Source organism: Kitasatospora sp. NPDC041917 (genome assembly GCF_055589745.1).
This window is the reverse complement of record NZ_JBVJBI010000046.1, coordinates 1-53,745: the sequence shown is the minus strand read 5'-3', so window position 1 is coordinate 53,745 and position 53,745 is coordinate 1. Positions and strand designations below refer to the sequence as shown.

Annotated in this window: 56 protein-coding genes and 1 pseudogene (1 of these 57 only partly in view); 29 read left to right on the top strand and 28 right to left on the bottom strand. The window is 74.1% G+C overall.

The genetic code is table 11. From position 1 onward, the window contains the following. Both ACZ6EM_RS34710 and ACZ6EM_RS34705 read right to left on the bottom strand, forming a co-directional pair. On the bottom strand, positions 1-533 hold the 5' portion of the coding sequence (locus ACZ6EM_RS34710; protein WP_465774147.1) for a hypothetical protein. It extends 499 nt beyond the left edge of the window; 533 of the gene's 1,032 nt are visible here — the first part of the coding sequence; the start codon lies at positions 531-533; its stop codon lies off the left edge, out of view. Further along, positions 530-889 (bottom strand): hypothetical protein, encoded by a 360-nt coding sequence (locus tag ACZ6EM_RS34705; RefSeq protein WP_363587515.1) that lies wholly within the window; start codon positions 887-889, stop codon positions 530-532. Before ACZ6EM_RS34705 ends, ACZ6EM_RS34710 begins: the two co-directional genes overlap by 4 nt. A 142-nt stretch (positions 890-1,031) precedes the next feature. On the opposite strand from ACZ6EM_RS34705, the gene ACZ6EM_RS34700 reads away from it, so the two are divergent. From ACZ6EM_RS34700 to pgm, 3 genes are all read left to right on the top strand, one after another. Continuing rightward, positions 1,032-1,397 (top strand): hypothetical protein, encoded by a 366-nt coding sequence (locus tag ACZ6EM_RS34700; RefSeq protein ID WP_359906349.1) that lies wholly within the window; start codon positions 1,032-1,034, stop codon positions 1,395-1,397. A 413-nt stretch (positions 1,398-1,810) separates the two neighbouring features. After that, positions 1,811-2,110, top strand: coding sequence for a YciI family protein (locus ACZ6EM_RS34695; RefSeq protein ID WP_401052578.1), 300 nt, complete (start codon positions 1,811-1,813; stop codon positions 2,108-2,110). A 143-nt stretch (positions 2,111-2,253) separates the two neighbouring features. Further along, entirely contained in the window at positions 2,254-3,894 is a 1,641-nt protein-coding gene (gene pgm, locus ACZ6EM_RS34690) for a phosphoglucomutase (alpha-D-glucose-1,6-bisphosphate-dependent) (RefSeq protein ID WP_359906354.1), read from the top strand. Between the two features lie 165 nt (positions 3,895-4,059). Here pgm and ACZ6EM_RS34685 read toward each other — a convergent pair whose 3' ends face one another. Continuing rightward, complete coding sequence (locus ACZ6EM_RS34685) at positions 4,060-5,241, bottom strand: MFS transporter (protein WP_465774146.1); 1,182 nt, start codon at positions 5,239-5,241, stop codon at positions 4,060-4,062. Between the two features lie 147 nt (positions 5,242-5,388). Here ACZ6EM_RS34685 and ACZ6EM_RS34680 point away from each other — a divergent pair, with 147 nt between their 5' ends. Both ACZ6EM_RS34680 and ACZ6EM_RS34675 read left to right on the top strand, forming a co-directional pair. Further along, positions 5,389-5,721 carry an ArsR/SmtB family transcription factor gene (locus tag ACZ6EM_RS34680; protein ID WP_401055368.1) on the top strand — a complete coding sequence of 111 codons (333 nt, stop codon included), beginning with the start codon at positions 5,389-5,391 and terminating at the stop codon, positions 5,719-5,721. A gap of 215 nt (positions 5,722-5,936) precedes the next feature. Continuing rightward, entirely contained in the window at positions 5,937-7,223 is a 1,287-nt protein-coding gene (locus tag ACZ6EM_RS34675) for an alpha/beta hydrolase family protein (protein WP_465774145.1), read from the top strand. Between the two features lie 39 nt (positions 7,224-7,262). On the opposite strand, the pseudogene ACZ6EM_RS34670 reads toward ACZ6EM_RS34675, so the two are convergent. The 3 genes and pseudogenes from ACZ6EM_RS34670 to ACZ6EM_RS34660 all read right to left on the bottom strand — a co-directional run. Then, positions 7,263-7,653 (bottom strand): annotated as a pseudogene (locus tag ACZ6EM_RS34670) (hypothetical protein); the annotation flags it as partial. A 213-nt stretch (positions 7,654-7,866) separates the two neighbouring features. Further along, complete coding sequence (locus tag ACZ6EM_RS34665) at positions 7,867-8,289, bottom strand: tautomerase family protein (RefSeq protein ID WP_359906373.1); 423 nt, start codon at positions 8,287-8,289, stop codon at positions 7,867-7,869. Between the two features lie 130 nt (positions 8,290-8,419). Then, positions 8,420-9,127, bottom strand: a complete 708-nt coding sequence (locus ACZ6EM_RS34660) for an SDR family oxidoreductase (protein ID WP_465774144.1) — start codon at positions 9,125-9,127, stop codon at positions 8,420-8,422. 193 nt (positions 9,128-9,320) lie between these two features. On the opposite strand from ACZ6EM_RS34660, the gene ACZ6EM_RS34655 reads away from it, so the two are divergent. Then, positions 9,321-9,938 (top strand): TetR/AcrR family transcriptional regulator, encoded by a 618-nt coding sequence (locus ACZ6EM_RS34655; protein WP_401054315.1) that lies wholly within the window; start codon positions 9,321-9,323, stop codon positions 9,936-9,938. Between the two features lie 51 nt (positions 9,939-9,989). Then, on the top strand, positions 9,990-10,709 hold the full coding sequence (locus tag ACZ6EM_RS34650) for an HAD family hydrolase (RefSeq protein ID WP_452178577.1): 720 nt from the start codon (positions 9,990-9,992) through the stop codon (positions 10,707-10,709). A 112-nt stretch (positions 10,710-10,821) separates the two neighbouring features. Here the strand turns inward: ACZ6EM_RS34650 and ACZ6EM_RS34645 are convergent, their stop codons facing one another. Then, entirely contained in the window at positions 10,822-11,472 is a 651-nt protein-coding gene (locus ACZ6EM_RS34645; protein ID WP_465774143.1) for a GNAT family N-acetyltransferase, read from the bottom strand. Positions 11,473-11,613: 141 nt separating this feature from the next. Here ACZ6EM_RS34645 and ACZ6EM_RS34640 point away from each other — a divergent pair, with 141 nt between their 5' ends. Then, a complete protein-coding gene (locus ACZ6EM_RS34640) occupies positions 11,614-12,855 on the top strand; it encodes an acyltransferase family protein (RefSeq protein ID WP_465774142.1) in 1,242 nt (413 codons plus the stop codon). Continuing rightward, positions 12,792-13,280 (top strand): hypothetical protein, encoded by a 489-nt coding sequence (locus ACZ6EM_RS34635; protein WP_465774141.1) that lies wholly within the window; start codon positions 12,792-12,794, stop codon positions 13,278-13,280. Before ACZ6EM_RS34640 ends, ACZ6EM_RS34635 begins: the two co-directional genes overlap by 64 nt. Positions 13,281-13,363: 83 nt before the next feature. Here the strand turns inward: ACZ6EM_RS34635 and ACZ6EM_RS34630 are convergent, their stop codons facing one another. Both ACZ6EM_RS34630 and ACZ6EM_RS34625 read right to left on the bottom strand, forming a co-directional pair. Continuing rightward, a complete protein-coding gene (locus tag ACZ6EM_RS34630; protein WP_401052605.1) occupies positions 13,364-14,191 on the bottom strand; it encodes an alpha/beta fold hydrolase in 828 nt (275 codons plus the stop codon). Between the two features lie 46 nt (positions 14,192-14,237). Then, positions 14,238-14,903, bottom strand: a complete 666-nt coding sequence (locus tag ACZ6EM_RS34625; protein WP_465774140.1) for a DUF4097 family beta strand repeat-containing protein — start codon at positions 14,901-14,903, stop codon at positions 14,238-14,240. 333 nt (positions 14,904-15,236) lie between these two features. On the opposite strand from ACZ6EM_RS34625, the gene ACZ6EM_RS34620 reads away from it, so the two are divergent. Next, on the top strand, positions 15,237-15,974 hold the full coding sequence (locus tag ACZ6EM_RS34620) for a helix-turn-helix domain-containing protein (RefSeq protein WP_359906480.1): 738 nt from the start codon (positions 15,237-15,239) through the stop codon (positions 15,972-15,974). Positions 15,975-16,029: 55 nt separating this feature from the next. Here ACZ6EM_RS34620 and ACZ6EM_RS34615 read toward each other — a convergent pair whose 3' ends face one another. The 3 genes from ACZ6EM_RS34615 to ACZ6EM_RS34605 all read right to left on the bottom strand — a co-directional run bounded on the left by ACZ6EM_RS34615 (position 16,030) and on the right by ACZ6EM_RS34605 (position 18,396). After that, positions 16,030-16,716, bottom strand: a complete 687-nt coding sequence (locus ACZ6EM_RS34615; RefSeq protein ID WP_465774139.1) for a hypothetical protein — start codon at positions 16,714-16,716, stop codon at positions 16,030-16,032. Continuing rightward, positions 16,713-16,937 carry a hypothetical protein gene (locus ACZ6EM_RS34610; RefSeq protein ID WP_401052597.1) on the bottom strand — a complete coding sequence of 75 codons (225 nt, stop codon included), beginning with the start codon at positions 16,935-16,937 and terminating at the stop codon, positions 16,713-16,715. The genes ACZ6EM_RS34615 and ACZ6EM_RS34610 overlap by 4 nt, the downstream gene beginning before the upstream one ends. A gap of 520 nt (positions 16,938-17,457) precedes the next feature. Then, positions 17,458-18,396, bottom strand: a complete 939-nt coding sequence (locus tag ACZ6EM_RS34605) for an NADP-dependent oxidoreductase (RefSeq protein WP_465774153.1) — start codon at positions 18,394-18,396, stop codon at positions 17,458-17,460. Between the two features lie 136 nt (positions 18,397-18,532). Between ACZ6EM_RS34605 and ACZ6EM_RS34600 the strand changes: the two genes are divergently transcribed. Together ACZ6EM_RS34600 and ACZ6EM_RS34595 are read left to right on the top strand one after the other, a co-directional pair. Next, positions 18,533-18,943, top strand: coding sequence for a winged helix-turn-helix transcriptional regulator (locus ACZ6EM_RS34600; protein ID WP_465774138.1), 411 nt, complete (start codon positions 18,533-18,535; stop codon positions 18,941-18,943). Between the two features lie 193 nt (positions 18,944-19,136). Then, positions 19,137-19,526 carry a hypothetical protein gene (locus ACZ6EM_RS34595; protein ID WP_401055030.1) on the top strand — a complete coding sequence of 130 codons (390 nt, stop codon included), beginning with the start codon at positions 19,137-19,139 and terminating at the stop codon, positions 19,524-19,526. Positions 19,527-19,558: 32 nt separating this feature from the next. Here ACZ6EM_RS34595 and ACZ6EM_RS34590 read toward each other — a convergent pair whose 3' ends face one another. The 3 genes from ACZ6EM_RS34590 to ACZ6EM_RS34580 all read right to left on the bottom strand — a co-directional run bounded on the left by ACZ6EM_RS34590 (position 19,559) and on the right by ACZ6EM_RS34580 (position 21,557). Then, entirely contained in the window at positions 19,559-20,161 is a 603-nt protein-coding gene (locus ACZ6EM_RS34590; protein ID WP_401055031.1) for an AAA family ATPase, read from the bottom strand. A 182-nt stretch (positions 20,162-20,343) separates the two neighbouring features. Beyond that, positions 20,344-20,877, bottom strand: a complete 534-nt coding sequence (locus ACZ6EM_RS34585) for a DUF6328 family protein (RefSeq protein ID WP_452178586.1) — start codon at positions 20,875-20,877, stop codon at positions 20,344-20,346. Between the two features lie 11 nt (positions 20,878-20,888). Continuing rightward, positions 20,889-21,557 carry a MarR family winged helix-turn-helix transcriptional regulator gene (locus ACZ6EM_RS34580; RefSeq protein ID WP_465774137.1) on the bottom strand — a complete coding sequence of 223 codons (669 nt, stop codon included), beginning with the start codon at positions 21,555-21,557 and terminating at the stop codon, positions 20,889-20,891. 48 nt (positions 21,558-21,605) lie between these two features. Here ACZ6EM_RS34580 and ACZ6EM_RS34575 point away from each other — a divergent pair, with 48 nt between their 5' ends. The 3 genes from ACZ6EM_RS34575 to fusA all read left to right on the top strand — a co-directional run bounded on the left by ACZ6EM_RS34575 (position 21,606) and on the right by fusA (position 25,666). Beyond that, positions 21,606-22,574 carry a DMT family transporter gene (locus ACZ6EM_RS34575; RefSeq protein ID WP_465774136.1) on the top strand — a complete coding sequence of 323 codons (969 nt, stop codon included), beginning with the start codon at positions 21,606-21,608 and terminating at the stop codon, positions 22,572-22,574. A gap of 77 nt (positions 22,575-22,651) precedes the next feature. Continuing rightward, positions 22,652-23,170, top strand: coding sequence for a hemerythrin domain-containing protein (locus ACZ6EM_RS34570; RefSeq protein WP_401051150.1), 519 nt, complete (start codon positions 22,652-22,654; stop codon positions 23,168-23,170). Between the two features lie 384 nt (positions 23,171-23,554). Then, positions 23,555-25,666, top strand: coding sequence for an elongation factor G (gene fusA, locus ACZ6EM_RS34565; RefSeq protein WP_465774135.1), 2,112 nt, complete (start codon positions 23,555-23,557; stop codon positions 25,664-25,666). Positions 25,667-25,750: 84 nt separating this feature from the next. On the opposite strand, the gene ACZ6EM_RS34560 is transcribed toward fusA, so the two are convergent. Further along, positions 25,751-26,611, bottom strand: a complete 861-nt coding sequence (locus tag ACZ6EM_RS34560) for an NAD-dependent epimerase/dehydratase family protein (RefSeq protein WP_465774134.1) — start codon at positions 26,609-26,611, stop codon at positions 25,751-25,753. A gap of 235 nt (positions 26,612-26,846) precedes the next feature. Between ACZ6EM_RS34560 and ACZ6EM_RS34555 the strand changes: the two genes are divergently transcribed. The 3 genes from ACZ6EM_RS34555 to ypfJ all read left to right on the top strand — a co-directional run bounded on the left by ACZ6EM_RS34555 (position 26,847) and on the right by ypfJ (position 29,494). Then, a complete protein-coding gene (locus tag ACZ6EM_RS34555; RefSeq protein WP_401053939.1) occupies positions 26,847-27,491 on the top strand; it encodes a class I SAM-dependent methyltransferase in 645 nt (214 codons plus the stop codon). Between the two features lie 70 nt (positions 27,492-27,561). Then, positions 27,562-28,389: a helix-turn-helix transcriptional regulator gene (locus ACZ6EM_RS34550; protein WP_465774152.1), complete on the top strand. Its 828-nt coding sequence runs from the start codon at positions 27,562-27,564 to the stop codon at positions 28,387-28,389. Positions 28,390-28,588: 199 nt separating this feature from the next. Next, the gene (gene ypfJ / locus ACZ6EM_RS34545) at positions 28,589-29,494 is read left to right on the top strand and encodes a KPN_02809 family neutral zinc metallopeptidase (protein WP_465774133.1); all 906 of its coding nucleotides are present in this window, start codon (positions 28,589-28,591) and stop codon (positions 29,492-29,494) included. Positions 29,495-29,518: 24 nt separating this feature from the next. Here the strand turns inward: ypfJ and ACZ6EM_RS34540 are convergent, their stop codons facing one another. Continuing rightward, positions 29,519-30,511, bottom strand: coding sequence for a LysR family transcriptional regulator (locus ACZ6EM_RS34540; RefSeq protein WP_465774132.1), 993 nt, complete (start codon positions 30,509-30,511; stop codon positions 29,519-29,521). Positions 30,512-30,578: 67 nt separating this feature from the next. On the opposite strand from ACZ6EM_RS34540, the gene ACZ6EM_RS34535 reads away from it, so the two are divergent. From ACZ6EM_RS34535 to ACZ6EM_RS34525, 3 genes are all read left to right on the top strand, one after another. After that, a complete protein-coding gene (locus ACZ6EM_RS34535) occupies positions 30,579-31,052 on the top strand; it encodes a hypothetical protein (RefSeq protein ID WP_465774131.1) in 474 nt (157 codons plus the stop codon). Continuing rightward, positions 31,045-32,682, top strand: a complete 1,638-nt coding sequence (locus ACZ6EM_RS34530) for a multicopper oxidase family protein (RefSeq protein ID WP_465774130.1) — start codon at positions 31,045-31,047, stop codon at positions 32,680-32,682. Before ACZ6EM_RS34535 ends, ACZ6EM_RS34530 begins: the two co-directional genes overlap by 8 nt. A gap of 318 nt (positions 32,683-33,000) precedes the next feature. Beyond that, positions 33,001-34,638 carry an alkaline phosphatase D family protein gene (locus tag ACZ6EM_RS34525; protein ID WP_401045395.1) on the top strand — a complete coding sequence of 546 codons (1,638 nt, stop codon included), beginning with the start codon at positions 33,001-33,003 and terminating at the stop codon, positions 34,636-34,638. Positions 34,639-34,700: 62 nt separating this feature from the next. Here the strand turns inward: ACZ6EM_RS34525 and ACZ6EM_RS34520 are convergent, their stop codons facing one another. Then, on the bottom strand, positions 34,701-35,861 hold the full coding sequence (locus ACZ6EM_RS34520) for an ATP-binding protein (RefSeq protein WP_465774129.1): 1,161 nt from the start codon (positions 35,859-35,861) through the stop codon (positions 34,701-34,703). 322 nt (positions 35,862-36,183) lie between these two features. After that, positions 36,184-36,936: an Lsr2 family DNA-binding protein gene (locus ACZ6EM_RS34515; RefSeq protein ID WP_465774128.1), complete on the bottom strand. Its 753-nt coding sequence runs from the start codon at positions 36,934-36,936 to the stop codon at positions 36,184-36,186. Between the two features lie 171 nt (positions 36,937-37,107). On the opposite strand from ACZ6EM_RS34515, the gene ACZ6EM_RS34510 reads away from it, so the two are divergent. Next, positions 37,108-37,920, top strand: coding sequence for an LppU/SCO3897 family protein (locus ACZ6EM_RS34510; RefSeq protein WP_465774127.1), 813 nt, complete (start codon positions 37,108-37,110; stop codon positions 37,918-37,920). 171 nt (positions 37,921-38,091) lie between these two features. On the opposite strand, the gene ACZ6EM_RS34505 is transcribed toward ACZ6EM_RS34510, so the two are convergent. Beyond that, complete coding sequence (locus tag ACZ6EM_RS34505; RefSeq protein WP_401045404.1) at positions 38,092-38,343, bottom strand: hypothetical protein; 252 nt, start codon at positions 38,341-38,343, stop codon at positions 38,092-38,094. A gap of 205 nt (positions 38,344-38,548) precedes the next feature. After that, positions 38,549-38,950 (bottom strand): hypothetical protein, encoded by a 402-nt coding sequence (locus tag ACZ6EM_RS34500; RefSeq protein ID WP_465774126.1) that lies wholly within the window; start codon positions 38,948-38,950, stop codon positions 38,549-38,551. A 232-nt stretch (positions 38,951-39,182) separates the two neighbouring features. Here ACZ6EM_RS34500 and ACZ6EM_RS34495 point away from each other — a divergent pair, with 232 nt between their 5' ends. Continuing rightward, entirely contained in the window at positions 39,183-40,205 is a 1,023-nt protein-coding gene (locus ACZ6EM_RS34495; RefSeq protein ID WP_465774125.1) for an ArsR/SmtB family transcription factor, read from the top strand. Between the two features lie 447 nt (positions 40,206-40,652). Here the strand turns inward: ACZ6EM_RS34495 and ACZ6EM_RS34490 are convergent, their stop codons facing one another. The 4 genes from ACZ6EM_RS34490 to ACZ6EM_RS34475 all read right to left on the bottom strand — a co-directional run bounded on the left by ACZ6EM_RS34490 (position 40,653) and on the right by ACZ6EM_RS34475 (position 46,371). Further along, complete coding sequence (locus tag ACZ6EM_RS34490; RefSeq protein ID WP_452178598.1) at positions 40,653-41,558, bottom strand: hypothetical protein; 906 nt, start codon at positions 41,556-41,558, stop codon at positions 40,653-40,655. Between the two features lie 482 nt (positions 41,559-42,040). Continuing rightward, the gene (locus tag ACZ6EM_RS34485) at positions 42,041-42,388 is read right to left on the bottom strand and encodes a hypothetical protein (RefSeq protein WP_465774124.1); all 348 of its coding nucleotides are present in this window, start codon (positions 42,386-42,388) and stop codon (positions 42,041-42,043) included. A gap of 125 nt (positions 42,389-42,513) precedes the next feature. After that, on the bottom strand, positions 42,514-44,874 hold the full coding sequence (locus ACZ6EM_RS34480) for a cytochrome P450 (protein ID WP_465774123.1): 2,361 nt from the start codon (positions 44,872-44,874) through the stop codon (positions 42,514-42,516). A gap of 6 nt (positions 44,875-44,880) precedes the next feature. Further along, positions 44,881-46,371 (bottom strand): alpha/beta hydrolase family protein, encoded by a 1,491-nt coding sequence (locus ACZ6EM_RS34475; RefSeq protein ID WP_465774122.1) that lies wholly within the window; start codon positions 46,369-46,371, stop codon positions 44,881-44,883. Positions 46,372-46,875: 504 nt separating this feature from the next. On the opposite strand from ACZ6EM_RS34475, the gene ACZ6EM_RS34470 reads away from it, so the two are divergent. The 3 genes from ACZ6EM_RS34470 (at position 46,876) to ACZ6EM_RS34460 (ending at position 49,386) form a co-directional block, all read left to right on the top strand. Next, the gene (locus ACZ6EM_RS34470) at positions 46,876-48,042 is read left to right on the top strand and encodes a sensor histidine kinase (protein ID WP_465774121.1); all 1,167 of its coding nucleotides are present in this window, start codon (positions 46,876-46,878) and stop codon (positions 48,040-48,042) included. Continuing rightward, the gene (locus tag ACZ6EM_RS34465) at positions 48,039-48,701 is read left to right on the top strand and encodes a response regulator (protein WP_465774120.1); all 663 of its coding nucleotides are present in this window, start codon (positions 48,039-48,041) and stop codon (positions 48,699-48,701) included. Before ACZ6EM_RS34470 ends, ACZ6EM_RS34465 begins: the two co-directional genes overlap by 4 nt. A 466-nt stretch (positions 48,702-49,167) precedes the next feature. Beyond that, positions 49,168-49,386, top strand: coding sequence for a hypothetical protein (locus ACZ6EM_RS34460; protein WP_465774119.1), 219 nt, complete (start codon positions 49,168-49,170; stop codon positions 49,384-49,386). Positions 49,387-50,017: 631 nt separating this feature from the next. Here the strand turns inward: ACZ6EM_RS34460 and ACZ6EM_RS34455 are convergent. The 3 genes from ACZ6EM_RS34455 to ACZ6EM_RS34445 form a co-directional block, all read right to left on the bottom strand. Continuing rightward, positions 50,018-50,251, bottom strand: coding sequence for a DUF397 domain-containing protein (locus ACZ6EM_RS34455; RefSeq protein ID WP_401055446.1), 234 nt, complete (start codon positions 50,249-50,251; stop codon positions 50,018-50,020). 360 nt (positions 50,252-50,611) lie between these two features. Further along, positions 50,612-50,821, bottom strand: coding sequence for a DUF397 domain-containing protein (locus tag ACZ6EM_RS34450; protein WP_401055449.1), 210 nt, complete (start codon positions 50,819-50,821; stop codon positions 50,612-50,614). Next, positions 50,814-51,653: a helix-turn-helix domain-containing protein gene (locus ACZ6EM_RS34445; RefSeq protein WP_452180977.1), complete on the bottom strand. Its 840-nt coding sequence runs from the start codon at positions 51,651-51,653 to the stop codon at positions 50,814-50,816. Before ACZ6EM_RS34445 ends, ACZ6EM_RS34450 begins: the two co-directional genes overlap by 8 nt. 332 nt (positions 51,654-51,985) lie before the next feature. On the opposite strand from ACZ6EM_RS34445, the gene ACZ6EM_RS34440 reads away from it, so the two are divergent. The 3 genes from ACZ6EM_RS34440 (at position 51,986) to ACZ6EM_RS34430 (ending at position 53,581) form a co-directional block, all read left to right on the top strand. Beyond that, a complete protein-coding gene (locus ACZ6EM_RS34440) occupies positions 51,986-52,474 on the top strand; it encodes an NUDIX domain-containing protein (protein WP_465774118.1) in 489 nt (162 codons plus the stop codon). Positions 52,475-52,574: 100 nt separating this feature from the next. Then, positions 52,575-53,015: an ATP-binding protein gene (locus ACZ6EM_RS34435; RefSeq protein WP_465774117.1), complete on the top strand. Its 441-nt coding sequence runs from the start codon at positions 52,575-52,577 to the stop codon at positions 53,013-53,015. A gap of 14 nt (positions 53,016-53,029) precedes the next feature. Beyond that, positions 53,030-53,581: a hypothetical protein gene (locus ACZ6EM_RS34430; protein WP_465774116.1), complete on the top strand. Its 552-nt coding sequence runs from the start codon at positions 53,030-53,032 to the stop codon at positions 53,579-53,581. The last annotated feature ends 164 nt before the right edge of the window (positions 53,582-53,745 follow it).

Sequence of the window (53,745 nt, the reverse complement as noted above, 5' to 3'; positions counted from 1 at the left end):
GTCCGCCGGGCGGTCTCCTCGAAGAGCCGCTCCGGCTCGATGCCCGGGCGCAGCGCGATCCTGGCAGGCGGCGCCGCCTCGGCCGTCTCCCAACTGCCGGGCGGGCTCAGCACCAGGGCGAAGGCCCCGTCGAAGGCGGCGGCGGCGCAGACGGCTTCGAGCTCGGCGGCGCCGATCGACCCCTGAGCCACCAGGGCCGCGCCGAGGTCGCCGCCCCAGGTCGGGGGGGCGTCGGCCGGCCGGCCGGCGGACGCGGCCGTCTCGGCGGACGCCCACTCCTCCTCGCCGACGCGCCGGGACTTCAGCAGCAGGGTCTCGGCGGTCGGGGCCCCGGGGGTCTCGATCGCGGCGACCAGACCCTGCTCCAGGTGGATCGTGCCGCCCGGTGCGCCGGAGACGGTGACCGAGCCGGTGAACTCCGTCCGGCGCAGCGCGAGCAGCAGCGCGGGCACGTTGCGCGCGGTGGGCGGAGCCGGCGTCGTGGGAGCTGCGGGCACGCCGGGCGGCGCCGTGTCGTAGGACGGGTCGGTCATGCCAGCAAGTCCTGCGCGCGGTCGGCGGTCTGGCGGACGGCCAGCGCCAGGTTGGTCCGTTCCCGGTCCAGCACGGTGGCCAGCAGCAGGGGGTCGCCCTTCCGGGACACCACCTGGACGACCTGGTGATGGCGGGTGCTGGTGACCACCAGGCTCTCCAACTCGCTCTCCGCCCCTGCCTCGTACAGCCGCTCGCCGATCAGGTTGGTCAGCTCGGCGAGTTCGGCCCCGGTCCCGAGCAGCCGGTGGTCCCCGGCGGACTGGTAGCTGAGACCTGTGACGGCGTCGACGAGCGCGGCACCGACCACTCCGGGGGAGCCGAGCACATCGGAGAGGGAAGCTTCGAGTGCGCGCACCAGTACCCCTTCACGTTCTGAACCCCCGGTAGCGTACTTTATTCCATCATTTTCACGAGGTGACCACAACCGGTGACTTCTTGCTACTTTGTTCCTGCACACGGGAGTTCCGCCCGGAAGTCACGCAAAGGACGAACAGCGCATGAACATTGACGACGCACTCAAGGACGCGATGGCCATCGAGGGGGCCATCGGAGTGGCCGTGGCCGACTACGAGAGCGGTATGTCGCTCGGGTTCCTCGGCGGGGGGCAGCAACTCGACCTGGAGATTGCGGCCGCCGCCAACACCGAGGTCGTTCGTGCGAAGATACGCGCCCTGGCCGCGCTGTCGATCGACGATGTCATCGAGGACGTCCTGATCACCCTCGGCACCCAGTACCACCTGATCCGCCCGCTGACCCGCGGTCACGGCTCGCTCTTCCTCTACCTGGCGCTGGACCGCTCGCGCGCCAACCTTGCACTCGCCCGGCACGGTCTCAAGCGCATCGAGGCCGCTCTCGACGTCTAGCCGAGGCCGGGCCGGCGGCCCGTGTCCGCGCCCCGTCCGGAATGCCCGCCCGGAAGCCCTGCCCGAAGGACTGTCCGGAAGGCCCCGCGCGGGCCGCGTGTCGCGCGTGGAATTCCGGGCGGAGCGAATGCGGGGCGTGACGAACCGGCTACGGAGATCCGTCCGCGGGAATCGGGCCGCGAAATATCACGGGTGTACGCCGACCACGGAGATGCGTGACTTTCCGATGACTGGGCGTCATATTCGCCCCGGCTGTTCCGGCCGGCGACGGGGCGCCGGAATACCGTGGTCGAACCGCCGGAGCGCCGGTGTTTCGGCGGTGCCGCGGAATCGGCCCGACCACGCCGCGCGCGGCACGAAGGAGCGCCCCCGAGCCGCCTTGACCGAACGGCGTTGGGTCTAGCCTGGGCCGCATGTTCGTACTTGAGCTGACGTACACCGCCGACGTGGAGTCGATCGACGCCGTGCTGCCCCGGCACATCGAGTGGCTCCGGGAGCACTACGCGGCGGGCACCTTCCTCGCCTCGGGGCGCAAGGTGCCGCGCGACGGCGGGGTGATCCTCGCGGTGGGACCGGACCGGGCCGGCATCGAGGCACTGGTGGCCACCGACCCGTTCGTGCGGGCCGGGTTGACCGAGTACCGGGTGACGGAGTTCCTCGCCACCACCACCGCCGAGGAGTTGGCGGCCCACCGCCAGCAACTGCCCGCCTGAGCCCTGCCGCCCCGCCCGTCCCCGTCCGTCCGTGGTGCCCCGGGCCGTTCGCGCGGTTCGGGGCACGGTCGCGTTCTGGCTACGATCGGTGAGCGCGGAGCGACGACGTATCGCGAGTACCGACTTTCGGCGGGAGAAGACGGATGGCACACGCACGGGCCGGGCAGCCGGCGCAGCCCGGTGACCTGGTGGACGTGGCGCGGCTGGTGACGGCGTACTACGCGCTGAACCCGGACCCGCAGGAGCCCGGGCAGCGGGTGGCGTTCGGGACCTCGGGACACCGGGGCTCGTCGCTGGACGCGGCCTTCAACGAGGACCACATCGCCGCGACCACGCAGGCGATCTGCGAGTACCGGGCCGAACAGGGCGTCGCGGGCCCGCTGTTCCTGGGCGCCGACACCCACGCCCTGTCCGAGCCCGCCAGGGCCACCGCCCTGGAGGTCCTGGCCGCCAACGGCGTTCAGGTGCTGATCGACGCCGCCGACGGCTACACCCCCACCCCGGCGGTCTCCCACGCGATCCTCGCCCACAACCGGCGCAGCCCCCGCGCGCTGGCCGACGGCATCGTGGTCACCCCCTCGCACAACCCGCCGCGCGACGGCGGCTTCAAGTACAACCCGCCCAGCGGCGGCCCGGCCGGCTCCCAGGCCACCGGCTGGATCCAGGACCGCGCCAACGAGCTGATCCGCGAGGGCCTGCGCGGCGTCAAGAAGGTCCCCTACGCGCGGGCGCTGGCCGCCGCCACCACCGGGCGCCACGACTACCTCACCGCCTACGTCGAGGACCTGCCCTCCGTCCTGGACCTGGACGCGGTGCGCGACGCGGGCCTGCGCATCGGCGCCGACCCGCTCGGCGGGGCCTCGGTGGCCTACTGGGCGCGCATCGCCGAGACCCACCGCCTGGACCTGACCGTCGTCAACCCGGTGACCGACCCGACCTGGCGGTTCATGACGCTCGACTGGGACGGCAGGATCCGCATGGACTGCTCCTCCCCGGCCGCGATGGCCTCCCTCATCGGCCGCAAGGACGAGTACGCCATCGCCACCGGCAACGACGCCGACGCCGACCGCCACGGCATCGTCACCCCCGACGGCGGCCTGATGAACCCCAACCACTACCTCGCGGTGGCCGTCGACTACCTCTACCGCCACCGCGCCGACTGGCCCGGCGACGCCGGCGTCGGCAAGACCCTGGTCTCCTCCTCCATGCTCGACCGCGTCGCCGCCGACCTCGGCCGCACCCTGGTGGAGGTCCCGGTCGGCTTCAAGTGGTTCGTCGACGGCCTGCTGGAGGGCTCGATCGGCTTCGGCGGCGAGGAGAGCGCCGGCGCCTCCTTCCTGCGCCGCGACGGCGGGGTGTGGACCACCGACAAGGACGGCATCCTGCTCGCCCTGCTGGCCTCCGAGATCACCGCCGTCACCGGCGCCACCCCCAGCGCCCACTACCGCGAACTGACCGAGCGCCACGGCGCCCCCTCCTACGCCCGCGTGGACGCCCCCGCCGACCGCGAACAGAAGGCCCGCCTGGCCCGCCTGTCCCCCGAACGGGTCGGCGCCGGCGAGATCGCCGGCGAGAAGATCACCGCCGTCCTCGCCAAGGCCCCCGGCAACGGCGCCCTGATCGGCGGCATCAAGGTCTGCACCGAGAACGCCTGGTTCGCCGCCCGCCCCTCGGGCACCGAGGACGTCTACAAGATCTACGCCGAGTCCTTCCACGGCGACGAACACCTCGCCCGGGTCCAGGACGAGGCCCGCGCCCTGGTCGGCGAGGTCCTGCGGGGCTGACCCCCCCGCACCGGGCGGCCCCGGCCCGGCACGTTCCGCCGGACCGGGGCACCCCCGCACCTCCCGGGCGCGCCTGCCGGGCGCACCTCCTGGGCGCACCTCCTGGGCGCACCTCCTGGGCGCACCTCCCGGGCGCGCCTGCCGGGCCCGCCGGCTGCCGCCCGCTCAGACGCCCGCCGGCTGCGCCCGCTCCGGGCCCGGAGCGGGCCGGCGCTCGTCGCGCGTGGTCGCCGCCGCCACCGCGCACGCCACCAGCGCCAGCACCGCCGCCGCGAACGGGAACCACCGCCCGCCCAGCACCGCGATCGCCGCCGACCCCGCCGCACCCCCCGCCGCCGTCCCCAGGTACAGCGCACTGCTGTTCAACGAGATCAGCAGCGGCGCGTTCACCGGATCGATCGACGCCAGCCGGTGCGGCAGCGCCACCGACACCGCCCACCCCGCCAGCGGCACCACCACCGCGTACCCCAGCGCCCCCGGCATGCTGCGCCCCAGCCACGGCAGCGCGGCGAACGCGAGCGCGGCCACCGCCGAGCCGGCCAGCAGCACCCGCCGCACTCCGATCCGGTCCACCAGGCGCCCGCCCAGCCAGCTGCCGGCCACCGACATCACGCCGCTGGTCAGCAGGATCAGGCTCAGCCGGTCGGCGTCGCCGCCGGTGGCGCCGGCCATCGCGGTGGACAGGAAGATGTAGACGCTCTGGAAGGCGAGGAAGAACACCAGCGTGGTGGCCGCGGCGCCCAGCACCCGGCGCCGGCCCAGCGGCGCCAGGCGCGCCTTGAGGGTGGGGGCGGCGGTGGGGGCGGGCAGGTCGCGCAGCAGGAGGGCGAGGCCCGCGAGGGCGGCCAGGCCCAGCGCGGTGACCAGCCACATCGTCATCCGCCAGTCGGCGCGTCCCACCCAGGTGCCCAGCGGCACGCCGAGCGCGGTGGCCACCGTCATCCCGCCGAGCACGGTCGCCAGCGCCCGTCCGCGCCGCTCGGGGGCGACCAGGGTGGTGGCCACCGCGTTGGCGGTGGGCGTGTAGAGGGCGGCGCCGGCCGCGGCCAGGACGCGGGTGGCGAGCAGCAGCCCGTAGGTGGGGGCGAGCGCGCTGAGCGCGTTGGCCGCGCTGAACACCGCAAGCGCGGTCAGCAGCAGGCGCCGGCGCGGCCAGCGGGCGGTGAGCGTGGCCAGCACCGGGGCCAGCAGCGCGTAGCCGAGCGCGAAGACGGTGACCAGCTGGCCGGCGGCCGGCACCGACACCCCCAGGTCGGCGGAGATCGGGCCGAGGATGCCGGCGAAGACCATCGAGTCGGTGCCCATGGCGAAGGTGCCGAGGGCGAGCAGGAGCAGACGTACGGGCACGGCAGGGCCCCCCGGGGCGCAAGGAAAACCAATTGTTGGATGGACATGCAACTGTTTGATGCTCGTCAAACACTCGGGGATGGGTGGATGATTGTCAAACCATCCGTTTCCCCCGCGGTTCCCCGCGGCCCCCGAGGAGCGTGCGCCATGAGCGACGACGAGCGGCTTCCCCAGCCCGCCACCGCCGACATCGACCTCGTCACGGTCCTGCACGCCCTCGGCGACCCCGTGCGCATGACCCTGCTGCTCAGCTACGCCGACGACGCCGAGCACTCCTGCGACCCCCGCGACCTGGGCCTGGACCACCTCCACAAGTCGACCGTCTCCCACCACATGCGGGTGCTGCGCGAGGCCGGTGTCACCACCACCCGCGTCGCCGGCCGCAACCGCTTCGTCAGCCTGCGCCGCGCCGACCTCGACGCCCGCTTCCCCGGCCTGCTCGACGCGCTCCTGGCGGGCCAGGCAACTCCCGTACGGTAGACCCGGGTTGGCCCCTAGGGGATGGAGCGCCGCGGCTGCCGCCGCAGGCGTAGGCCTGCGGACGTAAGGCCCCCCGGGCGGCTCCTGCCGCGGGCGGACGCGCCCGGGCGGGCCGGGTCGGCACGGTGGACGCGCACCCCGCCCACCGGCGCGCACCGCCCACCGGCGCACCCCGCCGTCGTGCCGCCGCCCGACCCGCCGCAGGAGCCACGCCCATGACCGCATCCCAGCCCGAGCGCCCGTCCGACCGTCCGTTCTCCCGTCCGTTCTCCCGTCCGTCCGAGCGCCCGCTCGACCGTCCGCTCAGCCGCCGCGGCGTCCTCGGGGCGCTCGCCCTGGGCGCCGCCACCGCCGCCGTCACCGGTGCCGGGCCCGCGCGCGCCGACAGCGCGCCGGGCGGTGCCGCACCGGGCGGCACCGCGTCGGGGGGTGCCGCGGGGGAGCCCCGCCTGTGCCTGCCGGCGCCCACCGGCCCCCACCCCGTCGGCACCGCCCTGCTGTACCTGACCGACGCCACCCGCACCGACGCCTGGGCCCCCGCGCCGCGCCCGCGCGAACTGCGCGCCCGCCTCTGGTACCCGGCCGCGCCCGGCGCCCGGGGCCCCTACGCGCCGTGGATGAACCCTGCCGAGACCGCCCACCTGCAGGCCGCCTACTTCGCCGTCCCCGACGCCCGCCTCACCTGGCCCACCACCCACGCCCGCCCGAACGTGCCCGCCGACCGCGGCCGCCGCCACCCCGTGGTCCTCAACTCCCACGGCTCCGGCGCCGACAGCGCCTTCAACACCGCCCTCGCCGAGGAACTCGCCTCCCACGGCCACGTCGTCGCCGCCGTCGACCACACCTACGACGCCGGCGAGGTCGAATTCCCCGGCCACCGCCTCGAAGTGCGCGACAAGGCCCGCGTCCAGGCGATGACCGACGCCGAGATCGTCGCCTACCGCGCCGCCGACGCCCGCTGCCTGCTCGACCGCCTCGAAAGCGGCCCGCTGCCCGCCGGCCTCCACACCGCCCTCGACCTCGACGCCGTCGGCATGTTCGGCCACTCCATGGGCGGCGCCACCACCGCCCAGGCCCTGCACGACGACCCGCGCATCCGCGCCGGCGCCGTCCTGGACGGCCCCCTGTTCGGCACCAGCGCCACCGCCGACCAGGACCGCCCCCTGCTGCTGATGGCCTCCACCTGGGACAGCCCCGCCCGCGACGCCATGTGGGACACCCTGTGGCCGCACCTGACCGGCTGGCGCCGCCGCCTGACCCTCACCCGCTCAGGACACCTGTCCTACTGCGACCTCCAACTCCTCGTCCCCCAGGGCCAGAGCGTCTTCTCCTGGCCCGCCGACCAGCTGGAACACTTCCTCGGCACCGGCGACCCCCAGCGCGCCGTCGCCGCCCAACGCGCCTACCTCACCGCCTACTTCGGCCTCCACCTGCGCGCCGTCCCCGCCCCCCTGCTCGACGCCCCCTCGCCCCGCTGGCCCGAGATCCGCTTCGACGCCTGATCCCCTGTTCTGCTGTTCTGCCGCTCCGACGCCTCGGCCGACCGCGCGCTTCACCAGCTCGGCGATCCGCTCCTCCACCTCGGCCGTCACCTCCGTCAGCGCGAAGTACGACCGGCCACATCGGCCCCTCGTCCAGCTGCGCCTGGTCGCTGAAACCCGGCGTGGCGTAGCGGGACTTGAACTTCTCCGCGCTCTGGAAGAAGCACGCCACCCTGCCCTCCAGCGCGTAGGCGGGCATCCCGTACCAGAGCCTGGGCGCGAGTGCGGGAGCGGCGGCGGTGACCACCTCGTGCACCCGTTCGGCCGGTACCCGGTCGCCCTGCGGCATCTCCGTGATCTTCGCGAGCACGTCCCGCGGCGCCTCGGCCGCCTTCTCCGTCTGCGAGGCCCGGCGCGCGGCCGTCTTCAGTTCCTGCGCGTGGTCCTTCATCGCGGCCCGCTCCTCGGCGGAGAACCCTCGTGCTGTCGTGCGATCTCGGGAGGGACCTTGGCGCCCGCCTCCGGCACGGCGGAGGGCCCGTCGGATACCGGTGCCGGTGCCGGCAGGTGGTGTGCGCACGACGAAGCGGCGGAGCGGGAGGCCCGTGCCGGTGGGCCTCCCGCTCCGCCGTACCGCCTCCGGTGGCGGTGAGGTGCAGTGGGGTCAGTAGGGCAGGGGCCGGTTCTCGCGGGCCCACGCGCGTTCGGCCTCGCTGCGGGGCGGGGGCGGGGCGATGCCGTCCGTCATCCACAGGTCCTGGGGCGTCTCGTCGATGTGGAACTCGCAGTACAGGCCGCGCTCGGCGGTGTGGGGTGCGAGGAGGGCGGCGAGGCTCTCACGGGTGTGCCGGCGCGCCTGCGGGTCCGCGTTGTGGCGGGCGATGTGCTCGACCACAATGCGCACCGCGCTGTCGGCCGGTTCGCCGCCGACGTGGAAGGAGTCGGCGGCGATCTCGTGGAAGAGGGTCATGACGTAGAACCTCGGCAGCCCGATACGGGTGTAGAACCCCGTGACGTCGCCGGCCAGTTGACGCTTCTGCTCGGGGGTGTAGGTGCCGGGAGGGTGGTAGACGTGCCACAGCGGCATGGGGTGTGCTCCTCGGTGTCGGTGTCGGTGTCGGTGTCGGCGTCGGCGTCGGTGCGTGCTGGTGTCGGTGTGCGTCGGTGCGTGTCGGCCCTGGCGTGTCGGCCCTGGTGCGCCGGTCCCGGCGCGGGGGTCAGCGGCCGATGCGCACGGTGAGGCCCTCCACCGGCCCGGACAGGGCGGCCTTGACGGCCCGGGTGGCGTCGTCGACGAGGACCTCGCTCTCGCCGCGCGCCAGGGCGTCCAGCACGATCCGGGCGACCTCGGCCGGCGGGACCTTCTCGACCGGGAGGGCCGCGACCATGTCGGTGTCCGCGAAGCCCAGGTGCACGCCGAGGACCTGGGTGTGCTGGGCGGCGAGCTCCAGGCGCAGGGAGTTGGTCAGCGACCACAGCGCCGCCTTGGACGCCCCGTAGGCCCCGGCGCCCGCGCCCCAGGACAGCAGCGAGTGGACGTCCACCAGCGCGCCGCCGCCGCGCGCGGCCAGCACCGGCGCGAACGCCCGGGCGACGCGCAGCGGGCCGAGGACGTTGGTCTCGAAGGTGGCCCGGACCTCCTCCAGGTCACCGGTCAGCAGCGGCCCCGGGTGCAGGACGCCGGCGTTGTTGAAGACGATGTCGACGTCGTCGGCGGTGGCGGCCGCGGCGGCCACCGAGGCGCCGTCGGTGACGTCCAGGGCGAGGACCTCCACCCGCGGGTCGCCGCCGGCGCCGGGGGCGGGGGTGCGGGCGGTGGCGTAGACCTTCCCCGCGCCGCGCGCCAGCAGCTCCGAGACGAACGCCCGGCCCAGGCCGCGCAGGCCCCCGGTCACCAGGACGGTGGAGCCTTCGATCACGGTCATGCGCATCTCCTCGCTCTTGGGGCGGCACCGGCCGTGACTGGCGGCGCCGCAGCGTTTAGATTATTATCATCATCTAAACGGGATGGGAAAGTGGACCCCGGGAACACCACCCGGGAACACCACCCGGGAGCACCGCCCGGGAGCACCGCCCGGGAACACCACCGCCGTCCGACACGAGGAAGGGAGCCGCGGCATGCCCCGCGTCTCACGCGCCGAGGCCGAACGCAGCCGCCGCCGCGTCATCGACCACACCGCCCGCCTGATCCGGGAGAAGGGCCCCGACCAGGTCAGCGTCCCCGAGGCGATGGCCGCCGCCGGACTCACCCACGGCGGCTTCTACCGGCACTTCGCCTCCAAGGACGACCTCCTCGCCCAGGCCCTCGCCGCCGCCTTCACCGAACGCCGCGAAGCCATGGAACGACTCGCCGACCGGCCCGGCGACCAGCCCGCCGACCGGCCCGGCGACGACCGCACCCCCCGCGCCGAGTTCCTCGACCGCTACCTGTCCGAACCCCACCGCGACCACCCCGGCCACGGCTGCGCCGCCGCCGCACTGGCCGCCGACGCCGCCCGCACCGAACCCGGCTCCCCCCTGCGCACCGCCTACACCGCCGGACTGCACGAACTCGTCGACGCCCTGGCCGCACTGCCCGAAGGCGCCGGACGGCAGGAGACCCTCGCCGACCTGTCCACCATGGTCGGAGCGCTGCTGCTCGCCCGCGCCAGCGACGACACCGCACTGTCCGAGGAGTTCCTGACCGCCGCCCGCCGCCGCCTGGCCGGCGGGGACGGGGCGCCGCGGACCGCATAGGGTCCGTACGTGACCGGGCCGACCCGGACGGAACCAGCGGAAGGACGGACCGTGCCGATCAGAGGCGTGATCTTCGACGTCGACGACACCCTGTTCGACTACTCGGGCTCGGAACAGGCAGGCATCCTCGCCCACCTGCACCACCTCGACCTGCTGCACCGCGCCCCCGACCCGCAGAGCGCCGTGACGCTGTGGCGCGAGGTCATGCGGGAGCAGTACGCCCGCTTCCTGGCCGGCGAACTGACCTTCGCCGGGCAACAGCGCGAACGCGCCCGCCAGTTCCTCGCCCGCCTCGGCGAGGACACCACCACCATGCCCGACGAGACCGCCGCCGCCTGGTTCGCCGGCTACACCGCCCACCGCAACGCCGCCTGGACCGCCTTCCCCGACGCCGCCCCCACCCTCGCCGCCCTCGCCCCCACCCACCGCCTCGGGATCGTCTCCAACGCCCCGATCGACCAGCAGCGCCCCAAACTCCACGCCACCGGCCTGCTGCACCACTTCGACGACACCGCCCTCGTCGGCTCCGACCGGCCCGGCGAGGCCAAACCCGACCCCGCCATCTTCCGGACCGGCTGCGCCCGCCTCGGCCTGCCCCCGCACGAAGTCGCCTACGTCGGCGACAACTACGACCTCGACGCCCTCGGCGCCCGCAACGCCGGCCTGCACCCCTTCTGGCTCGACCGCACCGCCACCCGCACCGCCCCGGTCGACGACGGCATCCACGTCCTGCACACCCTCACCGCGCTGCCCGCCGCCCTCCACACCTGACCCGGGCCGCCCCCGCGCACGGGAAGTCGGCCGGGCCGACTTCCCACTCCCTGGGGCGTGTTGGCCGCGGGCCGTCCGCTGGTGGGGTGGGGAGGGCGCGCGGGGGCCGGGGTCAGTCGGTGAGGCCGAACATGGTGCGGCAGTCGGCGCTCAGGCCGGTGACGGTGACCGGGGTGCGGGCGTGTTCGGCCCAGGCCTCGGGGCTCAGGCGCAGGCGCTCGGAGACCACCACCCGCCCGTCCAGGACGTCCCGGTCGATGCCGTCGCCGCGGTAGCCGAGCCTGCGCGAGACGGCCAGGGAGGAGTGGTTGTCGGCGAAGGAGAGCGAGGTCGCCGAGCGCGCGCCCAGCTCCGCGAAGGCCAGGTGGAGCATCGCGGCCCGCATCTCGGTGCCCAGGCCCTTGCCCTGGTGCTCCAGGCCGAGCCAGGAACCGGAGACGATCTCGCGCCGCACGCCGAACTCCTCGGCGCGCATGTCCTGGATCCCCACCGGGCGCCCCTCGTGGAAGGCGACCAGGTCCAGCGCCCAGTGCTGCGCGCTCCAGCGGCCCAGCCGTGCCCAGTGCGACTGCACCACGTGCCGGGCGCGTTCGGCCGGCGGCAGCTCGCCCCACGGCGTCAGGAACGGACGGTCCTGGGGCAGGTGGACGCCGCGCGCGGCGACGTCCGCCACCTCGGCGAGTTCGTCCTCGGTGGGCAGGCGCAGCTCCAGGCGGGGCGAGGTCACGCGCAGCCCCCGCAGGGGCCAGTGGTCGGTGATCATCGAACCAGTGTGCCCAGCGGGCGCACGACCCGCACCGCCATTTCCACCCGGCTCGCCACCCCCGCGCTCCGCCCCGCTTTACGCCTTCCGGGCGATACCGACAGTGACCCAGCTTGACGCACAGTCACCTAAGGTCATGTTATGAGTGCACGAAGTGATGCTCTGCTCGTCGGAGAACCGCCACCCCCGCACCGCCTGCCCACCCTCACCGCCCTGCGCTTCGCCGCCGCCCTCGCCGTCTTCCTCTTCCACGCCTTCCTCGTCACCGACCCACTGCGCCCCCGGGCCCCGCTCGGCTTCTTCGCCGACCCCCGCCTCGCCGCCGCCCTCGCCCACGCCACCTCCAAGGCCGGCTACGCCGGGGTCTCGTTCTTCTTCGTCCTCAGCGGCTTCGTCCTGACCTGGTCCGCGCGGGAGGGTGAGCGCCCCGCCGCGTTCTGGCGCCGGCGCCTGGCCCGGATCTACCCCAGCCACCTGGCGATGTGGGCCGCCGCCGCCCTCCTGTTCGCCTGGGCCTGCCCGGTGCGGGTCTGGCTGCCCAACCTCCTGCTCGTGCACGCCTACTCGCCCGACCCGAACATCAACTCGGGTATGAACATGCCCAGTTGGTCGCTGTGCTGCGAGGTCCTGTTCTACCTGCTGTTCCCGCTCCTGCGCCGCGCCGTACGGTATCTGCCCGAACGCGCCCTGCGCCCGGCCCTGGCCGCCGTCCTGCTGGTGGCCGCGGCCGTCGCGGGGGCCGACGCCGCCCTGCTGCCGGCCCACCCCCGTATCCCCCAACTGCCGGTGTCGCTCGACCAGTTGTGGTTCGGCTACCTCTTCCCGCCGGCCCGGCTGCCGGAGTTCGTCCTGGGCATGCTGCTGGCCCGGGCCGTCGCCGCCGGTCTCGCCCCGCGCGTCCCCCTCGCCCCCGCCGCCCTCCTCGTCGCGCCCGCCTACGCGCTCACCCTCACCGTCCCCTCGCCCTACGACTTCGTCCTGCCGATGGCCCTGCCGATCGCCCTGGTCATCTGCGCCGCCGCCCACCACGACCTGTACCGCGGCGGCCCGCGACCCGGGCCGCGCCGCCTGGCCCAGTGGCTGGGCGGCGTCTCCTTCGGCTTCTACCTCTGCCAGGGCGTCGTCCTCTTCCACGGCCGCCCCCTCGTCCTCGGCGACCGCACCTACCCGACCCCGATCGCGGTCCTGCTGACGCTCGCCGCGTTCGCCGCGACCCTGGCCGCCGGAGCCCTCGTCCACACCCTGGTCGAACGCCCGGCGGTACGGCGCCTCGCCCGCCGCCGTGGCGCGGCGGGGGGAGACCTGGACAGGCTCCGCCCATGTCGAGCCGGCACCGATCGAGGGGATTCACCGCCGCCCAGCTCTCGATCATCGACGACCTGAGCATCCTCCCGTTTCCCGAGCGGGAGGTCCGGCCGGGGAAGGACCGTCGATGGGGTGGGCCCGGACACCATGTGGCAGTGCTCGGGGAGAGCCGGGACTTCTGGGACGACCGCGGCGAAGAGATCGTCGAGGCGGCCGAACAGGAGCTGGAAGCCGATCTCCACGCACTGACGGCCGTTCTGGCCGACCGTTGGGGAGATCCGGCGACGGTCGAACTGTGGCCGTATCTCGGGTTCGACGACCCGGATCCCGAATCGGCGGCTCCGGAGCCGCTGGGCTTCCTGGGCAACGTCGCCGGCACCATGCGCGTGTGGTGGCTGCCGTCCGGCGGCCGTTGGTTCGCGCTGGCCATCGGCCAGGCCGATCCGGAGTTCCCGTTCGAGCTGCTGGCCGCCGTCGGTGAGGAGTCCTCGCTTCCGCGCTGAGCCGCGGCGCGCAGGGCCGCCGTTCCGGCGGGCCGCCAGGTGGCGGCAGGTGGCGGCCGGTGCCGGTGCGGGTGCGGGGGCCGTCAGTGGCCGGGGGCGGGGCGGTCGAGGGCGGCGACCTCGCGGACGGCGTCGGCGATGGCGCGGAAGTCCTTCTTCAGGATCGCGCCGTGGTTGCTGGGGACCTTCGCGCTGATCTCGATGTGCGGGTTGCGCTCGGTCACCGCGGGCAGGGCCGCGCGGATGATCTCCTGCTCCTCGCCCTTGCTGCCCAGGGACACCCCCGAGGCGACCACGTACCGGGTCGGGACGGTGACGGCGTCCAGCACCGGGCCCAGTGCGCCGGCGCTGCCGATCCTGCCGAGCTCGATGTTGCAGTCGGACATCTGCCGGTGGGTCATCCGCGGGGTCAGGCCGGTGGGGCGCATCAGCGCCATGAGCGGCGCCCACTGCCGGAACTGCCTGCGGATGCGCTGCTCCATCTCCTCGGTGAGCCAGTCGTAGGGCTGCGCGCCGTCGACCAGGACGGCGCCGATGGTGCGCCGCGGGTTGCGCGAGGCCTGGTGCGCGCCGAGGAACGCCCCGTAGGACCAGCCCACCAGCAGGGCCCGCTCGACGCCGCGGGCGGTGAGGACGGCGTCGATGTCCCGGACGGCGGCCTCGAAGGAGTAGTCCGCGGAGCGCTTCGACCGGCGGCCGCGGGCCCGCTCGTCGTAGGTGATGTGCCGGAACCGCGGGCCGAGTTCGGTGATGACGCGGCGCCAGTAGCCCTGGGTGGCGAACTGGCCGTTGAGGTAGAGCACGGGCAGGCCCGGGCCGCCGGTGTCGGTGACGGCGAGGGCGGTGTCGTCGACCGGCAGCATGCCGGTCCACGCGCTCGGACGGGTGGTGGGTGTCGCGTTGCCGGTCATGGTGTCCCCCTGGAACTGGATGGTGTCGGCCCGGGCGGGGCCGGGGTCAGAGGCTGCGGGCGGTGATGTCGCCGTGGGAGGTGGTGGCGCGGATGTCGAGCACGGTGGTGCCGTCGTTGCGCAGGGCGTTGGCGATGCGGCCGTGGCCGGTGCCGGCGTCCAGGGCGGCCGAGGCGCCGGCGGCGGCGCCGACGGTGATGCTCCCGGCCTGGGTGGTCAGCTCGACGGTGCCGCGCCGGGCCTCGGTGATCCGGATGTCGCCGCGGGTGGTGGCGATCCGGGCGGGCCCGGTGAGCCGGCCGACCTCGATGTCGCCGTCGACGGCGGTCAGGTCCAGGCTCGCGGCCTCGTCGACCTTGGTGGTGCGGTACGCGCCGTCGAAGGCGACGTCGCCGAGGCGGCCGACGACGCGCAGTTCGGCGGCGGCGGCCCTGCCCCGGACGGCGGAGCCGGCCGGCAGCTGGACGGTGACCTCCAGGGAGCCGGTGGGGCCCAGGAGCTGGTGGCCGGTCGCGGCGGTGGTGATCCGCAGGACGCCGTCGGCGAAGGCGACGTCGGTGCGCTCGGCGGCCTGGACGTCGCGGTTCTTGCCGGCCTCGGCGGGCCGGACCTCGACGGTGGTGTCGCCGCGCTCGGCGGCGATGAACCGGACGCGCCCGCCGGGGATGTCCAGGACGACGGTGATCGGGGCGGAGGTGTCGAACTTCTGCATGGTGCGCTCCTGGGTGGATGCGGGGGTGGGTGCGGGCTCGGGCCCGGTTCCGGGCCTGCCCCGTCGGTGTTTCCGACGTTGGAAACGCTACGTTGCTTTCAAGATCTCGGCAACTAGTTCGTTGCGTCAAAACAGCGTTGCAGCAGGTGAATGAAGGGAAACTGTTGCAACGGATGTGTCGATGAATGCAACGGCGACCATTGTGACCATTGCAATGGGTGGAAGGTGAACGCTATGGTGGGGGCGACCGGTGACCCCACCGGTAAGCACGCCGCGAACCGTGCGGCGAACCGTGCCGCGAACCGTGCGGCGACGACCACCGAGGAGAACGCGATGCCCGGAGGCAGGCTCACCCAGCAGGAACGCCGACAGATCGCGCTGGGGCTGGCCGACAGCCTCCCCTACGCCGAGATCGCCCGGCGCCTGGAACGCCCCACCTCCACCGTCACCCGCGAGGTGATGCGCAACGGCGGCCCCCTCGCCTACCGCGCCGACCTCGCCCACCGCGCCACCGAACACCGCGCCCAGCGGCGCCGGCCCGCCACCCCCGGCGCACAGCAGTCCGGCCCGCAGCCCCACGGGCGCGACAGCGAGGCCGTGGCCGCCTACGAGGAACAGCTCACCACCGTCCTGATGGGCTCGGGCCTCAACCGGATGGGCGCCCGGGTGATCACCTGCCTGTCCACCACCGACGCGGGCAGCCTCACCGCCGCCGAACTCGCCCAGCGCCTGCAGGTCAGCCCGGCGTCCGTCTCCAAGGCGATCGCCTTCCTGGAGAGCCAGAGCCTGGTACGCCGCGAACGCGACGAACGCCGCCGCGACCGCTACATCGTCGACGACGAGCTCTACTACCAGGCCGTCATCGCCAGCGCCCGTGCCAACGACCGGGTCATCGAAGCCGCCCGCCAGGGCGTCACCGTCCTCGGCCCCGGCACCCCCGCCGCCGTCCGCCTGGAGAACATCGCCCGCTTCCTCGACTTCATCAGCGAGAGCATCGTGCGCGCCGCCGACCAGGCCCGCGAAGTCCTCCACACCAAGCCGGCCTCCACCGCGGGCAAGGAACCGGAGTAGGAAGCCGGAGCGGGAAGCCGGACCCGCCGACTTCCCGCTCCGGGGCCGTGAGGGGTCAGGCCGCCCGGCGCAGGGCGGCCTTCTCGATCGTCCGGATCCGCCGCCACGTGTACACCCACGCGTCGATGTCCCGCACCCCGCAGATCTGCAGGTAGTGCCGCACCTTCTCCATCTGCGGAAGCACCGAGGCGTTGAGCATGTCGGAGATCGTGCTGCGCCGCAGGACCTTGCCGTACGCCGTGTGCCGCTGCCGGTGCAGCCTCTCGCTGCGCTCCTCCAGCCGGCGCAGCGACGGCTCGCCGGCCCAGATCCTCACGTCCCCCAGGCCCGCGACGAACTCCTCCACGGTGGAGAACATCACCGGGTCGGGTTCCCCCGCGGCCGGGACCGGCACGCGCCAGTCGGGGGCGGGAAGCTCGTCGGGGACGTGCTGGGCGGCGGGGCGCTCGGCAGCGGTGCGCCGAGCGGCGGCACGGGCTTCCTCGGCCGCATCACGGTGGAGGAGCAGTATGTGCTGCCGGTCGCGACTGCTCACGCCCATCCCGTCCAACAGTGCTTTCAGCGACCGCTCCGAGGGAAGCATCTTCCCCGCGAGCATGCTGCTCGCGGTGGTGACCGACAGATCGCGCCCTCTGACGATCGAGCTCAGGGACGGCAGGCCTGCCAGCAGGCGCTGTTGCCGCAGCTCGGCGACGAACCGGGCGCGGGCGGAAGGGTTCTCCGCGTGAGCCGGCGTGCTCATCGCCGCCCCCGGGCTGCCGTGCCGGAGGCCTCCACCGCCGCGGTGACGACGACGGTGACCAGCGCCTCGACGGCGTACCCGAGGACGATCAGGGCGATGACGCCGGCCAGGGCGACCGCGAGGAACGCCGCGGACAGCGCGGCGCGCCGGAGGTCGTGGCTCTCGGCGTACTGCGCGGGCGGCGGCGTGCGCCGCACCGCGCATCGGAACTCGAACAGCACTGTGATCCCTCTCTGAACCCTCAACCCGGACGTGGGGATTGCCGTCCCCTGGGCCGCCCGGCGGGCGGCCGGGTCAGATCATGCGCGGGCCGTGAAGGCCCGCGCAAGTTCCTGCCGGTGGGCGCGACCGGCGTCAAAAGGAGACCTGGCGAGGGGATCTGACGGCTTCTCGGGACGGCTTCGGACACCGCCGCGCCGGCACCGGAGCCCGTGCGTCCGGGGCCGTCCGAAGCCGTCCGCGTACCTGCGGGCGCAGTCGCGGGATCGCGCCTGCTCAGGGCGATCGGGCGTCCGAAGCCGTCCGGGAGTGTCCGAAGTCGTCCGGCCCGCTTGGTCGGAGCCCCGCCGGCTGCCACAGTGCAACCCGAGAGCCCTTCCCCTCAACCCGGACGGTCTCCCCGGGCGGAGCGCTGTTGCCGCAGTCCCGCCGTGACGCGGATCACATCGAAGAAGGCCTGCCCCGTCAAGGGAGCAGGCCTTCTTTCCGTTCCCCGGGGGCAGCGGCTCAGGGGGCAGCGGGTCAGGGGGTGAGGACCAGTCGGCCGCGCAGGGCTCCCGCCTCCAGGCGGCGGTGGGCGTGGGCGGCGCGGGTCAGGGGGAGGGTGTCGGTGACCCGCAGGGTGAGGCGGCCGTCGGCGGCGAGGGCGCAGAGGCGGGCGAGGGCGGGGCCGTCGGCGGTGATCCACACGTTGGCGACCCGGATGCCGCGCAGGGCCGCCGGGGCGCTGCCGGCCGCGACCGCGACGAAGGCGCCGCGACCGCGCACCGCGCCCAGCGCCCGCACGCCCAGCAGGGCGGCGTCGATCGCGCCGTCGACCCCGCCGGGCACCGACTCCCGTACGGCGGCGGCCGCATCGGGCGCCGTGCGCGGCACGAACCACTCGGCGCCCAGCCCGCGCACCAGCCGCTCGTCACCCTCCCCGGCCAGTGCGACCACCCGCAGGCCGCGCAGGACGGCCAGTTCGACGGCGAAGCCGCCGACCGCGCCCGCGGCGCCGGTGACCAGGACGGTGGAGCCGGCCGGAAGGTCGAGCAGGTCCAGGGCCTGCAGCGCGGTCAGGCCGTTCAGCGGCAGCGTCGCGGCCTGCGCGAGGGTGGCGCCCGCCGGGGCGGGCGCCAGGGTGTCCGCGTCCAGGACGACCTGGTCGGCGTAGGTGCCGAGGTCGGTGTCCAGGCGGTCGCGCAGGCCCACCACCGGCTGCCCGAGGGCGAATCGCGTCACGCCGGGGCCGACGGCGTCCACCGTCCCGGCCACGTCCCAGCCGATGCCGGTCACCGCCCGGGGCGCCATCAGCCCGGCCCCGGCGAGCACCCCGGAACGGGTGACCGCGTCCACCGGGTTGACCCCGGCCGCCGCCACCCGCACCCGCACCTGCCCGCGGCCCGGCTGCGGCAGCGCCACCTCCACCAGCTCCAGCACCTCGGGACCACCGAACTCCCGCACCACCACGGCACGCATCGCACCCACACCCCTCACGCCTCGGCTCGCGCCATCGGCTCACGCATCGGCAACTCCACTCAACCTAAGGAGAGTTACTCTCCATGGGGAAGGACGCACCCGAAGGTGCGTACCGTACGGAAAGGAGAGTGGGCCGGTGCCCACCACGACCGCCGCCCAGCGCCGCGCCGCCGAGGCCGCCGACTACGACGCCTACCTCGCCGAGTGCCCGGCCCGCCAACTCCTCGACCGGATCGGCGACAAGTGGGCCAGCCTCGTCGTCAACGCCCTCGCCGACGGACCGCTGCGCTACAGCGGCCTGCGCCGGCGCCTGGCCGGGGTGAGCGAGAAGATGCTCACCCAGACCCTGCGCGCCCTGGAACGCGACGGCCTGGTCGTGCGCACCGTCACCGCCGGGGTGCCGGTCCGCGTCGACTACGCGCTCACCGCGCTCGGGCGCGACCTGCTGCCGCTCATGCGGCAGATCAAGGCCTGGGCCGAGTCCCACATGCCGCAGGTGCTCGCGGCGCGCGCCGCGTACGACGACGGGCGCCGGGCGCCGGGATGACCCGAACGCCGCCCCCGGCCGGGCGGGCCGACGGGCCGGGTGGGCCGGGTGGGCCAACCGGCCGGTGGGGGAGGCGGACCGGGGCGCAACCTCCGGTGGGCCGGCTCGTTGGGCCGTACAGGTCGGACCGACCGACCGACCGACCGGCCGGGGCGGGAGCGCGCCGCCCCCGGCCCTGACGGATGGGGATGTCATGACCGACACCGACACCGCCGCGGGCTCCGCGGTCCGCAGCGGCAGCCCGGACTCCGCGGTGGACCGGGTGGCCGACTTCTACGGCGCCTACGTCGACGCCGTCTCCGACGGCACCGACGACCTGGGCGACCAACTGCGCTCCCACTACCTCACCGAGGACTTCCGTCAGCGGCTGGCGGCCTGGGAGGAGGCCAACCACGCCGACGGCGTGCTGCGCGCCCAGGACGTGCCCACCCGCTGGGAGGTGCGCCACCACGACTCGGGCGCCGGGCACCTGTTCACCACCGTCACCCTGACCTGGGGCACCGGCCCCGACGCCGGGCACACCCGGCTGGCGGTGCAGAGCGACCTGAGTACCAGGCTGATCTCGGACATCGAGGAGGGCTGACCGGGCCCGCCGGACGCCCGCCCCGGCCGCTGTCACGCCAGGGCGGCGGCCAGGCGCTCGGGCAGGGTGGCGTACGGGCGGCAGTCGACCACGGGCAGCGCGTGGGCGCGGGCCTGGTCGGCGAGCCAGGTGCTGTAGCGGGCGCTGACGGCGGCGCGCTCGGGCTGCGGGCCCGAACCGGGCTCGCGGTCGGCGTAGTTGGCGCCGATGCGCCGCGGGTCGTCCTCGTGCAGGAAGACCGCGCGCACGCGCCGGCCCTGCCCGGCGGCCTCGGCGGCGGCGCGGGCGGCGGCGGCCGGGGTGAGGTAGTCGCCCTCCACGATCGCGGGCACGTCCACGGTGAGCCGGTTGCGCACGACGCCCAGCAGCGCGTCGTCCAGGGCGCGGGCGGTGGCGATCTGGAGCTCCAGGACGCGGTCGGCGGGCAGTGCGTCGGGGTCGGGCACGGTGGCGAAGTGGTGCAGGCCGGGGTGGCCGGCGGGGGTCGTGGCGGCCTGGAGGGCGGCAACGACGTCGTCGAACTCGACCACGAACGCGCCGTGCCGGGCGGACAGGCGGGCGGCGGCGCGGCTCTTGCCGATGCCGGACGCGCCGCCGATCAGCAGGACGTCCCACGGGCTTTCGTCGGTATGCATACCGGCACGGTAAGCGGTCCGGGGTGCGGGTGGGCTCCGTGGGGTGGGGGAGGCGGCCCGGCGGGCGCCTCCCGGCCCGGCCCCCGGCGCCCGGCAGCCGGCCCCGGCCCGGTCCGTGGTCCGCCGCCCGTGCAACCCCGCTGCGGGCGGCGGCAGCGGCGAAGGCGGCGGCAGCGGTCGGGTCAGGCCTGGTCGCGGGCGGCGGAGCGGCGCACCGCCCAGGGCAGGACGAACCACAGCACAGCGAAGACCAGCGCGATGGTGCAGGTGATCGGCACCGCCGGCGCGGTGCCGAGGACGACGTCGAGGACCAGCAGCACGGCGCCGGTCAGCGCCGAGGCGAGCAGCAGCAGGCCCACCTGGGCGATGCGGACGGAGACGGTGACGATCCGCTGCTTGCCGGGGTGGTGGTACAGGCCGCGGTGCAGGGCGACGGGAGTGGCCAGGACGGCCGCGGCGATGACCGACAGCAGCAGGGTGATGACGTAGATGTCCTGCTGGGCGTCGGTGAGCTGGGTGAAGCGCGGGGTGAAGGCGACGCCGAGCAGGAAGGCGAAGACGATCTGCACCCCGGTCTGGAGCACCCGCAGTTCCTGGAGCATCTCCACCAGGCGCCGGTCGGCCCGCACCTCGGGGTTCTCCCAGCCGGGCGGGGGAGCGGGGGAGGGCCGGTGGTCGGGCGTCGGGGCATCCGGTGGGGGAGGGGCGCTGGCCATGGGTCAGCTTCTCACGGCCCGTCGTCAACGCCCCGCTCCGTACGGCCCGCGTCCCCGGTGCCCCCGGCGCGGCTTCCGCCGGTGCGGCTTCCACCCGGGCCTCCGGTGCCGTCCAGGCGGTGCTGCCAGGCGGTGAGCAGGCCCTGCAGGGCGGCGGCCTCCTCGGTGCTCAGGTGCGCCAGCAGGCGGTGCTCGTTGCGCAGGTGGGCGGTGAACGCCTCGTCGAACAGGCGCCGGCCGGCGTCGGTGAGGGCGACCACGCGCCCGCGCCGGTCGTCCACGGCGGGGCGGCGGGTGACCAGCCCGGCGCGCTCCAGCCGGTCGATCCGCTTGGTCATCGCGCCGGTGGTCACCATCGTGTGCGCGGCCAGCTCGCCCGGGGCCCGCTCGTACGGGGCGCCGGCGCGGCGCAGCGCGGCGAGCACGTCGAACTCGCCCTCGCCCAGGCCGTAGCGCTGGTAGACGAGGGTCAGCTCGGCGGTCAGGCGGGCGGCGAGGCGGTGCAGGCGCCCGATGACGGCCAGCGGGGAGACGTCGAGGTCGGGGCGCTCGCGCTGCCACGCGGCCTGGATCTGGGCGACGTGGTCCGGGGACCGCTCCTCGTGCCGCTCCTCGTGCCGGTCCTCGTGCCGGTCCTCGTGCCGCTCTTCGTGCCGGTCCTCGTGCTGGTCGGGCTCCATGGACACCACCCTACGCCAGTAGCTTCCCAGGAAGCTATATTGCCTTCCATGGAAGCCACCAAACGCTGGGTGCTGCTCACCGCCCTCGCCCCCGTCGCCTGGGGCGCCAACTACTGGGTCACCCACGCCCACCTGCCCGCCGACCGCCCCCTGTGGGGCGCCGCCCTGCGCGCCCTGCCCGCCGGACTGCTGCTGCTCGCCCTCGCCCGCCGCCGCCCGCACGGCGCCTGGTGGTGGCGCAGCGCCCTGCTCGGCCTGCTCAACACCGCCGCCTTCTTCGTCCTGCTCTACCTCGCCTCCCAACTGCTGCCCACCAGCGCCGCCGCCACCCTCATGGCCGCCTCCCCGCTGGCCCTGCTGCTCACCGCCTGGGCGCTGGCCGGGCAGCGGCCGCGCCGCGCGCACCTGGCGGGGTCGGCGGTGGGCCTGGCCGGGGTCGCCCTCGCACTGGCCGGAACGGGGGAGGGGATCGGCTGGGCCGGGCTGGCGGCCTCCGCGGCCGCGATGCTCGTCTCCTCCGTCGGCTACGTGCTGGCCGCCCGCTGGCGCGAGGGCGCCGACCCGCTCACCGCCACCGCCTGGCAGCTGACCGCCGGCGGCCTGGTGCTGCTGCCGCTCGCCGCCGCCGCCGAGGGCCCGCCCCCGCCGGCGGACGGGCCCACCCTGCTCGCCTTCGGCTACACGACCGTGGTCGCCACCGCGCTCGCCTTCACCTGCTGGTTCGCCGGGCTGCGCCACCTGCCGGCCGGCACGGTGGGCCTGCTCGGACTGCTCAACCCGCTCACCGGCGTGCTGCTGGGCACCGCGCTGGACGGCGACCCCTTCGGGGTGCGCCAGGGCGCGGGACTGGCGCTGGTGGTCGCCGGCATCCTGCTCGGACGCCCGCGCGCCGGCGCCGCCGAGCCCGCACCGGCCGCCGAGCCTCCCGCCGAGCCTCCCGCCGACCCCGACCCCGACCCCGACCCCGACCCCGAGCCCGGCCCCGCCGCCCGCTTGCCTTCCGGTCGGGGCGCGTGATCCGATGGCGCGAGCATCGCGTGCCGGTGACGGACTGCGTCAGGCATGGAGGTGCGGAACCGAAGGGACCGCCACCCGTGGCCTCCCCCTCCACCGGCCGTACGGCCGCCCTCAGCCTGCAACTCTCCCGCGCGCACCAGGACTTGCGCCGCCGCCTCGCCGACCTGCGCACCAATCTCGGCCGGCCCCGCCGCCCGGACGGCGACGGCAGCGAACTCCTCACCCACTGCCTGGCCTTCTGCACCGCCCTGACCAACCACCACCAGGGCGAGGACACCGGCCTGTTCGCCCAACTCCTGCGCGAGCGCCCCGACCTGGCACCGACCATCGGCAAACTCGTCGAGGACCACGGCTTCATCACCCACATCCTCGCCCGGGTGCGCCACCTCGCCGACCGGGCCGCCGGGCAGTCCGACGCCGTCGTCCAGGGCGCCACCGGCGCCGACCTGGAGGCGATCGGACGCGAACTCGACGGACTCGCCGCCATCATGGACTCCCACTTCGGCTACGAGGAACGGGCCATCGGCGCCGCCCTGGACGCCGGGGTGCGCGACGACGGCTGGTCGGAGCCGGTGCTGCGCTTCCGGGCGCCGTAGGACCCGGCACCGTAAAACCCGTCGCACCGGCCGGCCCGCCTTCCCTACACTCGCCACGCGGCCGCGCCCCGACGCGCGGCCCGCCGCGACCACGTGACAACCGCGGCGACCGCGACGACGAACGGGACGAGAGAGGGGGCGGGCGGCCATGCCGAAGCAGAGCGCCGCCGCCCCCTCTCCCGCGTCGCGGTACGAGGTGATCCTGGTGTCCCTGGCCTCCCGGTGCCCGCTGCGCGGCCGGCACCGGAGCAGTGCTGCCACCGTCTGACACCGGCCTGTCCGGCCGTCGTCCCATTCCGTGGTCATGAATCCGACGATCCGTCGGCACTGCTGGAATCGCGCGCCCACCCCACGAGCGGAACCGCCTCGAAAGGCACCCGGGCCATGCGCACCCACACCACCACCCGCAGCACCACCACCCGCAGCACCACCACCCGCAGCACCACCGGCACCACCGCCGCCGCGACCGCCGGTATCGCCGCCGTCCGCAACCTCGGCATCCTCGCCCACGTCGACGCCGGCAAGACCACCGTCACCGAGCGGATCCTCTACCTCACCGGCACCACCCACAAGCGCGGCGAGGTCCACGACGGCACCACCGTCACCGACTTCGACCCCCAGGAGCGCGACCGCGGCATCACTATCTTCGCCGCCGCCGTCAGCTGCGCCTGGGCCGGGCACCGGATCAACCTCATCGACACCCCCGGCCACGTCGACTTCGCCGACGAGGTCGAGCGCTCCCTGCGGGTGCTCGACGGCGCGGTGGCGGTGTTCGACGCGGTCGCCGGCGTCGAGCCGCAGAGCGAGTCGGTGTGGCGCCAGGCCGAACGCCACGGCGTGCCGCGCATCGCCTTCGTCAACAAGCTCGACCGCGCCGGCGCCGACCTGGACGCCGCCGTCGCCGCCATCCGCGAACGCCTGCATCCGCGCCCGCTGGCCGTCCACGTGCCCATCGGCGCCGAGGAGTCGTTCACCGGCGTCGTCGACCTGGTCGGCCTGCGCGCCCTCACCTGGGACGACGACGGCACCCTGCACGAAGGCCCGGTCCCGGCCGGCCTCGAAGCCGTGGCGGCCGAGCGCCGCCGCGCCCTGGAGGAGGCGGTGGCCGAACTGCACCCCGAAGCCCTGGAGGAGTTCTGTGCCCGCGCCACCCTGGGCGCCGACACCCTCACCGCGGCCCTGCGCGACCTCACCCGCACCGGCGAGGTGGTCGTGGTGCTGTGCGGCTCCGCCTACCGCAACCGCGGCATCGAACCGCTCCTGGACGCCGCCGTCGCCTACCTGCCCTCCCCGCTCGACGTCCCGCCCACCCGCTCCGCCGACCGCGCCCAGCAGCGCGACCCCGACCCCGAACAGCCCCTGACCGCCCTGGCGTTCAAGGTCACCTCCGCCCCGACCGGGCGCCTGACCCACCTGCGCCTGTACGCCGGAACCCTCCACAAGGGAGCCACCGTGCTCGACACCGCCACCGGCCGCCGCGAGCGCGTCGCCCGCATCCTCACCGTCCTGGCCGACCGCCACACCGAGACCGACAGCGCCCGCGCCGGCGACATCGTCGCCGTCGTCGGCCCCAAGCACACCCGCGTCGGCGCCACCCTGTGCGACGCCGACCACCCCATCGTCCTGGAGGCCCCCGTGAGCGCCGAACCGGTCGTCACCGTCGCCGTCGAGGCCCGCCGCGCCGCCGACACCGACAGACTCGCCGCCGCCCTCGCCCGCCTGGCCGAGGAGGACCCCTCGCTGCGCGTGGCCACCGACCCGGAGACCGGCCAGCGCACCCTGTCCGGCCTGGGCGAACTGCACCTGGAGGTCGCGGTGGAGAAGGTCCGGCGCGAGGCCGGCGTCGAAGCGGTCGTCGGGCGCCCGCGCGTCGCGCTGCGCGAGGCCCTCACCGAGGGCGTCACCGGCTTCACCTACCGGCACGCCAAACAGGACGGCGGCGCCGGGCAGTTCGCCCACCTCGTCCTCGACGTCCACCCCCTGCCGGCGGGCACCGAGGGGGAGTTCGCGTTCACCTCCACCGTCACCGGCGGCCGGGTGCCGCGCGAGTACGTGCAGGCCGTCGAGGCCGGCTGCCGAGACGCCCTGGCCGAGGGCCCGCTCGGCGGGCACCCGGTCACCGGCGTCGCCGTCACCCTCACCGACGGGGCCACCCACCCCAAGGACTCCTCCGAGCTCGCCTTCCGCACCGCCGCCCGCCTCGGCCTGCGCGAGGCCCTGCGCGCCTCGCGGATGCACCTGCTGGAACCGCTCGCCGAAGTGAGCGTCACCGTGCCCGAGGACGCCCTCGGGACCGTCCTGGGCGACCTCGCCGCCCGCCGCGGCCACGTCCGCTCCACCGAACCCGGCCACGGCGCCACCGCCCGGGTCGGCGCGCTGGTGCCGCTGGCCGAACTGTTCGGCTACGCGGGCCGCCTGCGCGGCCGCACCCAGGGCCGCGGCACCTTCACCACCCGCCCGGCCGGCTACGCCCCCGCGCCCACGCCGGCCGGCTGAGCGGCACGGACCGGCTGAGCGGCGCCGGCCGGCTGTGCGGCGTCGGCCGGCCCTCCCCGTACCGGGAGGGCCGGGCGGCGTCCGCTACAGCGCCCCGGCGTCGGCCGCCGCCCACGCCGACGGGTACAGCGGACGCCAGCCCAGCTCCCGGCGCGCCGCCGCCGTGGACACCTGTCCCTCCCACGGGTCGAACGGGTCGAACGGCTCGTCCGGTGAACTGCCGGGGTGCGTCCGACCGTTGAGCGCGTACAGGTCCCAGGCTGTCAGCGGCGCGTCGTCGCCGACGTTGTACGTGCGCCCCTCGATGCCGGGCGTCACCACCGCGCGCCACAGCGCCCGCGCCACGTCCGCGTGGTGCACCACCGCCAGGCGCTGGTGCGCGGGCCAGTTCGCCGCCCAGTGCAGCGACTGCGCCAGGTGCGGATCGCCCTGCCCGTACACGAACGCCAACCGGGCCACCACCAGCGGCAGTTCGGCCCCCAGCGCGCGCAGCCCCGCCTCGGCCTGCGCCTTTGAGGCCGCGTACACCCCCCATGCCGGATCCGGTGCGAGCCGGTCGCCCTCCACGGCGGGGCGCCCCAACCCCCGCCCGTACACCAGGTTCGTACTGGTGTGGACGAACCGCCGCACCCCGGCCTTCGCCGCCTCCCGCCCCAGGGCGACGGCCGCGTCCCGGTTGACCGCCCACGCCGCCTCGTCCGGCACCCCGCGCAGCGCCGCCGCCACGTTCAGCACCACCTCGGCGCCCTCCAGCGCCCGCGCCCGGTCCGCCTCCTCGCACAGGTCGCCGACCACCGCCTCCACCCCGTCCAGGGCCCGCGCCTTCGCGGCGTCCCGCACCAGCACCCGCACCGAGGACCCGTCCGCCTCCGCCCACCGCACCAGCCGCGGCACCAGCCTGCTGCCCACCGAACCCGTCGCGCCCGTCACCAGGATCGTCGCCATCGTCCGCCTCCTCCAGGAGAGTTGATCACCTTCGACACCCACCACCCTGCCCGCGCCCCGAGCGGTGCGGCAGAGACCTCCCGATCCAGGGACCGCCGATCCCTGGCTGGGGGCCCTGGCGCTCGCACGGCCCCGGGCGCCCCCGGCCCGCGCGCCACCGGCCCCGGGCGCAGGGCCGGCCGGGGCCGGGGGAAAAGCGGTCGCGCTCCCGGCGGGCGCGCCGTAGCGTGCGCGCGTGGACGACGAGAATCCGAAGGAAGTGGTCCGGCGCGGGTACGACGTGCTGTCGGAGCACTACGAGCGGGCATTCGGCAGCGGGACGAAGTACGGACCGTGGATCGAGGAGTTGCTCGGCCGGCTCCCCGGGGCCGCAACCGTCCTGGACCTCGGGTGCGGCACCGGGGTTCCCGTGGCCCGGTCCCTGGTCGCGGCGGGTCACCGGGTGACGGGGGTCGACATCAGCGAGGTCCAGATCCGCAGGGCCCGGCAGCTCGTGCCGGGCGCCGACTTCATCCGCGCCGATGCCACGACCGTGGAGCTTCCCCGGGGCCGCTTCGACGCCGTCGTCTGCCTGTACGCCCTGATCCATGTGCCGGTGGAGGAACAGCCGGCCCTGCTGGAGCGGATCGCCCACTGGTTGCGGCCGGGAGGCTGGTTCCTGAGCACCACCGGGCACCGGGCCTGGACCGGGACCGACGAGAACTGGCTCGGCGGCGGGGCCGCGATGTGGTGGAGCCACGCCGACGCCGCCACCAACCGCGGGTGGCTCGTGAGCGCCGGCTTCGACGTGGTCCACGAGGAGTTCGTGCCCGAGGGCGACAGCGGCCACGTCCTGTTCCGGGCCCGGCGCCGCGGACACCCACCGCACGCCGACGGGTGACGGCGTCCGTGAGCGGGGGACCGCCGGTCCCTGGTGGCGGCGGGCTCCGGCGGGCCATGCTGGGGGCATGATCGACCGCGCGGCACTGGCCGACTTCCTCACCCGCACCCGGGCCCGGCTCGCCCCCGCCGACCTGGGGCTGCCGCCCGGGGTCCGGCGGCGCACACCGGGGCTGCGCCGGGAGGAGGTGGCGCAGGTGGCGGGGCTGTCGGTGGACTACTACGCGCGCCTGGAACAGCGGCGCGGCCCGCAGCCCTCGCCGCAGCTGCTCGCGGCGCTGGCGCGGGCGCTGCGGCTGAGCGAGGACGAGCGCGACCACCTGTTCCGCCTCGCCGGGCACGAGCCGCCGCGCCGGCACGGGCCGCTCGGGCACGTGCGGCCGGGGCTGCTGCTGATCCTGGACCGGCTGCACGACACGCCCGCCCAGGTCGTCTCCGACCTCGGCGACGTCCTCGCGCAGAACCCGATGGCCACCGCCGTCTTCGGCGACGTCACCGTCCTGGCGCCCGAGCGGCGCAATCTGCTGCTGCGCTGGTTCACCGAACCGGGCGTCCGGGCGCTGTTCCCGCCCGAGGACCACGAGGACCTCGCCCGCGCCCACGTCGCCTCCCTGCGCGCCGCCCGCCCCGGGGACCGGCGCGCCGCCGAACTGCTGGAGCAACTCCTCGCCAGTGGTGAGGAGTTCACCTCCTGCTGGGAGCGCCACGAGGTCGCCCGGAGGCGCAGCGGCCGCAAGCGGGTGCTGCACCCGGTGGTGGGGCCGCTGGAGCTGGAGTGCGAGGTGCTGGCCGCCGGCGGCGAGGACCAGCTGCTGCTGGTGCACACCGCCGCGCCGGGCGGCGAGTCGGCCTCCCGTCTGGAGCTGCTGCGCGTCGTCGGCGCTCCGGCGCCCGCCTGACCGCGCCCGCCTGACCGCGCCCGCCTGACCGCGCCCGGGCCGCCGGGGCGGGGCCGCCGGGGCGGGGCCGCCGGGGTGGGGCCGCCGGGACCCGCTGCGGCGCGATCCGGGGCGGGGCCCGTAGGCTGGGCCGGGCCGTCGACGGTACAGACCGTCACCAGTAGGGCGGAACACGACAGAAACGGGCAGGCAGGGGCACATGCAGTTCGACGACCAGGGCGACCTCGACACCTCGCAGGTGGACGACCGGCGCGGCATCCCGGGCGGGAAGATCGCCATCGGGGGCGGGGCCGTGGGCCTGATCGCGGTGCTGTTCGCCGTCGTCCTCGGGGCCGACCCGCAGCTGCTGGGCCTGTCCTCCGGCTCCGGCTCCTCCTCCAACTCCTCCGGCGTGCGCACCGCCGGCGAGGCGCAGCAGGCCTGCAAGACCGGGGCGGACGCCAACAAGCGCCAGGACTGCCGGATCGTGGCGGTCACCAACAGCCTCCAGGAGTTCTGGCGCACCGAGCTGCCGCGCGCCGCCAAGGTCCCGTACAAGAACGCCGAGACGGTGCTGTTCACCGGCCAGGTCTCCACCGCCTGCGGGGCGGCGACCTCGGCGGTGGGCCCGTTCTACTGCCCCGGCGACAAGAAGGCCTACGTCGACCTGGGCTTCTTCAACGAGCTGTCCGCCCGCTTCGGCGCCAAGGGCGGCCCGTTCGCCGAGTCCTACGTCGTCGCCCACGAGTACGGCCACCACATCCAGAACCTCACCGGCGCCATGCAGAAGGTCGGCAACGACCGCCAGGGTGCCACCAGCGGCTCGGTGCGCCTGGAGCTGCAGGCCGACTGCTACGCCGGGGTGTGGGCGCACCACGCGACGACCACCCCGCAGCCCTCCACCGGCCGTCCGCTGATCGCCTCGCTCACCGACCAGGACATCGCCCAGGGCCTGGACGCGGCGGCGGCGGTCGGCGACGACCGGATCCAGCAGCAGGCCACCGGGCGGATCAACCCGGAGGCCTGGACGCACGGTTCCGCCGAGCAGCGCAAGGCCTGGTTCACCACCGGCTACCGCAGCGGCGACCCCGCCCAGTGCGACACCTTCTCGGCCGCGAAGCTGTAGCGGCGCCGAACCGGGGGCCGGCTGTCAGAAGCCGCCGTCCGCCTGCCGCCCGCCGCCCGCTGTCCGACCGCCGCCCGCCCAGTCCCAGCCCGCGATCGCCTCGCGCAGCAGCCGGGCGCCGGCGGGCAGGCGGGCCCGCGCGTCCCAGAACAGGGTCAGGGAGCGCCGGCAGTCGGGGCTGTCGACGCCGACCCACACCAGCGGCAGGCGGGTGGCGGTGCGCCGGGCGACGGCGGGCACCAGGCCGATGCCCAGGCCCGCGCTGATCAGTTCGGCGATGGCGCCGGCCTCGTCGCTCTCGCAGACGATCCGCGGCACCAGCCCGCGGGCGGCGAACAGCCGGTCCAGCAGGCGGCGTTGCCAGTGGCCGGGGCGGGCGGCGATGAACGGGCGTTCGGCGAGCTCCTCGACGCCCACCGAGGTGCGGCCGGCCAGCGGGTCGCCCACCGGGACGGCCAGCCCCACCTCCTCGTCCAGCAGCGGCACCGACTCCAGGCCCTCGGCGGCGACGGGCTGGGAGAAGACGGCGAGGTCGACGTCCTGGGCCCGCAGCCGCCGCGCCGCCTCCTGCGCGGACAGCTGGTGCAGCTCGATCTCCACCCCCGGGTGGCCGCGCTTGAACGCCGCCAGCGGTCCGCTGAAGGCCAGGAACGTCTCCGAGGCCAGGCGCACCGTGCCCAGCCCCTGTCCGGCGGCCTCCGCCACCGCCCGTCGGCCCGCCTCCAGTTCACCGAGCGAACGCTCCGCGTAGCCGCGGAACAGGTGCCCGGCCGCGTTCAGCCGCAGCCGCCCGCCCCGCTCGAACAGCGGGGTGCCCAGCTCGGCCTCCAGCCGGGCGATGGAGCGGCTCAACGACGGCTGGGCGACGCGCAGTTCCTCGGCGGCCCGGCTCAGGTGCTCCAGCCGCGCCACCGCCAGGAACTGCGCGAGCGTGTTCAGGTCCACCGACGCCCCCATGCCCGAGGCGTCATAACGCCATAGCAATATTGATCTTAGACAGGATAACCGGACGGTCATAGCGTCATGGGCGGGGCCGCGCACCGGCACACAGCGCGGCCCGGCAACGGTTCGAGGAAGGACGCCCATGGCCATCGCCGCCGACAGGACCCCACCGGAGCCGAAGGCCCGGTCCGCCGCGGGGGAGCGGACCGGGCCCGCCGGACGGACCCTGCGCGCCCTGGCCGCCGCCCACACCGCCGCCGTCTTCGGCCAGCCCGTCTTCGCCGGCGTCTACCTCAGCGGCGACTACGACGCCCTCAGCTGGCACGCCGCCGGCGCCAACGTCGTCACCTCCCTCGGCTACCTCCAGCTGATCGCCGCCCTCGTGGTGTGGATCCGGCTGCGCCGCCGCTGGCCGGCGGCCGCCACCCTCGCCGCCGTCGCGGCCGAGACCGTCCAGTACTTCGCCGGACTCGACGGCGCCCTGTGGCTGCACCTGCCCCTGGGTGTGGCCACCATCGCCGCCACCGTCGTCCTCACCATCGCCCTGTGGCGCACCCCGCTGCCCGCGCGCCGCCCCGCCCGCCGTCCCGCCCGCCGGGAGGACGACCGTGACTGAACCCCGCCCCGGCCGCCCGCTCGACATGACCCGCCGTCAGATCCTCGGCATCGGCGGCGCGTTCGGCCTCCTCGCCACCGCCGGCCTCGCCACCGCCGCCACCCTCGCCCGCCGCCCCGCCACCACCGGCGCCCAGCTGCGCAGCGCCGCCGCCCTGCCACCCCCCTACCAGGTGCCGCTGCCGCTGCCCGCCGCCGCCAAGCCCCTGTCCACCGACGGCGGAGCCGACCGCTACGAGATCGTCCAGCGCGAGACCGACGCCGAGATCCTGCCCGGCCTCACCACCCGGCTGTGGACGTACGGCGGCACCTTCCCCGGCCCCACCATCGAGGCCCGCCGCGGCCGGCCCGTCACCGTCACCCACCGCAACGAACTGCCGGTGCCCACCGTCGTCCACCTCCACGGCGGGCACACCCCCGCCGACTCCGACGGCTACCCCACCGACCTCGTCCTGCCCGCCGGCTGGCCCGAGACCCCCCACGTCATGCCCGGCATGCAGGGCGCGGACGGCATGCCGGGCATGGGCGGCGCCATGGCCGACCCCCGCGCCGTCACCAGCCGCCGCACACGCGACTACACCTTCCCCAACGACCAGCGCCCCACCCTGCTCTGGTACCACGACCACCGCATGGACTTCACCGCCCCCGCCCTCTGGCGCGGCCTCGCGGGCCTGCACATCGTGCGCGACGATGCCGAGGACGCCCTCGGCCTGCCCGCCGGCCCCCGCGAGATCCCCCTCATGATCACCGACCGCGCCTTCGCCGCCGACGGCGCCCTGACCTACCCCTCCCTCGACCCCACCCTGCGCGAGCGCCCCGGCGTCACCGAACCCCACCTCGCCGGCGTCCTCGGCGACGTCGTCCTCGTCAACGGCGCCCCCTGGCCCGTCCACGAGACCGACGCCGCCCGCCACCGCCTGCGCCTGCTCAACGCCTCCAACGCCCGCCACTACGAGATCGAGGCCCGCACCGAGGACGGCCGCCGCCTCGACCTCGTCCAGATCGGCGCCGACCAGGGCCTGCTCGCCACCCCCGTCACCCACCACTCCCTGCCCCTGGCCCCCGCCGAACGCCACGACCTCGTCGTCGACTTCGCCGCCGCCCCCGTCGGCTCCCTGGTCCGCCTCGTCAACCGCCTCGGCACCGGCCGCACCCGCGACATCATGGCCTTCCGCATCACCCGCCGCCCCGCCGCCGACGACAGCCGCATCCCACCCGTCCTGTCGACCGACCTGCCCGACTGGCAGCGCCAGGACGCCGTGCGCACCCGCGACTTCGCCTTCCGCGCCGGCCGCATGAACGGCGGCCACGGCTGGCTGATCGGCGGCCGCCCCTTCGACCCCGCCCGCACCGACGTCACCGTCCCCCTCGGCGACACCGAGATCTGGCGCCTGATCGCCGACGTCCACCACCCCGTCCACCTCCACCTGGTGGGCTTCCGCATCCTCACCCGCGGCGGCAGGCCCCCGCTGCCCCACGACGCCGGCCTCAAGGACACCGTCTCGCTGCGCCCGGGGGAGTCCGCGGAGATCATCACCCGCTTCGACGGCTACCGCGGCCGCTACCTCTTCCACTGCCACAACGCCGAGCACGAGGACATGGGGATGATGGCCAACCTGGAGGTCGTCTGACGGGCCGTCCCGGGCCCGCTCACCCGAAGGCGTCCGGCCCGCGCGCCTTGACCTGCCCATTGCGCGGGCCGCACCCACCGGGCGCACGGGCGGGTGCCGGGGCCCGCGGGGCGCGCGGCAGGGCCGGTCGGGGCCGGTCGGGACACGGCGGGCGCAACCGGAATGCGGCCTTCCGTCCGGTTCGGGGTGAAGTGCCGGACCTTCACCGCTCTCCCATCAGATGATCACTCTGCTGCCGTGATCCCGACCCCCGCCGTACGGGGCGGTCCACTCCAATTCCCTTCGCACACCCCCGAGCTGCGAAAGGCCACCACGCCGATGACCCGCCCCGCCGACCACCCCACGCCCGACCGGATGCTGCGCGAGGCCGCCGCCCGCCTGGACCGGCGCCGCTTCCTGACCGTCACCTCGGCCGCCGCCGCGCTCGCCTTCGGCGTCAACCTGCCCTCCGCGCACGCCGCCGACAACGAGATCGCCCCGCGCGCCATCGGCGACAACCCCTTCACCCTCGGCGTGGCCTCCGGCGACGCCACCCCCGAGGCCGTCGTGCTGTGGACCCGCCTGGCCCCGCGCCCCCTGGAGCCCGGCGCCGGCCTGCCGCCCACCGGCTCGGTCAAGGTCGCCTGGGAGATCGCCCGCGACGAGAAGTTCCGCCGCGTCGAGCGCCGCGGCACCGCCCGCGCCCACGCCGAGTTCAACTACGCCCTCCACGTCGACGTCGACGACCTCGACGCCGGACGCGAGTACTGGTACCGCTTCACCGTCGGCTCCTGGTCCAGCCCCGTCGGCCGCACCCGCACCGCCCCGCCGCGCGGCAGGAAGCTCGACAGCGCCCGCATCGCCCTCGTCTCCTGCCAGGCCTACGAGGACGGCTACTTCACCGCCTACCGCCACCTCGCGAACGAGGACCTGGACGCCGTCTTCCACGTCGGCGACTACATCTACGAATACGGCATCGACGCCGCCGGCGGCGACCGCAAGTACACCGACCGCACCCTCGCGGCCCACTTCAACCACGAGACCACCACCCTGGAGGACTACCGGCTGCGCTACTCCCTCTACAAGAACGACCCCGACCTCCAGGCCGCGCACGCCGCCCACCCCTGGTACGTCACCTGGGACGACCACGAGGTGGAGAACAACTACGCCGCCGGCATCCCGGAGAAGAACCAGGACCCGGCCCCCTTCGTCGCCCGCCGCGCCGCCGCCTACCGCGCCTACTGGGAGAACCAGCCGCTGCGCATGCCCCAGCCGCACGGCACCGAACTGACCCTCTACCGGCGCGTCCACTTCGGCCAGCTCGCCCAGTTCGACATCCTCGACACCCGCCAGTACCGCGACGACCAGGCCAACGGCGACGGCTGGCAGTACCCCACCCCGGAGTCCGACGCCGCCGGGCGCACCCTGATGGGCGCCACCCAGGAACGCTGGTTCGCCGAGGGCCTGCGCCGCTCCAGGGCCACCTGGAACGTCGTGCCCCAGCAGGTCGTCTTCTCCCGCCGCAAGAACACCACCGCCGAGCGCTCCAAGCTCTCCATGGACGCCTGGGACGGCTACCCGGCCGCCCGCGAGCGCTTCCTGCAGGCCGTCGACCGCTCCGGCGTCAAGAACCTCGTGCTGCTCACCGGCGACGTCCACGTGGCCTACGCCCTGGACGTCAAGCGCAACGTCGACGACCCCGGCTCCCGCACCGTGGGCGTGGAGTTCGTCGGCACCTCGATCAGCAGCGACGGCGACGGCGAGGAGAAGCCCTCCAACTGGAACAACCTCATGTCGGCCAACCCGCACATGAAGTTCTACGACGGGCGCCGCGGCTACACCGTCCTCACCCTGGACCGCCACCGCGCCCGCGCCGACTACCGGGTGGTCTCCCACATCACCCGCCCCGGCGGCACCCTGTCCACCGCCGCCTCCTTCACCACCGAGGCCGGCAACCCGGGCATCCGCCCCGCCTGACACCCGCACCGCGCCGAACGCCCCGGCCCCGCCGCTTCGAGGGAGGCGGCGGGGCCGGGCGCTCAGAGGCCGTGGACGAGACGGCCGACGACGGCCGCGGCCTGCTCCGGGTGCTGCTCCAGCCAGGCGCCCAGGTGGTCCCGGACGGCCCGCGCGACGCAGACGCGCACGGTGTCGTCGCCGAGCACGTCCCAGGTGGAGCCGTGGAACTCGGGCCGGTCGAGCTTCACCGACACGACCGCCGTCAGGCCCGCGCAGACCTGCTCGGCGGTCGGGACGGGGTCCGGCGCGGCCGGCAGGAGCCGTTTGCGCGCGTACGCGCCGAGCGCGGCCGCCACCCCGTCACGCAAGCCCGCCTCGTGCGTGCCGCCGCGCGGCGTGGGCCGGCCGTTGGCGAAACTCCGGATCCTCTCCTCGCCGCGACCGCGCCACCGCCAGGCCGCTTCCACCGTCCCCGCCATCCGCGGGTCCTCGCCCTCGAAGCCGATGATGTCCGTGAGAGCGGGAGCCGCGTCCCGGCCGTCGAGGAAGGCGACGAAGTCCCGCGCCCCGCCGGGGAAGCGGAACCGGAGCGACCGTGGCTCGCCCGGGTCGCGCCGGTCGGTCAGCGAGATGTCCAGGACCCGGTTCAGCAGCGCCAGTTCCCGGAAGCGGTCGGCCAGTTCGTCGAACGAGCACTGCGCCGCACCGAAGATCCCGGTGTCCGGCCAGAAGGTGATGACGGTCCCGCTGCCGGTCGCCGGGCCCGCCTCGGTGGGCGGGGCGACCGCGACACCGCGCTCGTACTCCTGCTCCCAGCGGACCCCCTCGCGCCGCACCTCGGCCGTCAGCCGGCTCGACAGGGCGTTGGTGACGGTGGGCCCGACGCCGCAGTGGCCGAGCATCACGTCGTGGCGGCCGCCGCCGAGCCCCGCTCCGGCGTGCATGCGGGTCAGCAGGGCCTCGAGGCCGGGCTCGCCGGCATCCCCCTCGTCGTGGACGGGAACGCCCGGGCCGTCGTCGGCGACGCACACGCCACCGTCGGACCCGAGCGTGATCTCGACGCGGCCGGCGCGGCCTGCCAGGACCTCCTTCACCGCCCGGTCGGCGACCTCGAACACCATCTGGTGCAGGCCGCGTTCACCGGTCGAGCCGATGTACATCCCGGGCCGCCTGCGAACGGCTTCCCACCCCTCCAGCACCTGGATGCGGGCGGCGTCGTAACTGCTGGATTCCTGGCACACGGTGTCCCCTCCGAAGATGGTCCGGCAGAACTCCACAGCCTAGGTGAATTTCGGAAAAACACCAGGTCAGAGCCGGTCTGTTGACGGCGTGGGCGGGCGCGTGAGCGCCTGCCCGCAGGTGCCTGCCCCAGGGGTCCCGGATGGCCGCCGCAGTGCGGCCACGGCACCGCCGAGGCCGCGCACGAGGCCGTTTCGGGCACCACCGAGGGGCGCTGATTCACTCTCTTTTTTCGTGCGTCGCACGCCACCGGGCGCCACCGCACGCCGCAGCCGACGGCTGCACTGCCGCGCCCCGCGACACCGGGGGAGGCGGCAGGGCCGCTCACCTCCGGGACGCCTCGTAGGCCTCGCGGACGGTCGCGGGGACGCGTCCGCGATCGTTGACGAGGATGCCGTGGGCGCGGGCCCAGCGGCGGATCGGCTCTTCCTGGGGCCGGGGGTCGGGGTCACGGGTGGCGGCGGGCCTGCCGGGGCCGCCGCGGTTTCCCGCGGGGACCTTCTCCAGGCAGTCCGCGGCATGGTGGAAGAACGCGGACAGCGAGGCGTACACGCCCTCCTCGGGGCAGGACGCCTCCGCCCACGTGCCGACGGTTCCGGTGGCCGTGTCCAGGAACGTCCCGTAGAGGCCGTCGCGCTCCGCGGCGACCGGCACCCAGGTGCGGCGCCAGAACGGGCAGTCGGGGTCCTCGGACGGCTCCGCCTCCTCCAGGCCCGTCCGGCTGAGGTACACCCGCTGGATGTCCGTCAGGCCCAGCAGCATGTGGCCGCCGGGCAGGGGCACGGCGCAGTCCCGCGTCACCAGGCACGAGGGCATGTCGGGCCGCGTGCCGGCGTCGATGCCGTTCGCCAGGAGCCACTGCCGCAACTCCTGCGGCAGCGTCAGGCCCATGCGCCGTTCGGCCCGGTCGACGCCCTCCCGGCTCCCCGGGCCGCCGAGGGCGGCGAAGACCGCCGGGTCGTGCCGCTCCAGCCACCCCGTCACCCGGCCCCACGCCTGCCGTACGTCCTCGCCCGGCCCGTGCGCCGCCCCGTGCGCCGGAGCGCCGCTCGTGTGCGATTCCTGCTGGTCATCCATGGGGCGACCGTACGCGGGGCCACCGACAGGGGCCGGTCGGACGCCCGACCGGGGAGGTTTCGGCATCGATCGGCCGGTTTGTGATCACGGTTCGGCGACCTTCCGTCGGCCGGTGAATAAATCGGTCCTCCCGGCTCCCCGGCAGCGGTAGGTTTCCCGACGCACATATTCGTGACCGTCACGGGGGATTTCACCATTTCCACTCAGTCTGCCGAGCTGCCCGAGAGCGCTGCGCCCACCGAGCCCGCCTCCGACGCCCCGGCACCCGGCCCGGGCCTGCCCGGCTACGGCGAGGGGCAGCTCGGCTGCCAGCACTGCGGATCCGTCCCGGCCGTGGACGCGACCTTCCGCGGGCACCTGGGCCTCATCATCATCCTGAAGTACCTGAAGACCCGGGGGCCGTTCTGCCGCAGCTGCGGCATCGCCACCCACCGCGAGATGACCTCCGACAGCCTCTGGCAGGGCTGGTGGGGCATCCCCTCGATGATCGTCAACCCGATCATCATGCTGATCAACATCCCGCAGCGCCTGAAGGTCGACAAGCTGGCCGAGCCGCTGCCCGGCGCGCCCCGCCCGCCGATGGACCCCGGCAAGCCGGTGTACCTGCGGCCCACGATCCTCGGCGTGCTCATCCCGGCGCTCCTGATCACGGTGATCTACCTCGTCGCGAAGCGCGACCCCGACTTCGCCAAGGCCGGCGACTGCATCCACAACAACAACCCGATCGCCGCCGCCCTGCCCGGCCTCGTCGACAAGAACCCCGACGTCGAAGTGGTGCCCTGCTCCGACCCCAAGGCCGAGGCCCGCGTCGTGGGCCGCGAGGAGAACACCAACGACGGCGAGGCCGCGTGCAGGAAGTTCCCCACCGCCGACGGCTACTTCACCTACAAGCGGAGCAGCACCAAGTACACCCTCTGCCTGCAGAGCCTGGAGACCCCGCAGCAGAAGAAGCCGACCACGATCTTCGGCCCCGTCAACCCGTGACCCCGTAGAGCGAGGCCGGGGCACTCGACCCCGCCCGGCGCGACTCCGGCCCTTCGGACGAACCGAAGGGCCGGAACCCTTTCCTGACGCGCCGCCGACGCCCCCCCCGGGCCCCCAAGGTGCCGCGCACTCACGACGGGGCCGCTGCGGGAGCAGCCCGCGAGGAGAGGGTCAGAGGACCCAGAAGTGCAGGTAGTACTTGTTGGTGCCGGAGTAGGAGCAGTAGGCGTCGCCGGCGTAGGAGTCCCTCATGGCGATGCACATCGACTCGGTGTAGGGGCCCTTCACCACCCAGTGCCCCGGAACCGCGGCCGAGACCGTGTCGGCCCGGGAGGGCGCGGGGGCCGCCTGGGCGGTGGCGGCGCCGCCCACCAGCACGGTCGCCGCCAGGGCCAGGCCGGTGAGAAGCAGACGTGCGCGCATGGGCGTTCTCCTCTGTCGCTCCGTGGATGTGTGGGTGTGCCTCGGGCACGGATGAAAGAGTGGGCGCTGCGGGTCGGCGGTGCGGGAGAGGACGTGGCCCTCGATCACTACGCCCGGCCGGGTAGGGCATGCCGTGCGCCTGCCCGCCGTCCGGTGGGACAGCGGGCCCCTTGCGCGTGCGACGGATCGGTGGGGCCGAGCGCGCTCAGCAGCGCACGGTGGCGCCCCCATTGTCGAGGTAGGCGTTGTACACCCAGCCGAAGCTTCCGCCGCCGACCATACGGACCCAGGTCCACCTGTTGCCGTACCCGTTGACGGAGTAGCACTCGTACTCCACCTTGATCCCATCGCCGATGGTACCGACGGTGGTGCACGCACCGTACGGGCCGGTGTGGACCGCCGCGCCGTCGGACTTGTTGATGGTTCCGGACCCGTTGTCCTTGTCCGTGTGAGGCCAGTAGGCGTTGCCGCAGGTGACCGTGACGCCGGCAGAGGGCGCGGCGGCGGTGGCGGCGGCGCCGGCCGGTGCGGCCGCGGCGCCCACAGCGAGCGTGACACCGACAGCGGTGACCGCGAGAGCACGACGAATACGCATGAACGCCTCCATGGGTGGTTTCTCGATTCGGACGGCCATCAGGCCCGGGGGGACCACCGGTGTTTTTGGGGCCCCGGTCCGCCGCCCTCGGAACCCATCCTGACGGTGCCGGCGGGCGCGGCCCCAGTCCTTTCGGCTGTCGCCGAAACCCCTGTGGTGAGGCCCACTTGAAGCAGTCGTGCGTGACCGGAGACGATGAGCGCCGGGAAGGTGGGCGTCCGAACAGAACCCGGGAGACCCTCACATGCTGCGCATCACGTTCACCCCGCAGGACCTCGCCAAGACCCGGATAGCGGAGACCTGGGGCCCGCTCGGGGAGACGCTGCACGCGCTGACGACCCTGCAACAACCGCACAGCCGGGCGTTGTTCGGCGCATGGAGACACGAGGTCCATGCTCGTTCCCCCGCCCGCGTCCATCCGGCCTCCTCCCTCTTCCAGGAGACCGTCCTGGACCTGTTCACCGTCACCGGCGCCTCGTCGTCCGTCGAGGAGGGGATCGAGGCACTGCGCGCGGCACCGGCCGAGCGCCTGCGCACCGAACTCGAGGGGGCCGTCGAGGCACGGGCCCGCTACTTACGCCGCACGGACCCCTGGGCGGGTGTGGCGTGGGGCGACATCGCGCACGTCCGGGAGGATCGTGAGGAACTGCTGGTGTTCCTCCGTAACGTCCACCGCGTCGCCGTGGCTCCCCACTGGCCGCGGATCCTGCCCCGGCTGCGGGCGGAGCAGACCGCGCACGCGCTCAGGCTCGCCCAGGACGGGCCCGAGGCGATGCTCACGGGACTGCCGCCCGAGTTCCGCTGGAAGCCGCCGACGCTGGAGGTCGGCAGAGGCGCTCTCACGAGCACTGTCGACCTGGAGGGCAGGGGCCTGTTGCTGGTCCCGTCCGCCTTCTGTCAGACCAGGCCGATTCCCTACACCGATCCGGTGGACGACCAGGCACCCGTCCTGCTCTTCCTCCCCGTCATACGCGGCGTTTCCGACGTCACCGCACTGCTGACGTCGTCCCGGCACGGGATCGACGGCGCCTTGTCCGCGCTCCTGGGCCGCACCCGGGCCCGGACCCTCCATGCCATCGGCGACGGCCCTTGCACCACCGGGCAGCTGGCCGAACGCCTCAGCGCGTCGCTGCCCACCGCGAGCGAGCAGGCCTCCGTACTCCGCCAGGCCGGCCTCATCATCACCACCAGACGCGGCAGTGCCGTCCTGCACACGCTCACCCCCCTCGGCGGCGCGTTGCTCAACGGCCGTCACTTCCACGTCTAGGAGCCGGAGGAACTCGGCACCGGCCGGCTCCACGGGCGTGGTCGGCGAGGAGGGCGGTCAGGTCGGCGAGGGCCGAGCCGGCATCGACGGCGTCGGTGGGGGCGCCCGGGGTACGGGAGCCGGTCAGGCGCAGCGTCGGCGGAATCCGGCGCGGCTGTATCGTCCCGGTGAAACGATCAGTTGCGTTGCGTGCGTGACGGCGGTCTGTCCGGCGGCCGCACCGAAACCGTCCCGGCCGGGCGCGGGACGGCTTTCCGGCTCGAAGAACGAGCACAGAGCCAGGTGCCACCACGTCGGAAAGACGGTCGAACGCGCCGAGTCGATCAAGGAACACCAAACCCGCCGACCTTAGAAACCAAGCTTGGACAAGCCTTATCGCTGCAGCTCAGAAAGCCCTTTCGCGTTTCCGATCACCATCCGGACGCGACCCCGGATGAGACGCGCAGGCTAGTCAAGTCGTACGGGCGTGAGGGCCTCCCGGGCGGCCTGTTCAGTGGCGGCCAGGCTGACCGCGTCCACTTGGTCCGTGTTCTGACCGAGGCTGGGCGTTGGTGAGTACGACACGCTGAGTGCCACGTTGGCGCGCCGGACGAGGACGTGCACGGTGCCACCGGGCTGGTACACGCTGCGGGCTTCGTCGCCGAGGTCGGTGATCGTGCCGGAGTGTGACCTGGGACCGTTGGCAGCGCGTATGTTCAGCGCCTGCTGTTTGCGCGCGCTCGTGGTGGCGTCGGAGCCGAAGGTGCCGTCCCACTTGCCCAGCACGTAGTCGATCACGAGAGTGGTGCCGATCTCCCGGTCGCGCCAGACGCACCGTGAGCCGGAACCGTAGCCGGCGCTGAGGCGTTCGCTCCCGTCGGCAGCCGCATTCGGCGTCAGATGCGCCGCTGCCGTGGCCCCGGCCGTGCACGCCTGCGGCAGCTGCGAAGCCTCGTGTCGCCCCGGCCACCACGGTGCATTCCACGGGCGGTCGGCGACCAGCACGATCGTTGCCACCACCGTCAGCACCACAAGGCTGTTGAGCCCGGGACGGAATGTCCCACGCCACCCCTGAAACGGCCGGGTGGGGCTCGGACCGGTGGTTCCCTGCGCCCGGACCGGCGCCTGAATGGCGGGCGCGGCAGCACCATGAGCCTTGCTGGTCCCCTCGCGCCCCGCCAGGTGGAGGACGGCCGATGCGCCGACCCACACGGCGACAGCCAAGAACAGCATCGCGCTGCCGATCATGTTCTGGCCCTCGAACCAGCTACGGGCCATCAGCAGGAGCAGCACCAGAACCGCCGACGTCAGCAGCTTGAGGCGGGACACGAGTCGCTCGTGCGTCTTGCCGTCCTTGGGTGATAGGTCATCCATCCGGGCTCCTCGTCATCGAGTTGATCAGTGTCGCTGCTTGCCTACCGAGTGCGGACGATTCAGGGGGTCTGTCCAGCCAACTCTTCGTCTCGGTGATCTGTTGTCGGGATCGTTCGCGTCTTTGCCGGATGAAAGAGTCCATCCGAGCCGTGCGGGATTCGACTCGTTTCGGTCTGCCCCGAAACGAGTGCGTCGGCAAGGCTCAGCCGCAGGGTGTGGGCGCGGATGAGGAGGACGGCGTGCTACGGGTTCATTTCACCGCCGAGGACCTGGCGCGGGTACGGGTCACGGTGCTGGGGCCGCTCGCCGAGACGCAGCGAGTTCACGCGCCTCGGCCTCGCCCAGGCGCAGGCGCGGCTCGGGCCGGATCACCCGGAACAGGGTGGCGATCGCCTCACGGAGCTGCTCCCTCGCCCTCCTGATGATTCGTCATTTCCACGTCGGGGAGGGAGGGTTCTTGGTTCCTGTCCTTTGGAGGGGCGTCAGCGAACGGCGGCCGCTTCGCCGGGAACCGGACGGGTGGCACCCGGCGGGGCGAGCTGCGGGGTGTCGTAGACGTGGGTCTCGGTGACGATCGTGCCGTCGGGCATGCGGATCCTCTCGACCCGGTAGTACCCGGCGGCGGTCAGCTCCTTCAGGGCCTTGCGGATCGCGCCACGGCCCTGGGGGCTGGTGTCGGCCATGTGCCGGCCGTCCTCGCGCCGGCCGTCGGGGCGGGAGAGGAGGTCCGCGAGCAGGTCGCGGGCGGTGTAGGAGAGCCGCCGGCACTGCAGCATGCCGTTGGGCAACACGGTGAAGTCGCGCACGTGGGCGCTACGATGAACGCGCATCGGGAGTGGTTGTTCCTGTTGCCGGACCCCGGGGTGTTCCAGCACTGCCGGGGTCGCCTGTCTTCGGTCGATGTCGCGGAACGTGCCACAACGATTACGCGCACAACGGTCGTTCGCGACGAAGGTCAGGCGGCCGGGGTGGGCGTGGGGACGATCCAGAGTTCGGAGGGGCCGTTGATGATGACGGACTCCATCCGGGCCGGCGCCGCCCTGGACGGGTCCAGGACGGCACCGGGGTAGGCGCCGAAGAGCCCGTCCAGGGCCACTTCGGCCTCCAGTCGGGCCAGTGGCGCGCCCAGGCAGAAGTGCGGGCCGTGGCCGAAGGCCAGGTGCTCCTTGTCGGGGCGCGTCGGGTCGAAGTCGTCCGGCCGCTGCGGGTGGACCTCCGGGTCCCGGCCGGCCGCGCCGAAGCCGAGCAGGATCGGTTCGCCCCGCCGGACGACCACGCCCTCGCCGAGGTCGATGTCCTCCAGCGGGTAGCGCAGCGGGATGTGCATCGCCGGGCTCTCGTGGCGCAGGGTCTCCTCGATGACGTCCCCCCAGCCGAGGCCGCCCTCGCGGACCCGGGCCAGGTGGCCGGGGTGGGTGAGGAGAGCCTGGACGGCGCTGGTGATGAGGTTGACCGCGGTCTCGTACCCGGCGCCCAGCATCAGGAAGAGGATGTCGCGGGACTCCTCCTCGCTGCGGCCCGTCCCGCCGCCGGTGCCGACGGCGGCCACGTCGGTGGCGAGGTCGGGCCCGGGGGAGCGCCGTTTGAGCTCCAGCAGGTCGGTCAGCACCACGTTGATCGCCGCCCGGGAGGCGGTCATCTGCTCGGTCGTGGCCGTCGTCGTCAGCAGGGCGTCCATCGACGTGCCGATCCGGGGCCGCATGTCGGCGGGCACGCCGAAGAGGTCGCAGATCACCGTCATGGTCAGCGGGAGCGACAGCGCCCGGCGGACGTCCACGGCCTCGCCGGGGCCCAGGCCGCGGAACGCGCCGACGAGGGCGGCGGTCGTCGCCTCGATCCCGGGCCGCAGCCCGGACACCCGGCGGGGCGAGAAGGAGGGCGCCATCTGCCGCCGTGCCGAGCGGTGTTCGCGGCCGTAGAGGTTGAAGAAGTTCTGCTGGAACGCGATCGGCCCCATCGGCCACCCCTCGGGCACCGAGGCCAGGCCGGGCCAGTGCCTGCGCGGGTCGCGGGAGATCCGGGGATCGCCGGTCAGGGCGCGGATCACCGAGCTGCGGGTCACGGACCAGGCGATGATGCCGCCGGGGAGTTCGACCCGTACGGCGGGCCCGGCGGCGCGAAGCTCCGCGTTCTGCTGGTGGATGCGCCGGGCGGTCATGTCCAGCACCGGGCAGCGGCTGTCGTCTGGAGCCATGGCATTGCTCCTCACGAGCTCTCGGGGGCTCAGGAACTCGGGAACTCGGGAACTCTCAGGACCTGTCGGGCACGCCCCGGTGGACGGTGCCCCGCGGCGGGGCCGGCCTGTCCGGGGCCGGTGCTCCGTTGCGGACCGGGGCCCGTGCTCCGTTGTAGAGGGGCGCGGCGCGGCCGTCAACGGGGCGTTGGCCCGTCCGGCGCACCGCCCCGGCGCACCCCCGGCGCACCCCCGGCGCACCTTCGAATCCCGCCCGCCCCGCTCCCGCAGAGCCCGGTGGGTGAGCACCGCCCCCGCCGCGGACAGCACGGCCAGGACGATCCCCAGGACGTGCAGGGCCCCGGTGAACCCGGCCGCCAGCGCCTCCCGCCGGGCCGGGTCCACCTGCCCCTGGACGGCCCGCGCGGCGAGCCGGGCCGCCTCGCCGCCCGGCAGGCCGGGCAGGTGAGCGGCGGTCAGCGTGGTGAGCAGCGCGGCCGCGCCCGAGACCGCGACCGACTCGCCGGTGATCCGCATCGTGTTGAAGACGCCGGCCGCGGCCCCGGCGCGCTCGACCGGCACCGTGCCCACCGCCGCGTCGTCCATCACCCCGAACGCCAGCCCCACCCCGGCCCCGAACGCCAGCCCCACCCCGGCCCCGAACGGCAGCAGCGGTACCGTCAGCGCCGCCCACCCCGCGCCGCCGCGCACCGTGACCAGCAGCAGGGCGCCCAGCGCGATCAGCGCCGAGGCGCCGGTCAGCACCGTACGGACGGAGAACGCCGCGGCCAGGCGCCCGGCCGGCAGCGGCAGCAGCAGGACGGGCACCGTCAGCGGCAGCAGGAGCAGACCACTGGTCAGCACGGAACGCCCGCCCACCCCCTGGAGGTAGGCGGGCAGGTAGACCAGCAGCACCACGAAGCCGAGGGTCACGGTGAACGGCTGGCACACGACCGCGAGGAACTCGGGCCGCCGGAACAGCCGGACGTCGAACATCGCCCGCTGCGCCCGGCGCAGCTCCACCACCGCGAAGGCCGCCACCAGCAGGGCCGCGCCGGCCAGCGGCAGCAGGGTGCCCGGCGCCGTCCAGCCGGCCGGCGCTGAACCACCCCGGCACCGGGCCGGCGCCGGGCCTCCCGTCACCCGGCTTCACCCACGGTCGCCCGGGCGGTGGACGCTGAGGTCGCCGTAGGCCCGCAGGGCGCCGGCCGGGTCGCCGGGCTGGTCCCGCAGAACGGCGTCCAGGAAGGCGAGGGTGGCCGCGGCGACGACGCGCGGGCTCTCGGTGCGGCCCAGGGAGCCGACGAGCGAGGGCACGGGCGGCAGGTACAGGGGGCCGTCCATGAAGGTGAGATGGGCGGCGCCGGGGACGGTGAGCCGGTAGCTCGTCGCGGTGCTGGACCCGAGCGCCTCGGTGAGGCGGGGCAGGTAGCGCGGGTCGGTTCCCGGGGTGAGGGCCTGGGTGAGTGCGAGCGTCGGCCGGTCGAGAGCGGGTGCGGTGGGGCCGTGGGGGTAGCCGTCCAGGTCGACGACGGCGCCGAACCGGCGGTCCTGCCGGGCCGCCTGCAGGGCGGCGGCGCCGCCCATGGAGTGGCCGCTCACCGCGACCCGCCCGGTGTCCAGGCGTCCGGTCAGCGGGTCGGCGATCCCGCCCCGGTCCAGGGTGTCCAGCCGGGTGAGGACGAAGCCGAGGTCGGCGGCCCGCACCGCCGTCCAGCCGGCCGCCAGCTCGTCGTCCTTGTCCCGGTCGCCGCTGGAGGCGGTCTCGGTGGTGATCGTCCGGCCGTCGGCGAGGACGACGGCGGCGGAGTCGTACGGGTGGTCGAGGGCGGCGACCACGTAGCCGTGGCTGGCCAGTTCCTCCGCCCAGGCGGTGTTCTGGGTGCGCACCCCGCCCGACCCGGGGGAGAACAGCACGACCGGGAACCGTTCGCCACCGCCGGCCACCGGGGCGTCGAAGACCGAACGGCTGCGGGCCCGCGGAACACCGTCGATCAGGAAGCCCGGCAGGCCGACGCCGCGGGCGAGGGCCTCGGAGACGGTGCGCGCCTCGCGCTCGGTGCGTCCGAGGTACTGGGCCCGCCGCGTGCCCGCGGGGCTCTTCCGCGCGGGGTACCAGAGCTGGACCACGACGGTGCGCAGGTCGTTCGGATCGGCGGTGAAGGTCTCGGGGCGGTGCGGGTCGGTCCACTGCACCACGCGGGTGCCGACCGCGAAGGCGCCCGACGGTTCGGGGAACACGGGTACGGGAAAGGCCCAGGCGGCCACCGGGCCGGTGGCGATCAGGCCGGCGCAGGCCACCGATCCCGGCAGCGCCAGCCACCAGCGGGCCCGCCACGCCGGCCGGCCGGTACGGCGCCGCAGCAGGGGGGAGAGGGCGAACGGCGCCGCGAGGGCGGCGCCGGCCAGGACCGGCAGCAGCTGCCAGCGGATCCCCGTCACGGCCAGCGCGAGCGCGGACGGCACGAGGAGCGCCCCCGCCGCGATCGTCACGCGCGGGCGGGCGGCGGGGGGAAGCCAGCGTGCCACCACCAGCGCGACGGCACCCAGCAGGGCGAGGATTTCCAGGGGGGACATGGGCAGTCCCGCGATGTTCTCGGTCACCCGGCCATGCTCGGCGCCGGGCGTGCGCCGCCGCATCGATCACGGGTCGCCGCCGTGGCCGACCGGGGTCGCAAACCGCTGAACCTCCCCGTACGACCGCAGCAGTAGTCGAGCACGCCGGACCGGCGGCCGCACTGCGACCACGGGAGGTATCGGGACTCCTCCTGCGGGCGTATCCCGGCCCGGCGCGATCAGACGGTGGACTCATGTGCCGCGCGGGCCGGCGGCCTACCGTGAGCAGGGCCGCGGTACGTGCCGGGCAGCGGTCCGTGCCGGGGCGGCGGTGGTGCGTGCCGGGGCGGCGCGAGGCGTACGGCCCCGTGCCCGACCCGGAACCGGCTGTCCGCGGCGGTGGCCCCGGCCGGGGCCACCATGACGCCGAATCGACAGGGACGTGCGATGACCGAGGCGGCCGCGGAACCCGGCCAGGCCCACCGGAACCAGGTGCCTGTACGGGTGCGGGTGCGGGCGCGGTGGGCGAGGACCGCCCTACGACTGACGCAGTACGCCGACCTTGCCCGCGCACGAGCGGCGCGACCGGTGAAAGCCGCCGGGCGCTGGGGCTCCCGGCTGCCGCCCGCGGTACGGGACGCGCTGCTGCCGGCGCTCCTGCTCCTCAACGTCACGACCACGCGCCCGCCGCACGAGCTGCCGGTGGCCGTGGCCCTCACCGCCGCCCTCGCGCTGCCCCTGCTGTGGCGGCGCCGGGCCCCGCGCACGGTGTTCGGCGCGGTGGCGGCCGCGGCCCTCGTCCAGTGGCTGACGGGCGTCCAACTGCCCGCCGATGTAGCCCTGTTGGTGGCCCTCTACACGGTGGCCGCCACCTCGGGCCGGCGCGGCGCGCTCGTCGCCGGCGCCCTCGTGGAGGCGGGTGCCCTGCTGGCCTGCCTGCGCTGGGCGACGGAAGGCGCGTTCCTGACCCCGTTCGTCGCGGTCACCGCGATGGTCGTCGCCGCCGCCGTCCTCGGCGTGAACGTGCGCACCACGCGCGCCTACCTCGCGGCCCTGGAGGAACGGGCCGCCCGCCTGGAGCACGAACAGGAACAGCAGGCGCGACTGGCCGTCGCCGAGGAAAGGACGCGCATCACCCGGGAGATGCACGACATCGTCACCCACAACCTGTCCGTCATGGTCGCGCTCACCGACGCCGCCGTCTACGCCCAGCACCGGTCGCCCGACAAGGCCACCACCGCGATGCTCCAGATCTCCGAGACGGGCCGCCAGGCCCTGACCGACATGCGGCGCTCACTGGGCGTCCTGCGCATCGACGAACCGGACGCGCAGCGCCACCCGCTGCCCGGCATCGCCCAACTGGAGGCCCTCGCCGACCAGATGTGCGCCGCCGGACTGCCCACCCGCCTCGACGTCCACGGCGGCCACGCCCACATCCCCGCCACCGCCCAACTCACCGTCTACCGACTGGTACAGGAAGCCTTGACCAACACCCTCAAGCACACACCCGGCGGCACCCGCGCGACGGTCCGCATCCACTGCTCGACCGCGGCCGTCACCGTGGACGTCACCGACAGCGGCCCCCGCCCGCCGCATCCGCGTCCCGCCGCCGCACCGTCCGGCCACGGCATCCCCGGCATGCGCGAGCGCTCGGCCGCCTACGGGGGGACGCTGCGGGCCGGACCGCTCCCGGGCGGCGGCTGGGGAGTCCACACCCGTCTGCTGCTCGACAGCGGCGAAGCGGCGCGCGCATGACGATCCGCATCCTGATCGCCGACGACGAAGCGCTGCTCCGGATGGCCTTCAGCACCGTCCTGGAGGCCCAGCCCGACATGGCACCGGTCGGCGAGGCCGCCGACGGCGCCCAGGCCGTACGCCTCGCCCGGGAGCTGCGCCCCGACGTCGTCCTCATGGACGTCCGGATGCCCGGGACCGACGGGATCGAGGCGACCCGGCAGGTCGTCGGGACCTCCCCGCACAGCAGGGTGCTCATCCTCACCACCTTCGACCTGGACGAGTACGCCTTCGCCGGACTCAACGCCGGGGCCTCGGGCTTCCTGCTGAAGAACGCCCGGCCCGAGGAACTGCTCACCGCGATCCGCAACGTCGCCGCGGGCGACGCGGTGATCTCCCCGCGGATCACCCGCCGCCTGCTGGAGAACCTCCGCCCGCACATCCCCGACGGCCGCGGCCCCGAGCACGACGAGCGGCTGGGCCGGCTCAGCGCCCGCGAACGCGAGGTGCTCGTCCAGGTGGGCCGCGGCCTGTCCAACGCGGAGATCGCGGCCACCCTGTACCTCGCGGAGGCGACCGTGAAGTCCCACCTGGGACGCATCCTGCAGAAGCTCGAACTCCGCGACCGGATCCAGGCCGTGGTCCTCGCCTACGAAAGCCGCCTCGTCCACCCGGCCTGACACCACAGCCCCGCCGCCGCGTGGGCCCGCCCGCCCTCCACGCCCCTTCGCCCTGGTCCGCCCAACCCGCCGGGCCGCGCGCAGGAAGTCGGCCCCGCCGACTTCCTGCGCTCTGGCTCGGTGGGGTGGGGTGGGGCCGGGCTGTTGCGGCGGGGCCGCCCCGTCGATCCAGGCTTGAACCCGCGCCGCGCAGGAAGTCGGTCCCGTCGACTTCCTGCGCGGCCGGGGCCGGGGCGGCATCCGGGCGGCTCCGGGGACGGGGAGGTTCGACGCAGGGGCCGCGGCAGTGCCGGTGTGCGGGCCGTCGGATCGGACGTAGGAGGCGGGGCGGGGTCCACGGGCGTCCTTCCCGCCTCCCCGAAGCCGTCTTGGCGGTGCGACGAACGATTCCAACTCCGCTGAACTGACGCCGACTTGACGGGGTCGTGCCTACCATCGAGCTGCGCTGGCGCGATGGGGGAGCCAGGTGCGCCGGAATCCGGTGCCGGGGGCGGTCGGGGCCGCGGCCGTCCGGCAGGCGACGATCGTGGTGGTGGCGAAGGCACTGCCGCCGTTGGATCCTGGGTGGTTCCCGCAGTTGGGGCCGACCGTGGTCAACCTGGCCGGCGCGGTGGTGGTGCTGCTGCTGCTCCGGGCCCTTGCTGCTCCGGCGGCCGGCACCGTCGGCCCGCCGAAAGCCACCTGAAGGCACCTGAAGCCACCTGAAGGCACCGGCGGTGCGGCCGGTGCCGCTCTGCCCCCGGCGCCGGAGCGGTGCCGGGGGCGGCCGTGCTACCGGCGGCCGGTGGTGCGGGTGCGACGGGGGAGGGGACGACGGCCGGTAGGAACGCGCCGGTGTTGCCGTAGGCGTACCCGACCGGCAGTTCGCCGTTGTAGGCGAGGGCGAGTGCGAAGCCCGGTTCGGCGGCGTGCCGGTCGGGGCGCTCGGGGAACGGTGTCTCGGTGGTTCGACAGGTGCAGTAGGTCATCGGGGAGTTCCGGGTCGGCCGTGCCGCCATCGCAGGCACCTCTGGCAGGACGGCGCCGACCCGGCCCGAACCTTTCTGGCAGGAGGGCCTGCGGTTCGGACGCCGCCGGGCGGCCCGCCCGGTGGCGCCTTCGGGCAGGGTCAGCCACCAAGTGAGGTAGGACGCCGGCCATTGGCCAGCCCCCTGAGACAGGGCTGCGCTGCTGTGCGTCAGTTGACGGTTTTAGGTGAGCTTGCCGAATTGTTGTGAGGGCCACTTGCGTTCATTGTCGTGGCTAGGTGGTATGCAAGAAGATGGGTGGGCCCCGGCGGCTGATTCGCCAGGGCCCACCCATCCGTCATTCACCCGTTACAGCTGAACCGGGAACTCATGTGCTTTGACGGCGTCAAGGAACGCCTGGAACGCCGCGGGGGTGAACTCCAGGACAGGGCCGCGCCGGTGCTGCTTGGTGTCGCGAACCGGGATGATGCCGGCCGGGGTCCGGCCGACCTCGACGCAGTTGCCGTTCTCACCGGCCGAGTAGCTGGACTTGGCCCAGCTGTAGCCGCCCTGGTCGAGGGTGGTGCCGTCGTGCATGGTCATCCTCTCAGTTATCCCCAACTCGCACTGTTCGTCAGGGTTGCCTGCAAGTATGACCGCGACGCCTGCGGGTCGAGCGCCTGGGACATAAGGACCTCAAACTGGCGGTTTCGACGGGTGAGATTCGCTTAGGCGGTCCGCGAACGTCAGGTTCTGTTCGTTGTCGGCGGCGAGGTCTGTCAGCGGGGGCGGCCGTTGCGGAGCGTGGTGACGTCCGGTTCGCAGCCGTTCAGCACCACCCGGTGGGCGGACGGTGCTGGCTTCCGCTCCGGGCGGGGGCGGCGGGCCGGCGTGACGTCCGAGCCGGCACGGCGCAGGCCCGGACCGGGGAGCGGTCCGGGCCTGCGGGGGCCGGGCGGAGGCTCAGACCTCGCCGAACTCGCCGCTAAGAACAGCGGCAACGAACGACACCCAGGCCTCGGCCGGGAAGACGAGAGCCGGGCCCTGAGGATCCTTGGAGTCACGGACCGGCATCAATGCACGAGAGCCACGCGCAACCTCAAGGCAGTCGCCGCCTTGCTGGCTGTACGTCGACTTCACCCACGAAGCGGTAGTCAAGTCGAAATCAGCCATGAGAGTCCTTCCGAGCGTGGAGTATCAATTCGAGGGTCGCCGACTCGGCCAGCGCCCCTACCTGGAGGCGATCGTATCTCCTACGCCAGTCGCGGAGCCTGTCGTCATCACGTTCAACGTGCCCTCGCCCCTCAGACTCAGAGTAGCCAAACAGGGAGCCATCGGGGAGCGTCAGCAGCCGCATGGGCAGGGCGAACGGCCTGTGCTCTCCCATGCTGAACGGCGCTACCTGAAGTACCACACGCCCCTGTTCGTAGAGCTGTTCAAGTTGCTCAAGCTGTTCCCGCATGACCTCGGGGCCACCGATGATCCGCCGGAGGCAGCTCTCGTCCATGACGGCATGGATGAGCGGCGGATCACGTCGCGCCAGGGCCTCCTGTCGTGCGAACAGAAAGGTCAGCCTCTCTTCTGCTTGCTTGGGAGTGATGTCCCTTCGACGAACATCTGCCCTTGCAAGAGCCGCTGCATAGGACTTCGTTTGGAGCAAGCCGGGGATGATGCCGAGTTCGAAGATCCGGATCTCACTGGCCCGCGTCTCATTGGCCGCGTACTCGGGAAAGCCCTCCAGCAAGGCCGAGTGCTTGGCCTGGAGCCACATCAGCAGCAGGGTTCCGCCCGTCTCAAGCACCCGATCGGCATCACGTGCGAACTTCTCGCTTGGCGGGGTCCGGCCAGGAGGAGCAAGTTCAGCGTAGGAGACGTAGGAGGGATCGACCCCCAAGCGCCTGGCCAGCTGGGCTTGCGTGAGGCCAGCAGCCTTACGTGACCTGCGAAGTTGCACCCCGAAGGGTGCCCATGGACCTGATGTTGGATCAAGCTCTTTGATGTTCACTGATCTTCGCCTACTTGCCGAGCATCAACTTCAAGATTCAGATCGAGTTCCGATCGTAGCGGGAGAGGGGCCACTATGGCTACGCCCGGTGATGCACCGGGAGCACAGAGCAACCGGCGGAGGTCTCGTGTGTCACACGCGGAATCCCGAGAATCGGTTTCAACTCCACCAATTTGTAGCGGACTTCACCGGCTCTGAGGGCAGCGATCCGCCGAGCGCATCTTCGTGGAGGTCGCACCCGGGAAGGCCTACCGCCCGCCCGTCGACGGGTGGCCACTGCCGCCCGCCATCAATTCCTCTTACCTGGAGCAGAGTTGAGCAGGACCCGCATCATGAGCAAGCCCCCGGCCCGCCGGTCGGGTCAGCAGATCTTCGCCCTGCGCGAGGACCCCGACGGATCGGGCGAACTCTCCGCCCTCCTCGTCGATCCCGTCTACATGGACGGCCTCATCCTCCCCGGCGGCAGCGCCGAGCAGGACGAACTTCCCCACCTCGCGGCCCGCCGGCACCTCGAAACCGAAACCGGCCTCGTCCTGCCCCTGCGTACCGTCCTCACCATCGACTACATGCCGGCCGCCGAGTTCCCCGAGGGCCTCAACCTCGTCTACGCGGGCGGGAAGGTCACACCCCAACAGGCCAACACCGCCAGCCACCACCAGCCCCCGGAGGAACTGCGCGCCCTCCACTGGGTCCCCCGTCACCAGCTCCGCGACCTCATGGCCGACGACCAGTGCCGCCGCGTCGAGGACGCCTGGGACGCCTGGGAGCACGGCGACGGCCTCCCCCTCCTCGTGCGGGGCGTCCCGGTCCCGGTCGCCTGATCAAGCGCCCGGCCCGACGGCGACACCACGGGGCCGGACCTCCGTGAGTGCGGTCCGGCCCCTTCTCCAGCAGCACGCGTTCAACCCCTTGAGGTCCCCCATGCTCAAAACCCACCGCCGGCCCCGCATGTTCGTCGCGCGCCTCGACTCCCGGGCCGAATCCACGCCCCTGGCGCGCTACCTGCTCCGTGCCTACCTGTCCGGCCTCCCCTCCGGCGAGCGCTACGCCGACACCGCCGAGCTGCTGCTCGGCGAGCTGTTCGCCAACGCCGTCCAGCACTCCGACGCCCCCGACGACTGCCACATCGAGATCCGCTTCGCCCTCGTCAACTCCCGTCTGCGGCTGGAGGTCCACGACGCCGGAAGCGGCCGCCCGTCCCTCCGTGTCGCCTCGCCGGACGACGAGCGCGGGCGCGGGATGTTCCTCGTCGACGAGCTCGCCGAACGCTGGGGCAGCGCCAACCGCCCCGGCGGCATCGGCAAGTACGTCTGGGCCCTCGTCGCCCCCATCCCCTACGCCCCGGCCCTCGTCATCGCCTGAAAGTCCGAACCCCCATGCACCTCACCACCCTCGCCGGCCACGCCCTCTCCCGCGGCCGCACCCCCGCCGACACCTACGCCCTCCTCGCCCGCCGCACCCACAAACCGGTGCCCTCGGCCCGCGCGGTCTGCCTCGCCCTGACCATCCCCCTCGCCGAGACCGTCCGCCGCCTCGACGAGTGCCACGACGCCCTCCTCGCCAACCCCCGCCCCGGCACCGAGACCGACACCGGCGAACTCCTCGAAGCCCTCGGCGTCTTCGACGTCCCCGCCTCCCTCACCGACACCGAACTCGCCGCCGTCGACCACCTCCTGGCCGCCATCGACGCCCACGGCAGCCTCCGACCCGGCCACCACCACGGCCTCACCCGCTGGTTCACCACCGGCAACCTCACCGCCGCCTACCTCTCCCTCACCGCCGCCCGACCCCTGCCCCGCACCGGCGATCCCACCACCTACTGGACCGCCCTCGTCACCGCCGGCGAACTCCTCACCACCACCCCCAACCCCGACACCCGCCTCACCTACGCCCTCACCCACTGCCGCACCCAAGCCACCCGAACCTGAATTCCGCGCCGTGCGCAGGAAGTCGGACCCGCCGACTTCCTGTGCAGCGTGGCAGGAGCCGAGCGCGTTGGGTCTGTCCAGTGAACGGTGTAACTCGGTTGGGTTGAGTTAGCGGCGGCCGGCGGAGAGTCGGCCGTCGAAGGTGATCTCGAAGGCGTTCAGCG

Excerpts from the sequence above, each read along its gene's own strand:
- ACZ6EM_RS34450 (WP_401055449.1), bottom strand. The coding sequence starts at position 50,821 with ATGGCTGATTTCGACTTGACTACCGCTTCGTGGGTGAAGTCGACGTAC.
- ACZ6EM_RS34645 (WP_465774143.1), bottom strand. The coding sequence starts at position 11,472 with ATGATCACCGACCACTGGCCCCTGCGGGGGCTGCGCGTGACCTCGCCC.
- ACZ6EM_RS34615 (WP_465774139.1), bottom strand. The coding sequence starts at position 16,716 with ATGAGCACGCCGGCTCACGCGGAGAACCCTTCCGCCCGCGCCCGGTTC.
- pgm (WP_359906354.1), top strand. The coding sequence starts at position 2,254 with ATGGCACACGCACGGGCCGGGCAGCCGGCGCAGCCCGGTGACCTGGTG.
- ACZ6EM_RS34695 (WP_401052578.1), top strand. The coding sequence starts at position 1,811 with ATGTTCGTACTTGAGCTGACGTACACCGCCGACGTGGAGTCGATCGAC.
- ACZ6EM_RS34560 (WP_465774134.1), bottom strand. The coding sequence starts at position 26,611 with ATGGCGACGATCCTGGTGACGGGCGCGACGGGTTCGGTGGGCAGCAGG.
- ACZ6EM_RS34585 (WP_452178586.1), bottom strand. The coding sequence starts at position 20,877 with ATGGCCAGCGCCCCTCCCCCACCGGATGCCCCGACGCCCGACCACCGG.
- ACZ6EM_RS34605 (WP_465774153.1), bottom strand. The coding sequence starts at position 18,396 with ATGCGTGCCGTGGTGGTGCGGGAGTTCGGTGGTCCCGAGGTGCTGGAG.
- fusA (WP_465774135.1), top strand. The coding sequence starts at position 23,555 with ATGCGCACCCACACCACCACCCGCAGCACCACCACCCGCAGCACCACC.
- ACZ6EM_RS34595 (WP_401055030.1), top strand. The coding sequence starts at position 19,137 with ATGACCGACACCGACACCGCCGCGGGCTCCGCGGTCCGCAGCGGCAGC.
- ACZ6EM_RS34465 (WP_465774120.1), top strand. The coding sequence starts at position 48,039 with ATGACGATCCGCATCCTGATCGCCGACGACGAAGCGCTGCTCCGGATG.
- ACZ6EM_RS34655 (WP_401054315.1), top strand. The coding sequence starts at position 9,321 with ATGCCCCGCGTCTCACGCGCCGAGGCCGAACGCAGCCGCCGCCGCGTC.
- ACZ6EM_RS34575 (WP_465774136.1), top strand. The coding sequence starts at position 21,606 with ATGGAAGCCACCAAACGCTGGGTGCTGCTCACCGCCCTCGCCCCCGTC.
- ACZ6EM_RS34535 (WP_465774131.1), top strand. The coding sequence starts at position 30,579 with ATGGCCATCGCCGCCGACAGGACCCCACCGGAGCCGAAGGCCCGGTCC.
- ACZ6EM_RS34495 (WP_465774125.1), top strand. The coding sequence starts at position 39,183 with ATGCTGCGCATCACGTTCACCCCGCAGGACCTCGCCAAGACCCGGATA.
- ACZ6EM_RS34625 (WP_465774140.1), bottom strand. The coding sequence starts at position 14,903 with ATGCAGAAGTTCGACACCTCCGCCCCGATCACCGTCGTCCTGGACATC.
- ACZ6EM_RS34590 (WP_401055031.1), bottom strand. The coding sequence starts at position 20,161 with ATGCATACCGACGAAAGCCCGTGGGACGTCCTGCTGATCGGCGGCGCG.
- ACZ6EM_RS34505 (WP_401045404.1), bottom strand. The coding sequence starts at position 38,343 with ATGCGCGCACGTCTGCTTCTCACCGGCCTGGCCCTGGCGGCGACCGTG.
- ACZ6EM_RS34500 (WP_465774126.1), bottom strand. The coding sequence starts at position 38,950 with ATGGAGGCGTTCATGCGTATTCGTCGTGCTCTCGCGGTCACCGCTGTC.
- ypfJ (WP_465774133.1), top strand. The coding sequence starts at position 28,589 with ATGCAGTTCGACGACCAGGGCGACCTCGACACCTCGCAGGTGGACGAC.
- ACZ6EM_RS34675 (WP_465774145.1), top strand. The coding sequence starts at position 5,937 with ATGACCGCATCCCAGCCCGAGCGCCCGTCCGACCGTCCGTTCTCCCGT.
- ACZ6EM_RS34435 (WP_465774117.1), top strand. The coding sequence starts at position 52,575 with ATGCTCAAAACCCACCGCCGGCCCCGCATGTTCGTCGCGCGCCTCGAC.
- ACZ6EM_RS34430 (WP_465774116.1), top strand. The coding sequence starts at position 53,030 with ATGCACCTCACCACCCTCGCCGGCCACGCCCTCTCCCGCGGCCGCACC.
- ACZ6EM_RS34665 (WP_359906373.1), bottom strand. The coding sequence starts at position 8,289 with ATGCCGCTGTGGCACGTCTACCACCCTCCCGGCACCTACACCCCCGAG.
- ACZ6EM_RS34680 (WP_401055368.1), top strand. The coding sequence starts at position 5,389 with ATGAGCGACGACGAGCGGCTTCCCCAGCCCGCCACCGCCGACATCGAC.
- ACZ6EM_RS34455 (WP_401055446.1), bottom strand. The coding sequence starts at position 50,251 with ATGACCATGCACGACGGCACCACCCTCGACCAGGGCGGCTACAGCTGG.
- ACZ6EM_RS34475 (WP_465774122.1), bottom strand. The coding sequence starts at position 46,371 with ATGCGGCGGCGCACGCCCGGCGCCGAGCATGGCCGGGTGACCGAGAAC.
- ACZ6EM_RS34640 (WP_465774142.1), top strand. The coding sequence starts at position 11,614 with ATGAGTGCACGAAGTGATGCTCTGCTCGTCGGAGAACCGCCACCCCCG.
- ACZ6EM_RS34700 (WP_359906349.1), top strand. The coding sequence starts at position 1,032 with ATGAACATTGACGACGCACTCAAGGACGCGATGGCCATCGAGGGGGCC.
- ACZ6EM_RS34620 (WP_359906480.1), top strand. The coding sequence starts at position 15,237 with ATGCCCGGAGGCAGGCTCACCCAGCAGGAACGCCGACAGATCGCGCTG.
- ACZ6EM_RS34490 (WP_452178598.1), bottom strand. The coding sequence starts at position 41,558 with ATGGATGACCTATCACCCAAGGACGGCAAGACGCACGAGCGACTCGTG.
- ACZ6EM_RS34540 (WP_465774132.1), bottom strand. The coding sequence starts at position 30,511 with ATGACCGTCCGGTTATCCTGTCTAAGATCAATATTGCTATGGCGTTAT.
- ACZ6EM_RS34515 (WP_465774128.1), bottom strand. The coding sequence starts at position 36,936 with ATGGATGACCAGCAGGAATCGCACACGAGCGGCGCTCCGGCGCACGGG.
- ACZ6EM_RS34630 (WP_401052605.1), bottom strand. The coding sequence starts at position 14,191 with ATGACCGGCAACGCGACACCCACCACCCGTCCGAGCGCGTGGACCGGC.
- ACZ6EM_RS34635 (WP_465774141.1), top strand. The coding sequence starts at position 12,792 with ATGTCGAGCCGGCACCGATCGAGGGGATTCACCGCCGCCCAGCTCTCG.
- ACZ6EM_RS34485 (WP_465774124.1), bottom strand. The coding sequence starts at position 42,388 with ATGCGCGTTCATCGTAGCGCCCACGTGCGCGACTTCACCGTGTTGCCC.
- ACZ6EM_RS34525 (WP_401045395.1), top strand. The coding sequence starts at position 33,001 with ATGACCCGCCCCGCCGACCACCCCACGCCCGACCGGATGCTGCGCGAG.
- ACZ6EM_RS34580 (WP_465774137.1), bottom strand. The coding sequence starts at position 21,557 with ATGGAGCCCGACCAGCACGAGGACCGGCACGAAGAGCGGCACGAGGAC.
- ACZ6EM_RS34440 (WP_465774118.1), top strand. The coding sequence starts at position 51,986 with ATGAGCAAGCCCCCGGCCCGCCGGTCGGGTCAGCAGATCTTCGCCCTG.
- ACZ6EM_RS34660 (WP_465774144.1), bottom strand. The coding sequence starts at position 9,127 with ATGACCGTGATCGAAGGCTCCACCGTCCTGGTGACCGGGGGCCTGCGC.